We start from the raw sequence: 57,671 nt of genomic DNA on the forward strand, positions 1-57,671 counted from the left end.
CTGCGGCCGAAACGGGAAGCGGGCCTTTACGGTGCCGATGCGGGCCTGTCCAGCCCCGTTCCGCACCCTGCCCGCAAATTTTTTCGGTGCTTAGTTGACCGAATCCTTCAGCACCTTGCCCGGCTTGAACTTGGGCTGGTTCGAAGCCTTGATGGTCATTTCCTCGCCGGTGCGCGGGTTTCGGCCGGTCGAAGCCTTGCGCTTGCTGACCGAAAAGGTGCCGAAGCCGACGAGACGGACTTCGTCGCCCTTCTTGAGCGCGCCGGTGATCACGTCGAACACCGCTTCGACGGCCTTTACCGCGTCGCCCTTGGCCAGGCCCGATACGTCAGCGACCTGACCGATCAGCTCTTGCTTGTTCATGCTGGTGCAAACCCCCTGAAACTGTGCGGGATACCGCGTTTGATATGATGGATAGCCGAATGAGTCGCGGCGGCTGCGCTTTACGTGCGAGTCAGCACGGGCGAGCCGCCGGAGTCAAAGTCTTTCGGACGGAATTGCGTCAGAAAAGTTACGGCTTGTCAATGATGCAGCGCATCTCCGATCGCCGGCAGGCCGGCGGGCGGCTGGGTAGCGAGATCATCGGCATCCGACCAGTCGATTGCAGTCAATGGCTCGGTGAGCGCAAGCCGCAAAACTTCATCGACGTGCGAAACCGGGACAATTTCCAGGCCTTCCCGAATGTTTGCAGGGATTTCGGCGAGATCCTTCTCATTCTCCTCCGGGATCAGCACCATCTTGATACCGCCGCGCAGCGCCGCGAGGAGCTTCTCCTTGAGCCCGCCGATCGGCAGCACCCGCCCACGCAGCGTCACTTCGCCGGTCATCGCCACGTCCTTGCGCACCGACACGCCGGTCAGCGTCGAGACGATCGAGGTGACCAGACCGATGCCCGCCGACGGACCATCCTTCGGCACCGCGCCCTCGGGCAGGTGGACGTGGATGTCCTTCCGCGCGAACAGGCTCGGCTTGATGCCGTAGCTCGGGCTGCGCGCACGGACGAAGCTGAACGCGGCTTCCACCGATTCCTTCATCACGTCGCCCAACTTGCCGGTCGTCTTGATCGCGCCCTTGCCGGGCACGGTGACGCTTTCGATGGTCAGCAGCTCGCCGCCCACTTCCGTCCAGGCGAGGCCGGTGACGGCGCCGATCTGGTGCTCCTCCTCGCCCACGCCGAAGCGGAACTTCCGCACCCCGGCAAACTCGGAAAGGTTCTCGGGCGTGATGGTGACCGACGTCTCCTTGCCCTCGAGGATCTTGCGCAGGCTCTTGCGGGCCAGCTTGGCAATCTCGCGCTCCAGCGTACGCACGCCGGCTTCACGCGTGTAATAGCGGATCAGGTCACGCAGGCCGGTGTTGGTGAGCGTGAACTCACCGTCCTTCAGCCCATGCGCGTCGACCTGCTTGGCGACCAGGTGGCGCTCGGCAATCTCGACCTTCTCGTCCTCGGTATAGCCCTCCAGCCGGATGATCTCCATGCGGTCAAGCAGCGGCTGCGGCAGGTTGAGCGAGTTGGCCGTGCAGACGAACATGATGTCCGAGAGATCGATGTCGATCTCCAGATAATGGTCGTTGAACTTGCTGTTCTGCTCCGGATCGAGCACCTCGAGCAGCGCCGAGGCGGGATCGCCGCGGAAGTCCTGGCCGAGCTTGTCGATCTCGTCGAGCAGGAACAGCGGGTTCGAGGTGCCGGCCTTTTTGAGGTTCGACACGATCTTGCCCGGCAGCGAGCCGATATACGTGCGGCGGTGGCCGCGGATCTCGGCTTCGTCGCGCACGCCGCCCAGCGACTGGCGGATGAACTCGCGGCCCGTCGCCTTGGCGATGCTCTTGCCGAGCGAGGTCTTGCCGACGCCCGGCGGGCCGACAAGGCACAGGATCGGCCCCTTCAGCTTGTTGGTGCGCGCCTGGACCGCGAGATATTCGACGATCCGGTCCTTCACCTTCTCCAGGGCATAGTGATCCTGGTCGAGCACGCCCTGCGCCTCGGCGATGTCCTTCTTCAGCTTGGACTTCTTGCCCCAGGGCAGGCCCAGCAGCACGTCGAGATAGTTGCGCACGACGGTGGCCTCGGCCGACATCGGCGCCATCGTCTTGAGCTTCTTCAGCTCGCCCTGCGCCTTGGCGCGCGCTTCCTTGGAGAGCTTGAGCGTGGCGATCTTCTGGGTGAGTTCGGCGACCTCGTCGCCCTCGCCCTCTTCGCCCTCATTGCCCAGCTCGCGCTGGATCGCCTTGAGCTGCTCGTTGAGATAATATTCGCGCTGCGTCTTCTCCATCTGGCGCTTGACGCGGCTGCGGATCTTCTTCTCGACCTGCAGCACGCCCAGCTCGCCTTCCATGAAGGCGAACACCATTTCGAGGCGCTTCTGCGGATCGTTTTCCACCAGCAGCGACTGCTTGTCCGCGACCTTCACCGAGATGTTCGCCGCGACGGCGTCTGCCAGGCGCGACGGATCCTCCAGCTCGCCCAGCTGCACCGCGGTTTCAGCGGGCAGCTTGCGGTTGAGCTTGGCGTAATTCTCGAACTGGTCGACGACCGAGCGCATCAGCGCCTTCAGCTCGGCGCTGAGCTCGACGGCCGCATCCTCAAGCGAGGTATCGCCTTCGGTGACGGGTTCGACATGCGCGGTGAGATAGGCGCCGGTCTCCTCGATGGAGGTAAGGCTGCCGCGTTCCTTGCCGGCGACGAGCACGCGCACGGTGCCGTCGGGCAGCTTGAGCAGCTGCAGCACTTCGGCGGAAACGCCGGTATCGTAGAGATCCTCGCGGCCGGGATCGTCCTCGGCCGGATCGAGCTGCGCGACGAGGAAAATCTCCTTGTCGGCAGCCATCGCCGCTTCCAGCGCCGCGACCGACTTATCACGGCCGACGAACAGCGGCACGATCATGTGCGGGAAGACGACGATGTCGCGAAGCGGCAGGACAGGATAGGACTGCTTCATGAAAACTCCGGGTCGGCCCCCAGAAGGGAGCACCATAGGCCTTATATATGGGGCCTGGGACGATCGCATCAATCGGGTGAGGGCATTAACCCAGATTGCGGTGGAAAACTCCAGCCCCTTGGCCGAACACGTCTTCGCTCGCGTCGCACTGCAGCAACGCTATCATGGCGCCTCAATGCGTCGATTCGTTCGGGGACGAGGCGGCGCGCAGCGCTGGGGATGAATTTGAGCAGATCGACAATGGCATTTGCCCTGCTGGCGAGCGTGGCGATGACGACGGGTGCCGCCGCACAAAAGCGCGGCGAGCCGCCGATCACCCCCACCACCCAGGCATCGGGCGGCCCGATCGCCCCTGCCCGCGCCGCGCTTCGCCTGGAACATGCCGATCTCGCGATCGAAGTGCTGCCGGCGGCCTATGCGCTGCACGGCACGGCGACATTGTCGCTCCGCACCAGCGCACCGCAAACCGAACTGCAGATCGACCTGGACCGGAACCTGCCGGTCACCGCAGTGCGGATCGACGGCAAGCCACTGAAGCCCGCGGCGTGGCGCAATCCCGAGGGTCGCCTGTTCATCGCCCTGCCCCGCCCGCTCAAGGCCGGCGATCGCGTCACCGCCGAGATCGCCTATGGCGGCACCCCGCACGTGGCGGTGCGCGCGCCGTGGGATGACGGCCTCGTCTGGGCGACCACGCCGGGCGACAAGAAGCCCTGGATCGCCACCACCGCCGAAGGCTATGGCTGCGACCTGTTCTGGCCATGCCTCGATTTTCCCCAGGGCGAGCCCGAACTGGTGGACCTGCACATCACCGTGCCGGCTGGGCTCAAGGCGCCCTCCAACGGCAAGCTGCTTCGGGTGGAAACGCTCGCCGATGGCCGCACCACCTGGCACTGGCGCGCAAAGAGTCCCAATCCCTACGACATCGCGCTCAACATCGCGCCCTATCAGGAGCTGACGGCCGAGTATAAGAGCCGCTTCGGCAACAGCTTCCCGCTGCACTACTGGTATCTGCCCGGCCGCGAGGCCAAGGCGAAGGCGCTGTTCGCCGAGTTCGCGCCGACGGTCGATTTCTACGAGCAGATGATCGGCCCCTTCCCCTGGGGCGACGAAAAGCTGGGGGTGGTCGAAACGCCGCACATGGGCATGGAGCACCAGACGATCAACGCCTATGGCAACAACTACCGCAAGACTCCTTCGGGCTTCGACGAGATCTTCCAGCATGAGCTCGGCCATGAATGGTTCGGCAACCAGCTGACCGCCGCGAACTGGGACGATTACTGGCTGCACGAAGGCTATACCCAGTACATGCAGCCGCTCTACGGCCAGTGGCGCGAGGGCGATGCCCGCTACGCGGCGATGATGGACCAGTTCCGCCTCGTCCTTCGCAACAGGGCGCCGATCGTCTCGGGCAAGATCCGCACCGAGGAAGAGGTGTATGAGGACGAGAAGGGCGGCCCGGGCCAGGACATCTACTACAAGGGCGCCTGGGTCCTTCACACCCTGCGCTATCTGATCGGCGACGACCGGTTCTTCGAAGTCACCCGGCGGATCGTCTATGGACGGCCCGACCCGAAGCCCGGCAATTTCAAGCCGCGCTTCGGCACCACGCCCGAATATATCGGCATCGTGCAGCAGGTGACCGGCGAGAACCTGCAATGGTTCTTCGACGTCTACCTCTATTCCGCCGATCTGCCGGAGCTGGTCAGCGAGCGCGCGGGGGAGCGGTTGACGCTGCGCTGGAAGACGCCCGCCGATCGGCCCTTCCCGTTCCCCGTCGACGTGTCGATCGACGGCAAGGTGCAGAAGGTGGCGATGCCCGGCGGCACCGCGACGCTCACCGTGCCGAGCTCCGCGCATGTGGTGCTCGACCCGGAGGCGCATGTGCTGCGCCGCTCCGAATCGGTGGAGGCTCTCCAGCGCTGGTCGCAGCAGCGATGACCGCGCTGGTCGCCCCGGCGCCCGTCGGCGCGCCGGGGCTCGGCGCACTGCTCCTCGGGCTGATCGCGTTCGCCGCTGCGCTGCTGTGGGTTCACTTTCGACGCGGTCGCGGCGGGGAGAGCGGGGCACAGGACGGCAACCCGTCTCGCCTAGGCACCTGGCTCCAGGCGGCGGGGTTCCTCGCTGTCGCCGCAGGGCCCCTCCGCCCGACGCTGCAGGCGGGATCTGCGGCGGCGGTGGGTGAAGCGGTGCTCGTGGCGATGCTGGCGGGCGCCTGCGTCGGCATCTTCCTGTCCGCGGCAAGCGCGATGGGCAGCAACTGGAGCTTTGCCGCACGAATTCGGCGCGATCATGATCTCGTGACCTGGGGCCCTTTCGCCACCATTCGGCACCCCATCTACACGGGCCTGTTCGCGCTGCTGCTGGCGGTGGCTTTGGCCCTCGGGCACTGGCGCGGGCTCGTCCTAGGCCTGCCGCTGTTCGCCTATGGCACCTGGGTCCGCGTGCAGGCGGAAGAGCGACTGCTGCACATCCGGTTCGGCCGGGAGTATGATGCCTATGCGGCGCGCGTGAAGCGGTTCCTGCCCGGCGCCTTCTGACGCGCAGGCGAGGCGCATGGGCATGCCGCGGCTTGCATCGGCCGCGGTGCTCTGCGACGCTCGGGCGGCACGACGAGATGCTGACATGTTGCTGGGGTGAGGAATGACCATGTTTCGCGGCCTGAATCTGGCCCCGATCCTGTTGATCGCCGCAGTGCCGGCCGCGGCGCAGGAAGACCTGCAGGTCGACGGCGACTGGACGCATGCGGCGAGCGGCATGGCCTTCCCGGAACGGCTGGGCAACGCCCTGCGCACCCGCATCCACGCCTATGACGCCGAACAGCTGGATGTCAGCGCCGGATACGCCTTGCGGCGCGGCGGCGAACTCGGCTTCGTGACGCTGTACGTCTACCCCGCCACGCCCGACCAGGATTGCGCGGCGAGCTTCGCGGAGATCGAGCGCAACGTCGCGCAGAACTATTCCGATGTGAAGCTGGTCGAGAGCGATCGCTGGCCTTCACCCTCCGGCCGCACGCCCGATTCCGCCTATCACGCGCGCTTCACCATGACCGGCATGCTCGACGGCAAGGAACAGCCGCTGACCTCCGAGAGCTATCTGTTCTGCCCGGCGGGCGGCAGCTGGCTCGTCGCGGCGCGGGCGAGTTGGGGACGCAACAACGACCTGCGCCAGGCCTTTGTCGAGTTGCTCCGCGGCCTTGCCTGGCCTGCCAAGCTGGACACCGCCGCCCCGGCCAGCAAATGAGCGGCCACGCCGCCTGCGCCATGAACCACAGTCGCGGGCCCTGAGGCACCCGCCATTCGCCGGTCACGGCAAAGCCGCAGCGCTGGTAGAGGCCGACACTGGTTGCTGTCGCCGTCGCGGCGGGATCAACCGGCGATATGGGCATGGGTGAAGCGCCTGGCGCGGGCACCAGCGCCGAGAGGTTCGGCAGCATCGCAAGCCAGCCGATCCTTGGCCGGCGAGGCGGGCGTCACCGCGGCGCGCTCTTCCATGCGAACCCGCTCGCGCTGCGAAGATCGAAAGCCGCCAGCAACGAAAAGAGGCGCCGCAGCCGTCGCTGCCGCGCCTCCTCGTTCGGGAACATGCATTCAGACACCGGGTCCTCGGTGAAAGCCCGCGCAAGCATCGCAGCGATGGTCGCGCGGTCTTTCCAGGTCGCCGAACGGACGGCGATCCGAGACCACAGGATCAGGCGGCGCTGCCGGCCTTTTCCTTCTTGGCGTAGATGCGGACCGGCTCCTTGCGGCCCTCGACCACGTCCTTGTCGACCACGACCTCGTCGACCCCGTCCATGCTGGGCAGGTCGAACATCGTGTCGAGCAGGATGCCCTCGAGGATCGAACGCAGGCCACGCGCGCCGGTCTTGCGCTCGATCGCCTTCTTCGACACCGCAGTGAGTGCGTCGTCGGTGAAGCCGAGCTTGACCGCCTCCATGTCGAACAGCTTCTGATACTGCTTGACCAGGGCGTTCTTCGGCTCGGTCAGGATCTTGATCAGCGCCTCGACGTCGAGGTCCTCGAGCGTCGCGATTACCGGCAGACGGCCGACGAATTCGGGGATCAGGCCGAACTTGAGCAGATCCTCCGGCTCGGTCTGGCGGAGCAGTTCGCCGGTGCGGCGCTCGTCCGGTGCGGCGACATGCGCGCCGAAACCGATCGACTTGCCCTGCAGACGATCGCCGATGATCTTCTCGAGGCCCGAAAAGGCGCCGCCGCAGATGAACAGGATGTTGGTCGTGTCCACCTGCAGGAATTCCTGCTGCGGATGCTTGCGGCCGCCCTGCGGGGGAACGGACGCGGTGGTCCCTTCCATCAGCTTGAGCAGCGCCTGCTGCACGCCTTCGCCCGACACGTCGCGCGTGATCGAGGGATTCTCGGCCTTGCGGCTGATCTTGTCGATCTCGTCGATGTACACGATGCCGCGCTGCGCCCGCTCGACATTATAGTCGGAGGCCTGGAGCAGCTTGAGGATGATGTTCTCCACGTCCTCGCCGACATAGCCGGCTTCGGTGAGCGTGGTGGCATCGGCCATGGTGAACGGCACGTCGAGGATGCGCGCCAGCGTCTGGGCCAGCAGCGTCTTGCCGCAGCCGGTGGGGCCGACGAGCAGGATGTTCGACTTGGCGAGCTCGACATCGGCACCCTTGGCGCCGTGGTTGAGCCGCTTGTAATGGTTGTGCACCGCCACCGAGAGGACGCGCTTCGCCTTCTTCTGCCCGATGACGTAATCGTCGAGCACGTCGCAGATTTCCTGCGGCGAAGGGACGCCACCGTCCTTCTTCGACACCAGCGAGGACTTGGTTTCCTCGCGGATGATGTCGTTGCACAGCTCGACGCATTCATCGCAGATGAACACGGTCGGGCCGGCGATGAGCTTGCGCACCTCATGCTGGCTCTTGCCGCAGAAGGAGCAATAGAGCGTGCTCTTGGAGTCACCGCCGCTGAGCTTAGTCATTTAATCCATCCTTCGCGCCTCGGGCGCGCTACGCTCGCCTGCCATCCTACACGCAGGCGAAATTCCGGCAATCCATAAATCGCCCCGCCCGCCCGACGTTCCATGCACCGGGAATCGTCAGGCGGCCGAGGATAGGCATATAGTGTTAATTTGCCGCTGCCGCATCCTCGCTCGGCACCGGACGCTTCTCGTACACCTCGTCGACGATGCCGAAGGCCTTGGCTTCTTCGGCTTCGAAGAACGAATCGCGGTCCATCGTCGTCTCGATCTTCTCGATCGGCTGGCCGGTATACTTCGCATACAGCGCGTTCATGCGCGCACGGATGCGGAGGATTTCCTTCGCCTGGATCTCGATGTCCGACGCCATGCCCTGCGCGCCGCCCGAGGGCTGGTGCAGCATGATGCGGGCGTTGGTCAGCGCCACGCGCAGGCCCGGCTCGCCCGAGGCCAGCAGGAACGAGCCCATCGACGCCGCCTGGCCGATGCACACCGTGCCGACGCGCGGACGGATATACTGCATCGTGTCGTGGATCGCCATGCCCGCCGTGACGACGCCGCCCGGCGAGTTGATGTACATCCAGATGTCCTTCTTCGGATTTTCCGATTCGAGGAACAGCAGCTGTGCGGTGATCAGCGAGGCCATATGGTCTTCCACCTGGCCGGTAACGAAGACGATCCGCTCCCGCAGCAGGCGCGAATAGATGTCGAAGCTGCGTTCGCCGCGGCTCGACTGCTCGATGACGATGGGAACGAGTGCGCCAGTAACGGGATCGATGGTCATCTGACCGGAAAGCGGATGCATGTGGGATGATCTCGTGGTTGTTGTATTGCCCGCGACTACATCGGCGCTCCGGCTGTCCAGCGCAAGAGGGGCCGTGCCGGAGCAGGCGGCTCACGCGGATTGCAGCGCCTCCGTGCGAGCAGCGCGCGCCACGCGCGCCTGCACTTCGGGTGCAGCGGCAAAGGCTTGCAGCGCCGACGCGAGTTCCGGCATGCGCCGGCTGGCCAGCGGCACGTGCGGCGGACGACTGGCGCGCCAGCCCAGCTCCGCTCCCGGCAGAGGATAGACCCCGTCCGGCGGCAGTCCACAAGCCTCGGCCACCGCAACGGCGAATTCCGCCCAGTTGATCGCGCCCCGATTGGCGAGATGAAGCGTGCCGGTGGTCCCGTCGATCAGCTCGTCGAGCACTGCGTTGCACAGGTCGGGCACATAGGCAGGGGAAACGATCTGATCGCTCGCCGCGGGAAAGTCGCGCCCGGCCGCCAGCGCCTCCACCGCCTGCACCGCGAAATTGTGCGGGTCCCAGGGCGAGAAGAACGCCGCGGTTCGCACGATCAGGTGCCGGCCGGGCAAGGCCCCGATCGCCGCCTCCATCGCCGCCTTGCTGCGGCCATAGGCGTTCAGCGGGGTGCACGGATCGGCTTCGGCATAGGGCCGGTCGCGCAGCCCGTCGAACACGAGGTCGCTGGAGAAATCGACCGTCGGGATGCCGCGCTCGGAAGCCGCGATCGCCAGTTTGGTGGCGCCGATGCAGTTGGCGGCGAAACAGGCGGCCTCCGCGTCCTCGGCATCGTCCACCCGCACCCAGCCGGCGGCGTTGATCACCGCCCACGGCCGATAGTCGTCGAGCGCCGCCGCAATCGACGCACTGTCGGCAAGGTCGAGCATCGCTCGATCGGTCAGCACATGTGCCAGGCCGCGAATCGTGCAGGTGCGGGCAAGTGCCCTGCCGAGCGTGCCGGTCGCGCCCGTGATCAGCAGCGGACGCGGGCGCCCCTGCCGTCGCCGCCCCTCCACATCGGGTTCCGGATGCGGATGGCGATGGAACGGCACGCGCAGGTCACGCTGCCACCAGCCCTCCCCTGCCAGTGCGGGATGCGTCGGCTCTGCGCCGCGGGCAAGGGCCTGCAGCAGCGGCACCATCGCCGTGGGCCGGGGCGCGTCGCCGCGCACGTCGAACACGCCGGGCTCGTAGATGCCCGGCGCGGTAAGCAGCGTGTTCCAGCCCGAGGCACCGAAAAGCGACCAGGCGGTGACCGCCCGCACCTCCACGCCTGCGGCGCGTGCCGCCTGCGCATCGTCCCAGGCGTCGCGCATCCACCGCATCTGTTCCTCGCGCGTGCAGCCATTATGCACTTCGGTGATCGCGATCGGGATGCGGTAGCGCCGCCAGGCCTCCGCCAGGGCATTGGCGAGCCCCTTCGGCGCGGGATCGAGCACCCGGACGGCCTCGGTATCGACATAGGCGACCTTGCCGTTGCCGCCCCGCATCGGCTCGGGATAGGCAGTGACGCGCTCGTCGAGGAACCGGTCGCTCGTCAGATAGTGGTTGATGCCGATCACGTCCGGGGGACAGGCCGCGTCGGCGAGCGCCTCCAGTTTCGCGCCAAGGCCGCAACCGGCCAGCCGGTCCCATAAAGGATGGCCGGGGACGACGCGGCCGCACAGCAGGTCCCACCCCATCCACCGGCGATGATTGTCATGGGCGACCTGTTCTCGCGTCCCGGGCGTGCCATAGGTTCTGCCGAGGTCGTCGGTCTGGATCAGCCGCGCCCCCGGCCGAACCCGCCGGATCGCGGCCATGGCGCAGGCCACGCCTTCCACCTGATGCACCAGCGCACGCCAGAAGCTCGCCTCGTCTCGAGCATGGGGATACCAGTGGCCGTAAAGCGCGGAGAACCGCGCGGTGGTGAGCGGTTCGTTGACCGGGGTCCAGTCCGCGATCCAGGGGTAGCGCTCCACCGCCCGCGCCGCAAAATCGCCCAGCTTCGCCCCGAAATCCGGGTCCAGCAGATGGGTGCGCCGCGGCCCGCTGCCGTGATGGACCAGCCCGGCGATCGGCCGGATCTCCAGGTCGCGCAAGCGCGCCAGGCGGGCGTCGCTCCATGCCCAGTCGCAGCGCTCGGGCACGTCGGGAGCGATGCGCTCCCAGAGCAGCGGGAAACGAAGCGCCCGCACGCCGAGTTCGGCGACGCGATCCAGGTCGTCCAGCCGGTCATGATGGCCGGTTTCGGTCGTCTGATCGCGAAACCGATCCTCGACGCGATTCACGGTGCATTCGGCACCGCCCCAAAGTTCGAGTGGTGGCATCCGGTCCCTCAAAGGCTGTGGCAGGGTTCGGCAGGCCCCGCCTGGAAGATGCGGGGTAAACCTGGATCAGGAAATCGGCTCCGCTCGTCGCAAAAGGCAGGCGGATTCCTCCGAAGAAGCGCGTAGCGGGTACATCCGCAATTCACTTCTTCGCCTATAAAAACGAAATGGTTAGCGACGTTTATAAGCAGAACCCGGCAATGCCGGTGGCGGAGTGCGGAACGATGGTCGGGCGTTGGACGGAAACGGAAGCCAAGGCGTGGTTCGCACGCCAGCCCTGGGCGATGGGCTGCAACTTCACGCCTTCCAACGCGATCAACCAGCTGGAGATGTGGCAAGCGGAAACGTTCGACATCGAGGCGATCCGCGCCGAACTGGCGCTGGCGGCGCACGTCGGCATGAACGCGGTGCGCGTGTATCTGCACGATCTGCTCTGGGCCGAGGATCCGGACGGTTTCCTCGCGCGCATCGACACGATGCTGGCGGTGGCGGACGGCTATGGCATCCGGGTGATGCTCGTGCTGTTCGATTCCTGCTGGCACCCCGATCCCGCGCTGGGCCCGCAGCCGGCGCCGAAGCCGGGCGTGCACAATTCCGGCTGGGTGCAGTCGCCCGGCATTCCGGCGCTGCGCGACCTTGGCCAGCGGCCGCGGCTGGAGGGCTATATCAAGGGCGTGGTCGGCCGCTTCCGCAACGATCGCCGGGTGCTCGCCTGGGATATCTGGAACGAACCGGACAATGGACCGGAGGTTTCGCTGTGCGACGCGGGCGAACTGAACGCCAAGGCCGATCTCGTCCTGCCGCTGCTGGTCGAGGCCTTCACCTGGGCGCGCAGCATGCGGCCGGTGCAGCCGCTCACCAGCGGCATCTGGCTGGGCGACTGGTCCTCGCCCGACCTGCTGACGCCGCTGCAGCAGGCGCAGACCGGCCTTTCGGACGTGATCTCGTTCCACAATTACGGCACGGCCGAGGACTTTGCCCAGCGCATCGACTGGCTGGCGGTATTCAACCGGCCGATGTGGTGCACCGAATTCATGGCACGCCCGGCGGGCAGCACGTTCGAGGCGATCCTGCCGGTGGCAAAGGCGAAGAATGTCGGCGCCTTCTGCTGGGGCCTGGTGCGCGGCAAGACACAGACGCACCTGCCGTGGGCGGCTTGGGAAAACCCGAACCTGGCGGGCCTGAAGGACAAGTGGTTCCACGACATCTTCGACGTCGGCGGCGTCCCCTATGACGATACCGAGGTCGAGTTCCTCCGCCTGCTCAGCACGCTGGACGACAAGGCGCCGCATTGGCCGATCATCGCGGTAGAGGCCGGCAAGGACCTCGATCCCGCCAAGCCGGACGACGACGCGCAGGCGGCCTGAGCCCTGCTGCCTGCTGCCAAGCCCCCTCCCGCGCACGGGAGGGGGACGGAGAAACGTCACTCCGCCAGCGCCGCCGCCTTCGCGGGTGCGGCCTCGCGCTCCTCGGCGACATGGCGGCGGTAGGTGGCGAGGGCCTGCCCGACGACCTGGTCCATGTTATAGTAGCGATAGGTGGCGAGCCGACCGACGAACAGCACGCCGCTGGTCGCTTCGGCGAGCGCCTCGTAGCTCTTGAACAACGCCTGATTCTCGGGCCGCGGGATCGGGTAATAGGGGTCCCCTTCCGCACTCGGATATTCGTAGGTCAGGCTCGTGTTCGCGGCCTGCTGCCCGGTGAGATGCTTGTACTCGGTCACGCGCGTGTACGGCACCGCCTCGTCGGGATAGTTCACCACCGCCACCGGCTGCGCCCACTCGCGATCCTCGTGGACATGCTCGAAGCGCAGCGAGCGGTAGGGCAGCTTGCCGAAGCGGAAGTCGAAATACTCGTCGATCGGCCCGGTATAGACGATCTGGTCGAAGCTGAACCGTCGCTTCGCCTCTTCGAAAGTGACGCCCAGTTCGAGGTCGATGTTGGGATGGTCCAGCATCTTCGCGAACATGGCGGTGAAGCCGTCGCGCGGCATCGCCTGGAAGCGATCGGTGAAGTAGCGGTCGTCGGTGTTGGTGCGGGTCGGCACGCGCGCGGTGACGCTCTTATCGAGCTCCGACGGGTCGATCCCCCATTGCTTGCGCGTATAGCCGCGGAAGAAGGTCTCGTAGAGCTCACGGCCCACGGCCGAGATCACGACATCCTCGGAGCTGCGGATCACCGTCACCGGCTCCGCGCGCGCCGCCAGAAAGGCAGCCGCCGCCTCCTCGGTTTCCAGCGCGAGGCCGAACAGCGTGTTCAGCGTCGTCCGGTTGATCGGGATCGGCACCAGCTGCCCGCGCACTTCCGCCAGCACCCGGTGCTCATAGGGGCGCCATTCGGTGAAGCGCGACAGATAGTCGAAGATGTCCGCGCTGTTGGTGTGGAAGATGTGCGGCCCATATTGGTGGATCAGGATGCCGGCCGCATCCTTGTGGTCGAACGCGTTGCCCGCGATGTGCGGCCGCTTGTCGATCACCAGCACGCGCTTGCCCGCATCGGCGGCAAGGCGCTCGGCCATTACCGATCCGGCAAAGCCCGCGCCGACCACGAGATAGTCGTAATGGGTGTTCCGGACGGGCTTGAGCAACGGCTTGTCGGGTTCGGCGACCTGCAGGATCAGCCCCAGCATGCGCGCCGCCACCTGATCCCAGCTCTGCTCTGCAAGCAGCGCATCTGCCTCCGCGCGCCAGGCGTCGCCCTGCGCGCGAAGCGCCAGCGCCTGATTGCAGGCTTCGAGGAAGGCCTCCGCGCCCTCGGCCACGAACACGCCGGCAACGCCGCCATAATGGCGGATCACGTCAACGATCGGCGTGGAGACGACCGGCAGGCCCGCCGCGAGATATTCGGGGGTCTTGGTAGGGCTGATGAAGCGGGTCGCCTCGTTGATTGCGAACGGCATCAACGCGACGTCCCAGCCGCCGGCATAGAGCGGCAGCTCGGCATAGCCCTTGCCGCCAAGCCAGGCGATGTTCGGGCGCTGCGGAAGTTCGGCAGGATCGATCTTCACGACCGGCCCGACCATCACGATCGTCCAGTCCGGCCGCGCATCGGCGAGCGCGGCGATCAGTGCCAGATCCATCCGCTCGTCGATGACGCCGTAGAAGCCCAGGCGCGGCCGTGGCAGTCCCGCCTGGTCGGCCGCATCCTGCACCAGAGCGCGCCCCTGCGCGAAATGCGCGGTGTCGACGCTCGATGGAAATGGGTGGACGGAGCCATGGCTTTCGCGCTTCGCTTCGTACAGGCTGTAGCCGCCGGTGAAGATCAGGTCGGCCAGCCCGAACAGTTCCTGCTCCAGCGACATCAGCTCGGGCGGCGCAAAGCGGAAGTTCTTCAGTTCATCCATGCAGTCGTAGACGGTGCACGACGCATCGAGATGCCGCGAGAAGGGCAGCATCATCGGGGTATAGTACCAGCGGATCAGCCGCTCGCCGATGCCCGCGACATGATCGTCGAGCAGTGCCCGCAGCGCCGCATCCCGCGCCTGTTCCTGAAGATCGCCGGGCAGATGCGGCACCGCCACCGTCACGCCCGCCTCTTCCTCGCGCAGTTCCAGCCAGGGGGTGGGACTGGCGTCCTCGATCGGCTCCTCCCAGAACAGCACATCCATGTTGCGGGCGAACCGCATCATGAGATGCTGTGGTCGCTGAAAGACGAAGTTCCAGCGAAGGTGCGAGAAGCAGATCAACGCAAAGTTGCTGCTAGGGCGATCATTGGCGGCGTGTAGGGTCAAGGATGGTTTCCCCGTTGCGTTCAACAGAGAGAACCCGTGCAAGCTTCACGCCGTTCCATGACAGGGCAAACAATTCTTTTGAAACCACCATGATGCAAGTTAATGCACCGGCTTCCAGTTTGCGCATCGGCAAGCGGGCAGTGCCGTTGCACCGCCCGCCGCCATGTCACGCCGCGTCGACCATCACGATTTCGCTGTCTTCGATCGCGGTGATCTTCACGATTTCCACGTCCTTGATCGCGGCGCCGTCCCGGGCATTGATGCGCGTGCCGTCGATCTCCACGGCGCCGGTTGCAGGCACCAGATAGGCGCGGCGATCGCTGCCAAGCACATATTCCGCGCTCTCGCCCGCACGGAGACTGGCTCCCACCACCCGCGCATCGGTACGGATCGGCAAGGCGTCGCCATCGCCTTCGAAGCCGCTCGCCAGCACCACGAACTGGCCGGCCCGGTCGGTCTTCGGGAAGGGCCGCGTGCCCCAGCTCGGCTTCTCCCCACCGAGGGTCGGCTGGATCCAGATCTGGAAGATGCGGGTGGTCTCGTCCTCGCGATTATACTCGGAATGCGCGATGCCGGTGCCTGCCGACATCACCTGCACGTCGCCCGCGACGGTGCGGCCGTGGTTGCCGAGATTGTCCTGGTGGGTGATCGCGCCTTCACGGACATAGGTGATGATCTCCATGTCGCGGTGCGGGTGCGGCGGAAAGCCGGTTTGCGGCGCGATGGTGTCGTCGTTCCACACGCGCAGATTGCCCCAGCTGGTGCGGGCCGGATCATAATAGTTGGCGAAGGAGAAATGGTGCTTTGCGTCAAGCCAGCCATGATTGGCGCCGCCAAGGCTGGAAAAGGGACGAAGTTCGATCATTGTGGGTCTCCCTGTGGGGCGCGCCGGATCGCGGCGCTGCTGTGATGCCCCGGAGATAGGCGGGCTCGACTTCGCCATGCAGTCGGATAAGTTTGGCGCAAACGTTCCAGGAAATAGAAATGTCAAACCCGGGCACCCCCACTTTCGATCAGCTCCGCATCTTCCTTGCCGTGGTGGACAGCGGCAGCTTCGCGGGGGCGGGGCGGCAGCTGAACCGCGCGGTTTCGGTGATCAGCTACGGCATCGCCAATCTCGAGGCGCAACTGGGCGTGCTGCTGTTCGATCGCGAGGGCACCAAGAAACCGCGTCTGACCATGGCGGGCGAAGCCGTGCTGGCCGAGGCGCGGACGGTGTCGCAAGGCATCGATGGCTTGCGCGCCAAGGTGAAGGGGTTGCTCGACGGGCTGGAGGCGGAGGTGAACCTCGCGGTCGACGTGATGCTGCCCACCCGCCGGCTGGGTGAAGTGCTCCGCGCCTTCCGCGCCGAATTCCCGACGGTGACGCTGCGGCTGCACGTCGAGGCGCTGGGGGCGATCACCAGCCTGGTGCTGGAGGGCAAGGCGGTTCTCGGCCTTTCCGGGCCGCTGGCGCAGGGCGTCAACGGCATCGAGTGCGAAGCGGCCGGATCGGTGGCGATGGTACCGGTGGCGGCGCCCGACCATCCGCTGGGCCGGATGGACCCGATCCCGCCCGGCGCGGGGCGCGACCATGTCCAGCTCGTCCTGTCGGATCGCTCGCCGCTGACCGCCGGCCGCGACTTCGCGGTGATGAGCCCGCGCACCTGGCGGCTCGCCGATCTCGGCGCCAAGCACGCGCTGCTCCGCGAAGGCATCGGCTGGGGCAACATGCCGCTGCCGCTGATCGAGCCCGATCTGGTCGCCGGCACGCTGGTGCGGCTGGCGATGCCCGAGAGCCCCGGCGGCATGTACCGCTTCAGCGCGATCTGGCGGCGCGATGCCCCGCCGGGCCCGGCGGCATCGTGGCTGCGGACGCGGTTCGTGGAGGTAGGGCGCGAAGATGCGGATCTGGAGGACCTGGGCGAGGTCTAGGTCGTGCAGGCTTGCCGCGATGGGGAAGACCGGCGGCGGCCTCGCCCCCCACCTTTTCAGCAGGAACCCGGGGACCCGCGCCCATCGCCTTCGGTCATAGCGGCGAATCGAAGAAGAAATAATGTTCGATCAGCTTGCCGTCTTTCGCCCGCGCGACGTCGACGCCGCTGACGCTGGTTTCGCCCGGGGGACCGCCTTTCCACCGTGCCGTGGCGACGCCGTGATGGCCGAGGCCCGGCCCGTCGATTTCGAACCGGAACCCGGCCGGCATGTCCGCAAGGACGCCCGCGACAACCTCCGAGATGGCCTGATGGCCGCTGACCGCCCGCGCCGGTTCGAAAATCGTCGCGTCCGCATGATAGATCGCATCCATCGCGGCAAGACGGACGGCATCATCCCGCTCGTTCCACACGCGCTGGATGCTCGCGTGCAACAGGTCGACTGCTGAAGGTTCGGACAAAACATGCTCCTGTGCCGACAAGCTCACCCGTTCTTCAGGTGCTGCGCATCTTCTATTTGACGAACTAGCCGCCTAGTCACAAGTTGCTTTCAAACACTTCCGCGGGCGGATGGAGAAGCGGGGAAGATCGGCGTCATGCACCGGATATGGTTGTTCGCGCTTCTACCGGGGGTAGCGGCGGCATCGCCGATGCCGCCGCATCAGGCGCCCGCGGTCGCCCGGCAGGAGGGCGGGCAGGAGAGCGACGAAATCGTGGTGACCGGTCCGCGCCTGCGGGCGACGAAGATCGACTATCGGCGAAAGGGCGCAACCGTCACCCATTGCGGCGCGAGAGACGGCCAGCAGAATCCTGCCTTGGTTTCGGCAACCTGCAGCTTCGTGGAAGCGTGCGTCTCTCAAGGGCAGCGAACCCCACCCGCACTGTCGGACTGCGTGGAGGCCAGAATTGCCGCTCGGGAAAGGCGATCTGCCGATCCCGTCGGCGCACGGAACCGCTAGAACAGGATCGCCCCGCCGGTCACCAGCCGGAAGTCGGGCGAATGGTGGTTCAGCCCGGCCACCGCCAGCACGTCGAACTGCAGCACCTTGGTCGGCCGCCACGCCGTCGACAGCGCCGCCAGCGCGTGGGTTTCATGGCCCTCCGGATCCTGGTCGCGCTCCAGCGAAAACTCGGCGGTGGTCGAGACCTGCTCGCTGAACTTGTAGCGCAGGCTGGTGATGCCGCTATAGGCGAAGTGCCGGCCGACACCGCTCTGGTTCGCCGCCGCATCGGCTTCGCCGGTGAAGGCGATGGCAACCTTCTCGGTCAGGTTGTACTGCACCGGCACGATCACGCCCGCACCCCAGGTGCCGTCCCCGACCGGATATCTGCCGGTAGGCGCCGTGACGAAGGCCTCGACACCGGCGGAAAAAGGCTTCCCTTTCTCGCCCGCGAGGTGCTGGCGCACGGCGAAGCGCAGGTCGCCCGTACCGCGGATCGTGTCGATCGCGCCGGTCGCCTTGTCCCGCGTCCGATCCTGGCCATAGGCGGTCCAGCCCAGCTGGACCTCGGTCTTCGAGGCAATGCCGACCCGCACCAGCAGATCGGATGCGACGATGCGGTCCTCGCGCTGCGATGCCTGGTCGTCCCGCTCCCAATCGAGAAAGGAAGCCTCGACATGGACCCGCCCGGGCTCGGTCGTGCAGCTGGATCCGCCGATGCTCGGCCGGGTCGGGCAGAAACGCGGATCGTCGTCGTCGGCCAGCGCCGATCCCGCCGCGAGCAACGCCGCTGCCACCATCCCTGCCTTGAGCGCGCTTCGCCGCATATCGTCCCCCCTGATCGTGATGGGGGCCCAACGAGGCGTGTTACAAATTGTTTCGGCAGGCGCCGCTCAGCGATCCCGGATGGCGTGTTCCAGATCCGCCGCATGGGCGGCCGCCGGCTCGGTGGGCGCCGCTGCATCGGCCAGCTCGGTTTCGACGCGCGCACCACCTGTCAGCGTGCGGTGGACCGGGCAGCGATCGGCGATCTCCAGCAGCCGCGCGCGCTGCACGTCGTCGAGGCTGCCCTCGATCTCGATCCGTCGGGTGAACAGGTCCGCGGGGACCACGCCCGCCTGGCGCTGGTGCCCGGCAAGCGTGCGAATGCCGGTGACCGGCCAGCCTTTCTGCAGCGCATAGACGCGGAGCGTCATTGTCGTGCACGCCGCCAGCGCCGACGCCAGCATCTGATAGGGCGTGGGTCCGGAGCCCAACCCGCCCACGGACACGGGTTCGTCGAGCATCAGGGCGACGCCGGCAACCTGTACCGCCACTTGGAACTTGCCTGCGCCCGTATCGCGCGCGATCGCATCCAACGCCAATTCCGTGCTCATGCCGCCTGCTCCGCCAGTTGGGTCTCGATCGCGATACCCTGCTTCAACGTGAGCGTCACGGGCGTGCGCTCCGCTATTTCGGCCAGACGGGCGCGACCGGCCTCGTCCGGCCCGGATACGGTCAGCACGCGCTTGATGCGCCGCGTATCGGGCGTGCCGAGGAGGCGCAGGTCGACGTCGAGCCTATCGATCCGCCAGCCCTTGCGATCGGCGTACATGCGCAGCGTCATCGCCGTGCACGCGCCCAGTGCCGCGAGGAGCAGGTCGTAGGGCGCAGGCCCGGCATCCTGGCCGCCATTGCTCGGCGGTTCGTCCGCCAGCAACGCGTGGCGACCGGCCTGAAGGCGGGTCTCGAGCAGGTCGGGACCGATATGGGCGGTTGCGTGTGCCATGGCCGTTGCGCCTCAGATCGCCAGCAGCGCGATCGCTTCGATCTGCGCGGGGTTGAAGCCATGATCGGCGAGCACCGGGGCGAGATCCGCCGCGGGCTTGCGTTGCCGCCGGGTGGTGCAGACGAACTGGCGAATCGCCTCCAGCCGGGGATCGGCGAGCGGTGTCAGCCGGCGGGATCCGAACAGCGTATCGGCAATGCGGCCCAGCATAGAGGACCGTGCCGAGACGGAAACAGCCGCGCAGCCGCAAGCAGCCGCATCCTGGAACGCGACGGAAACCGCTGCCCATTCGGTCCTGCTCAGTTCGGGCGTTGTGAGACGATCCATCGAAACCTCCTGTGTTCGGCGCTTGGTACCGTACGGCAGCTGTTCGGATCAGCGGGATAGTCTTGGCGGTTTCGTTCGAGATTCTCGGAAAGCTGCTTTTCCATTTCATCGAACGTTTCGCGCGGAATTATTCCACTCCCCGGACGCCGACCGACAGCGCATTTCTCCGTCACGAGGCGAGGCAGATTGGTCCCCGCCATCCTCTGGAGACACATCATGGCTACTGCACCCTTTCCCGCCGCCGCTACCCCTACCAAGGTTCAGTCGGCTCTGCCGCTGGTTGGCCGCATCGGCATCGCCGCGATCTTCCTGTTGAGCGGCCTTTCCAAGCTAGCCGCTCCCGCCGCGACCATCGGCTATATCGCCGCGTCCGGCCTGCCGCTGCCGCAGCTGGGTTTCGCCATCGCGCTGCTCGTCGAGCTGGCGGGCGGCACCGCGCTGATCCTCGGCTATCGCACCCGGATCGTCGCTGGCATCCTCGCCGCCTTCTCGGTGGCGACCGCCCTCGCATTCCACGGCGCGATGGGCGACCAGAACCAGTTCATCCATTTCTTCAAGAACATCGCGATGGCGGGCGGCCTGCTGCAGGTGGTTGCGTTCGGCGCCGGCGGCTGGAGCCTCGACGCCCGCCGCTGATCGGCGTGACATTGCACGATCCAGGGGCCGCAGCCGATCGCTGCGGCCCCTTTTCTGCATCCCATCCGTACGTACAGGCGAAGCGCCGGCCCGGCGCTGCTACATCGCGGGTCGAGGAGATCGCCATGACCCGCTGCACCCACATGAATGCCCAGACCGTGCACACGGTAACGCCCAGCGCAAAGGGATGCGAGGAATGCCTGAAGAGCGGTAGCTGGTGGGTCCATCTGCGGCTGTGCCGCGAATGCGGCCATGTCGGCTGCTGCGACCAGTCGCCCAATCGCCACGCTACCGCGCATTTCCACGAAACCGGTCATCCGATCATGGAAGGCTATGACCCGCCCGAAGGCTGGGGCTGGTGCTATGCCGACGGAATCGAAGTCGATCTGCCGGACCAGACGCCGCAGCGCGGGCCGATCCCCCGCTTCTTCTGAAAGCGCGCGTGACAGGGGCGGGCCGCGCGCTAAGACGATCGCGATGACTGCGTTACCGCTGCCGCGATGAGCCACGCCCCCTCCCCGGCGCCACGGGCCGCGCTGCTGCTGTTCGGTGCCGGAGACTTCGCGTTCAACCTCTACTGGCAGGCGGTGAACCTCTATCTGCTGTTCTTCTATATCGACACGCTGCGGCTCGCCCCCGCGCTCGCCGGCACGCTGTTCCTGATCGGCGCGGGCTGGGACGGCGTCGCGGACTTCGCAGCAGGCGTCGTCGCCGAGCGGATGCGGCGGCCCTATCGCTGGCTGATCGGCTGGGGCGCGCTGCCGCTGGGGCTCGCCTTCATCGCGATGTTCGCGGCACCGAAGGGAGCTTGGGGCACCGCGCTGGCCGCGCAGATGGGCTTCCGCACGCTCTACGCCTTTACCAATATCCCCTACGCCGCCTGGACGACCCGGCTGGCCGGCACCAGTGCCGAGCGCTCGCTGCTCGCCGGGCTGCGGATGATCTTCGGCGCCGTCGCCGCGACCCTCGTCGCCGGAACGCTGCCGGGCCTGGTGCAGGCGCTGGGCAGCTTTGCAGCGGCCAGCACGCTGCTTGCCGCGATGGGCGTGCCGCTGCTGCTGGCGATCGCGTGGCGCGTTCCCGAACGGCGCCCGACCATCGGGCTAGCGGTCCGGCATCGCATCGGCCCCGCCCTGGCGCTGCTGGCCGGCAATCGCGCATTCGTCGCGCTCAACCTCGCCGCGGCGGCGGGCGCGGCGGCATCGGCGCTCACCACCCAATCGGTGCTGTACTATTTTCGCTATGTCCTCGCGGACGATCCCGCGGGGCCCCGTGCGCTCGCGGCGATGGCATTCGCCAGCCTCGTCGCAACCCCGCTCTGGACCATCGCGGCACGCAGCGCGGGCGCGCGGGCGGCGTGGCTGGTCGCGTGCGGACTCGCGCTCGCGCTGCCGGCGGGTTTCGTGCTGATTCCGAACCCGGACGTCGGCGCGGCAACGCTGTTCCTGCTGGGCATGCAGGTGGCCTTTGCCGGGTTCGGGCTGGCGGCCTGGACGCTGCTGCCGGACAGCGTCGACTGGGGCGCGGCGCAGAGCGGGGTCCGGGTGGAGGCGATCGCCTTCGGCACCTTTGCGCTCGCCCAGAAGGCCGCGCTGGCGGCGGCAGGGTTCGCGATCGGCGCGATCTACCAGGCGAGCGGCTTCGTCGCCGGCGCGCCGCAGGGTCCGGCGAGCCTCGCGGCGATCCGCTGGCTGATGCTGGCGGGTCCCGCGCTGCTGTTGCTGGCGGCACTCGCCGCGATCCTCGCCCTGCCCTTGCGAAAGGATACGCTGGCCGAACTCGCTGCCTGACGGCCCCCGCCTTCGTGGAGGCGGGAGCCGCTAATGTTTCGCATTAGCCGTCAGATCAGCTCGAAACTGCCGGACACGCCGTCCGCCTCGGCCGAAGGCGCGATCCACAGCTGGAAGCGGCCGGGCTCGACGACGGGCTTGAGCGCCTGGCCGATGAACAGCAGGTCCGCGCGGCTGAGCGTGAAGGTAACCCGCTTCCGCTCGCCGGGCTTGAGCGGCACGCGGCGAAACGCCTTCAGCTCGCGCACCGGGCGCGTGACGCTCGCCGCCACGTCCCGGACGTAAAGCTGCACCACTTCCTCGGCGGCGCGCTTGCCGTTGTTGGCGATCGTCGCCGCGACCGTCAGCGTGCCGTCGGCGCCGAGCTTGCCGCCGCCCAGGTCGAGCTCGCCATAGGCGATTTCGCCATAGGTAAGCCCGTGGCCGAACGGGAACAGTGCCTGGTTGGGAAACTCGCGATAGTGCGTCTTGTATTCCTGCAGCGGGCCGGCCGGATTGGGGCGGCCGGTGGGCTTGTGGTCATAGTGATAGGGCGCCTGCCCGGTCGCCTGCGGGAAGGAGACCGGCAGCCGCGCCGACGGCCCTACGGCCCCGAACAGCACGTCGGCAATGGCGGGCCCATCCTGCGATCCGAGGAACCAGGTCACCAGGATCGCAGGCGCCTTCAGCACCGCGCCCTCCAGCGCCAGCGCGCGACCGTTGCGGAGCAGCACCACGATCGGCTTGCCCGTCGCGGCCACGGCTTCCGCCAGCGCCATCTGCGCGGGGGGCACGACGATCGCGGAACGCGACTGCGCCTCGCCGGACATGCGGGCATGCTCGCCAATCGCCAGCACCACAATGTCCGCCGCCCGGGCAGCCGCTACCGCCGCCTCGATCCCGCCGGGCACCGGGCCCTCGAGCCCGGCGCCTTCGGTGACGCTCACCAGCGCCGGATCCTGGACCAGCGCCTTGACGCCGGTCGCCAGATCCACCGCCTCGGCATCGGTGCCATAGACGTTCCACGGTCCGATCTGGTCGTGCAGGCCACTCGCGAATGGGCCGATCAGCGCGATCTTCTTGCCCGAACGCGGCAGCGGCAGCAGCCCGCCCTCGTTCTTGAGCAGCACGATCGAACGCGACCCGGCCTCGCGGGCCAGCGCCAGATGCTCGCGGGTACGGACCCGCGCCTTTTCCCGCGCCGGATCGATGCGGCGGAACGGATCGTCGAACAGTCCCAGCTGCACCTTCAGCGCCAGCACCCGCCGCACCGCCTCGTCGAGCCGCGCCATCGGCACTTCACCCTTGGCGACCAGATCCGGCAGGTGCTTGATATAGAAGCCGCTCTGCATGCTCATGTCGACGCCGGCCAGGAAGGCGAGCCTGGTCGCCTCGCGCGCATCGGCGGCGAAGCCATGGGCGATCAGTTCCTCGTCCGCCGTATAATCGGACACGACCACGCCCTCGAAGCCCCATTCGCGGCGAAGCACTTCCGTCAACAGCCATTCGTTGGCGGTCGCCGGAATGCCCGACAGCTCGTTGAACGATGCCATCACCGTCGGCGCGCCGGCCGCCAGCGCCGACTGGAAGGGCGGGAAATAGATTTCGCGAAGCGTACGCTCGGAAATGTCGACGGTGTTGTAGTCTAGCCCCGCCTCCACCGCGCCATAGGCCGCGAAATGCTTGGCGCAGGCCGCAACGGCATCGGCAGCCTCCAGCCCCTTCGCCCCTTGAAAGCCCCGCACGCGTGCCGCCGCCATCAGCTTGCCGAGCAGCACGTCCTCGCCCGCGCCCTCGACGCTGCGGCCCCAGCGCGCGTCGCGGGTGATGTCGACCATCGGCGCGAAGGTCCAGTCGATGCCCGACGCCGCCGCCTCGATCGCCGCGGCGCGCGCGGTGCGCTCGGCCAGATCAGGATCGAAGCTGGCCGCCTCGCCCATCGGTACCGGGAAAACGGTACGGAAGCCGTGGATCACGTCGGCGGCGAACAGCAGCGGGATCTTGAGGCGCGATTCGCGCACCGCCACCGTCTGCATGCGCTTGGCCATTGCGGCGCCGTTTCCGTTGAACACGCCGGTCAGGCGCCCGGCGCGAACCTCGGCCAGCTGCCCGTCGAAGTTGGACGACGCGCCCGCCGGGTTGAGCGTCACCGCCGCGCCGCCGGACCAGGCAGCCGCCATCAGGGTAAGCTGGCCCGCCTTCTCCTCGACGGTCATCTTGGCGAGCAGCGACTCGACCGCAGCGGGCAGCTTCTTGCTACCCGCCTGGAGCAGCATCGCCCGCGCCGGGCTCGCCGCCCAGGCCGCCGCAGCGCTCGCCCCGATCAGCACCGCACGCCTGGAAATTTGGCCGTCGTTCACGCGTTTCCTCCCACAGCGCGACCCAAGATCGGCCGCCGCATCATCAATCTTGCAACCCGCTATTGCTTCATGTAACCGGTTACATCAAGAGCTTGACGCCGCAACGGTCAAACAAGCCGCCACAACCCAAGACCCAGGAGGGGACGAAGACCGCCATGCCGAACGCCACGATCCGCGATGTCGCGCGCGAAGCGTCGGTGTCCGTCGCGTCGGTGTCGCGTGCCCTCAATGGCGCCACCAACATTCGCCCCGAACTGCGCGATCACATCCGCGACGTCGCCAAGCGACTCGGCTATGTGCCGCATGCCGGCGCGCGGAATCTCAGCCTCGCCCGCTCCTCGACGATCGGCGTGGTCGTGCCCGATCTGCACGGCGAATTCTTCTCCGAACTGCTGCGCGGCATGGACCGCCAGGCCTCCGAACTGGGCCTGCATCTGCTGCTGATGGTGATGCACGGCGAGGCTGACCGCGGCGTCACCGCGCTCCACGCGATGCGCGGGCGGGTGGACGGGCTGGTGGTGATGGCGCCGCAGATCACCTCGGACGAGCTGTTCGCACATCTGCCGAAGTCGATGCCGTCGGTGCTGGTCAACTGCGCCCCGCACGAAGGCGTGCGCCCCGAACTGCGCGTAGACAACGTTGCCGGAGCGGTGGCGGTGATCGAGCATCTCGCGGCGGGCGGCTGCCGACGGATCGTCCATGTCGCCGGGCCCGAGGCCAATATCGATGCACGCGAGCGTCTGCGCGGCACCCGCGAGGCCTGCGCGCGGCTGGGGCTGGAACTGCGCGTGCTGCAGGGCGACTTCAATGAGGATTCTGGCACGGCCGCGATCGCGACGCTCCACGCCGAACGCGCCGCGTTCGACGCCGTGTTCGCCGCCAATGACATGATGGCGGTGGGCGCGCTGATGGCGCTGAAGCGCGCAGGGATTGCCGTCCCCGATCAGGTCGCGGTGGCGGGGTTCGACAACATCCCGCTCACCCGCCTCATCTCGCCGGCGCTTACCACCGCCAGCATCGACATTGCCGAATTCGGCGCGCGTGCCGTGGTGCGCCTCGCCGGACTGATCGACGGCGCCGCCGACGACACGCTCGAATGGCGCGCGCCGATCGTCATCGCGCGGGAATCCACCCGCCAACCACCCAAAAATACAACAGAAAACCCGATCCGCCGGGGAGATAGAGAGTAACCATGAACAAGCTAGTATTGCGTTCCGCATTGCTGACGATGACCGTGCTGGGCACCGGTGCCCTGCTCGCCCCCGCCCCCGCCATGGCCCAGGTCGGCCAGGCGTCGCTGCGCGGCACGATCACCACGCCGGCCGGCAACCCGGTCGTCGAAGTCACCGCGATCGAGGTTTCGACCGGCATCCGCCGCAGTGCGACGGCGGGTGCGGACGGCAGCTACAACTTTGCCTCGCTCCGCCCGGGCACCTATCGCCTCGAGATCAAGCTGCAGAACGGCGTCCGCAATTCGGACGCGTTCACGCTGCGCGTCGGCCAGAATGCCGGGCTCGACCTCGATCTCTCGACCCCGGCCGACACCGCCGCCGCGCCTGCAGCGGGTGAGACCGCACCGGCCGGCGGGGACGAGATCGTCGTAACCGGCAACCGCATCCGCTCGCTGGACGGCGGCCAGGTCGGCATCAACATCACGCAGCGGCTGATCGAGCAGTTGCCGCAGAACAACCGCAACTTCCTTGCCTTCGCCGATCTCGCACCGGGCGTGCGCTTCATCGAGAGCGCCGACGGCTCGTCGCGCATTCAGGGCGGCGCGCAGGACAGCCGATCGGTGAACGTGTTCATCGACGGCGTCAGCCAGAAGGATTACGTCCTCAAGAACGGCATCACCGGCCAGGACAGCTCGGCGGGCAATCCCTTCCCGCAGCTCGCGATCGGCGAGTATCAGGTGCTCTCGTCCAACTACAAGGCCGAGTTCGACCAGGTAAGCTCGGTGGCGATCACCGCCGCGACCAAGTCGGGCACCAACGAGTTCCACGGCGAAGGCTTCATCGACTTCACCAACCAGGATCTACGCTCGCGGCGGCCGACCGAGATCTACCCGACCACGCGCGACAAGGTAAACTCGAACAACAAGCAATTCGGTCTCGCGCTGGGTGGGCCGATCATCCAAGATCGCGCGCACTTCTTCGTGACGTACGAAGGCAAGCGGATCGACAGCCCCTATGACGTGCGGCCGGAGAACGGCTTCCCGGTCAGCGCGGTCCCGTCGCAGTACCAGCAGAATTTCGGCAGCTTCTCGCAGCGCTTCAACGAAGACCTGTATTTCGGCAAGATCGACATCGAGCCGAGCGACAAGGACCTGATCGAGCTCACCGGCAAGTATCGCAAGGAATCGGGCTCGCAGATCGCCACCGGCATCAACGCACCGAGCACCGCGACGCTCAACAAGGTCGACGAGAAGCGCTTCATGCTCCGCTGGCAGCGCAGCGAGGACAACTGGATCAACGACGCGCGCGTGTCCTACCAGGACACGAAGTGGGCGCCGACGCCGGAGACCTTCGGCAACACCACCTTCTTCCAGGCCTCGACGCTCAACAACGGCAACTTCACCCGCACCGACCTGCTGCGCTTCGGCGGCGGCGGCAGCCAGCAGGACAAGGGCCAGAAGGGCTGGACGCTGCAGGACGACTTCACCTGGACGGGCTTCAACGGCCACACCATCAAGATCGGCACCAAGGCGAGCTTCATCCGCCTGCGCTCGATCGAGCAGAACCGCGCCAACCCGCAATACACCTACGATATCAACGCATTCAGCCCGACCGGCTTCAACGACCAGGTGCCGTATCAGCTCGAGTTCGGCGTCCCCACCGGCAACGGCCCGATCGACATCCGTTCGAGCAACTTCCAGTTCGGCGTCTATGCGCAGGATGATTGGGACGTGACGTCGCACCTGACGCTCAATCTCGGCCTGCGCTGGGATTACGAACGCACCCCGGCCTTCGTCAACTTCGTGACCTCGCAGGAAAATCTGACGGCCATCTCGCCCGCCAACTATCCGAACTTGGTCAACGCCGACTACAACATCAACGACTTCATCTCGAACGGCCGCAACCGGAAGACCTTCACCGGCGCCTTCCAGCCGCGCCTCGGCTTCACCTATCGCATCGACGAAGCCGGCCGGTTCGCGGTGTTCGGCGGCTATGGCCGATCCTATGACCGCAACCAGTTCGACTTCCTGCAGCAGGAAGTGAACCAGGGCGCCTACGCGGTCCGCCGCTTCAACTTCCTCGGCGCGGATTCCAATCCCAACAACGCCTGTGTGGGCGCCGATGCGTCGACCTGCCTCACCTGGAACCCGATCTACCTGACCCCGGAAGGCCGCCAGCAACTGCTCGCCGGGGCGGCCGGCGGCGGGCGCGAGTTCCGCTTCCTCAAGAACGACCTGAAGGTCCCCTATTCGGACCAGTTCAGCCTCGGCATCCGCGGCCGATTCCAGCAGGTCAGCCTGGAACTGGGCTACAGCCATGTGGCCAGCAAGAATGGCTTCGCCTTCCTCCTCGGCAATCGCCGTCCGGACGGCAGCTTCTTCTTCAACGATCCGGCGAACCCGACCGACACGCCGGCACCGCCGTTCGGCTTCTCCCCGCCGGGCTATAACAGCATCATCCTCGGCACCAACGGGCTGAAGACCAATGCGGACTCGGTCTACTTCAAGCTGACCAAGACCTACACCCAGGCCTCGCCGTGGAGCCTGGATGCGACCTACACCTACACCGAAGCCACCGAGAACCAGCTCGGCGAGACCTATCTGCTCGATTTCCCGTCGATCAGCGATTATGCGATGCTGCGCTCGTCCGGCGTGCCGCGGCACCGCTTGGTGATGGCCGGCAGCATCGATCTGCCGCTCGGCTTCGCCTTCTCGTCCAAGCTCCAGGTCGAATCGGCCGCCTATCAGAAGGCGATCCTCAACCAGTCCAACCCGTTCCAGCGCGTCATCGTCGGCCGTGAGACGGACGGCTCGGGCGGCGGCTGGGGCCGGCGCCAGATCGACATGGCGCTCACCAAATATGTGCCGATCCGCTTCATCAGCGACCAGACCCGCCTGCGCTTCCGCGTCGACGTGCTGAACGTGCTCAACGACTATAACTACATCACCTTCAACAACGACCCCGCCTCGCAGAACTGGGGCGCACGGAGCAGCTACGACGTCGGCGGCAACCCGCCGCGCACGGTGAAGCTGTCGGTCGGCTACTCCTTCTGATCCCCCCTCGGGGGCGGGGCGCGTCATTGCCCCGCCCCTCTTTTTTGTTCAGGACTCCATCATGATCGATCGCAGGCATCTGCTCGGCTCCGGCGCGCTGGCGCTGGCGGGCCTCGCGGGGGCATGCTCCCAGCCCGGCACACGGATCGGCGGCATGGGCGCGGCGCCGGGTTCGGACCCGCTGGTCCGCGATCTCCAGGAGCGCACCTTCCGCTATTTCTGGGACACCACCGATCCCGAGACCGGCCTCGCGCCCGATCGCTGGCCGACGCCCTCCTTCGCCTCGATTGCCGCGGTCGGCTTCGCGCTCACCGCCTATCCGATCGGCGTCACCAACGGCTGGATCACCCGCGAGCAGGCGCGCACCCGCACGCTTGCCACGCTGCGCTTCTTCGCCACCGCGCCGCAGGGCGACGGGCAGAGCGATGCCAGCGGCTACAAGGGGTTTTTCTACCACTTTCTCGGCGTCACCAAGGGCCGCCGCTTCGCGCGCGCCGAACTGTCTACGATCGACACCGCGCTGCTGCTGGGCGGCGTGCTGTTCGCGCAAAGCTGGTTCGACGCCGACGATCCGCAGGAAGCCGAGATCCGCACCCTGGCCGACCAGCTCTATGCTGCGGTCGACTGGACCTGGATCACCCCGCGGCCGCCGTTCGTTTCGATGGGCTGGCACCCCGAAAGCGGGTTCATTCCCTCCGACTGGAACATCTACAACGAAGGGCTGCTGCTCTACGTGCTGGCGCTGGGCTCGCCGAGCCACCCGCTGCCGCCCGAGACCTGGGACGCCTGGACCGCGCGCTTCGACGCGCAGTGGAGCGACAAATGGGGCGAGCCGCACCTCCATTTCGCCCCCTTGTTCATCCACCAGTACAGCCATTGCTGGATCGATTTCCGCGGCATCCGCGACCGCTACATGGCCGGCAAGGACATCGACTACTTCGAGAACAGTCGCCGCGCGGTGCGGGCACAGCGAAACTATGCCATCGCCAATCCCGGCGGCTGGACAGGCTATGGCGCGGATGTCTGGGGCCTGACCGCCTGCGACGGCCCGGGCGACTTCAAGCAGCGCATCGGCGGCCGGGAGCGCGAATTCTTCAGCTATTCGGCGCGCGGGCCCGATGATCGCGACGACGGCACGCTGGCGCCGACGGCGGCGGCGGCCTCGATCGCCTTCGAACCGGAACTGGCGAGCCGAGCGGTCGCGACCATGCACGCGCGCTACGGCCGCGGCATCTATGGCCGCTACGGGTTCCTCGACAGCTTCAACCCCACGCTGACCCGCGCGGCCGCGCCGCTCAAGCACGGCAAGATCGTGCCCGGCATCGGCTGGGTCGATGGCGATCACCTCGGCATCGATCAGGGCCCGATCCTGGTGATGATCGAGAATCTGCGCAGCGGCCTGGTGTGGAACGTGATGCGCCGCAACCCGCATATTCGTCGCGGGCTGCAGCGCGCTGGGTTCAAGGGCGGCTGGCTTTAGGGCGCGCGGCCCTAATCGTCCTGCCGCTCGGTCTTTTTCGGGCTGACCCAGACATGGACCGGGACCACGACCTTGCCGGGCGCAGGCTTGCCGATATCGACGCGGCTGGCTTGAACCAGCTCGCCATTGGAGAGGGTGAAGGAAGCCCAGGGCTTGGGCATGCGGCCGAACGTCATCTTCTGAATGGGTTCGCCGGTGTTCGAATTCATGATGGTAGCAACAACTGGCATGCGCCTGCCGCTATTCGGGTGGGTGCGGGCCTGTCCAGCGGGGGTGCCGACGAATCTGTGGATAGCGCCCCTTCCCCGCCCCGCGATCGGCGCTAAAGCCGCAGGCACCATAGCGGCAGAAGGGAAGCGACCATGATCATTCGCAGCGACGAGACGCTGGACATCGAAGTGCCCGGCAGCGGCGCGATGCGGATGCACCTGTTCCGCCCGGCGGTGGAAGGCCGCTTCCCGGGCGTGCTGCTGTTCTCCGAGATCTACCAGGTCACCGCACCGATCCGGCGGCTGGCGGCGATGCTCGCGGGCAACGGCCTTCTCGTCGCCGTGCCGGAGGTCTACCATGAATATGAGCCGGCCGGCACGGTGCTCGCCTATGATCCCGCCGGCACCGATCGCGGAAACGCACTGAAGTTCATCAAGCCGGTCGCCGCCTTCGATGCCGACGCAACCGCCGCGCTGACCGCGCTTGCCGATCATCCCGCCTGCACCGGCAAGCTCGGCACGTTCGGTGTCTGCCTGGGCGGCCACCTCGCCTATCGCGCCGCGCTCGATCCGCGCGTCTCGGCCGCCGCCTGCTTCTATCCGACCGACATCCATTCAGGCACGCTCGGCGAAGGCCGCAGCGACGACAGCCTGGCGCGGATGTCCGAACTGAAGGCCGAGCTGCTGCTCGTCTGGGGCCGGCAGGATCCGCACGTCCCGTTCGCCGGCCGCGAGGCGATCCGCGCCCGGCTAGAGGAAGTCGGCGCCACCTATGCCTGGCACGAGTTCAACGCCCAGCATGCCTTCCTGCGCGACGAAGGGCCCCGCTACGATCCCGCGCTTTTCCTCCAGGCGATGCAGCTGACGCTCGACTGCTATCGCCGCACGCTCGGCTGACCGCAGGAGCGGTGCCGGCCTTTGACCTTTGCCGCGACATTGCCCACAACCCCGATCGATGCCGGATCCGTTGCGCAGCGTCGCCTTTGATGGCGTGGGGAAATCCTATCCGAAGGGTGTGCGGGCGGTGGACGGGGTGTCGCTGGAGATTGCCGGCGGCAGCTTCGTCGCACTGGTCGGCGCCTCGGGTTCGGGCAAGTCGACCCTGCTCAAGATGGTCAACCGGCTGATCGAACCCAGCGCCGGTCGCGTGACGATCGACGGGATCCCGGTGGATGCCGAGCCGCCGCACCTGCTCCGCCGCCGCATCGGCTATGTGTTCCAGAATGTCGGCCTGTTCCCGCATCTCACCGTGGGCGAGAATGTCGCGATCGGCCTGAAGCTGGCGGGCGCCCGCGATCGATCCGCACGGGTCGCGGAATTGCTGCGGCTGGTCGATCTGCCCGAGGCGATGGCCGCCCGCATGCCCGATGCGCTTTCCGGCGGGCAGCGCCAGCGGGTGGGCGTCGCCCGTGCGCTGGCAACGTCGCCGAAGCTGCTGCTGATGGACGAACCGTTCGGCGCGCTCGATCCGGTCACGCGCGACGCGCTGGGCAAGGCGATCCGCGCGCTGCACGAGGCGATGGACCTCACCACCATCCTGGTCACGCACGACATGGCCGAGGCGCTGCTGCTCGCCGATCGCATCCTGGTGATGGAGGCAGGCAGGCTGGTGGGGGATGCCTCCCCGCGCGATCTGCTGGCGGGCAAGGGCGGTGCTGCCGCCGACGCGCTCGTCGCGGTGCCGCGCGAGCAGGCGGAGCGGCTGGCGGCGCTGGCCCGATGACCGCCGCCTTCGCCCGCGTGCCCGAATTGCTGGCGCAGCATCTGCTGCTCGCCTTCGCGGCCCTGCTGCTCGGCATCGCGATCAGCCTGCCGCTGGCCGTGCTTTCCGCCCGGCACCGCGGCGTTGCCCGCCTCGCGCTGGGGCTGGCGAGCCTGATCCAGACCATTCCCAGCCTCGCACTGCTCGCGCTGTTCTACCCGTTGCTGCTCTCCCTTTCGGCACTGGTGGGCGGCGGCATTCCGGCGCTGGGATTCCTGCCGTCGCTGCTTGCCCTCACCCTCTATGCGTTGCTGCCGATCCTGCGGAATGCGGTGACCGGGCTCGTCACGCTGGACCCCGCGGTGCGCGAGGCGGCGGACGGCGTCGGCATGACGCGCTGGCAGACGCTGCGGCTGGTCGAGGCGCCGCTGGTCGCGCCGATGGTGATGGCCGGCATCCGCACCGCCGCGGTCTGGACGATCGGCGCGGCGACGCTTTCCACCACCGTGGGCCAGCCTAGCCTGGGCGACCTGATCTTCGCCGGCCTCCAGACGCAGAACTGGGCGCTGGTGCTGGCGGGCTGCATCGCCGCCGCCGCGCTTGCGCTGGCCGTCGACGCGCTGCTGGGACTGGCGGAATGGGGCATCGCCCATCGCCGCCGCGCGCTGGTGTGGCTGAGCCTCGGCTTGCTCGCCGCCGCCGCGCTGACGGCCCTTGCACCGGCGCTGCCGGGCCCGCGCGGGGTGGTGACGATCGGGGCCAAGGGCTTTTCCGAGCAATATATCCTGGCCCGGCTGATCGGCGCCCGGCTCGAAGCGGCAGGCTATACCGTGCGCTATCGCGAAGGGCTGGGTTCCGGTGTCGCCTATGGTGCGCTCGCGAGCGACGCGATCGACGTCTATGTCGACTATTCGGGCACGATCTGGACCAACCAGATGCACCGCAGCGACGTGCCGCCGCGCGCGGCGATCGTGCGGGGGGTGGCTGATTGGGCGAAGCGCACGAACGACGTCACGCTGTTGGGCACGCTTGGCTTCGAGAACGCCTATGCCTTTGTGATGCGCGGCGATGATGCCCGGCGTCGCGGCATCGCGACCATCGCGGATCTCGCGCGCGAGGCGCCTTCGCTCAAGCTCGCGACGGACATCGAGTTTCTCGAACGGTCGGAGTGGAAGGCGGTGCAGCGCGCCTATGGCCTGCGCTTCGCCGAGGCGCACCCATATCAGCCGACCTTCATGTACCGCGCGCTCACCAGCGGCACCGCCGACGTGATCCCCGCCTTCTCCTCGGACGGGCGGATTGCCGCACAGGATCTCGCGGTGCTGCAGGATCCCAAGGGCGCGATCCCGGGCTATGACGCCGTGCTGCTGGTCGCGCCCAGGCGTGCGGACGATCGGCGCTTCCAGGCGGCGCTTCGCCCGCTGATCGGGGCGATCCCGGTCGAACGGATGCGGGAGGCGAATTACCTGGTCGACCGCGATGCCGACAAGCAGAGCCCCGATGCCGCCGCCCGCTGGCTGGCGGCGCGGCTGGGCCGCTGATAACAGGCCCAGCCGCCGCGGCGGATTACAGGCAGCGCGGATCGCGGACGGGGGCGTCGTTCCCTCGGGTGAGCCAGCGGCCGTCGGGCGCCCGGTATTTCTCGCCGGGCGCGGTGCGCAGGATCAGGTTGCAGCCGGTGACGAACGCCATCTGCTCCACGGTGGAGCTGGCCGCCGCCTGCTGGGTATATTGGCGCTTGCGCTGGATGTTGATGTTGTTGACGATCGCCTGCAGGTCGGGCGTCGCCGCACCGACGATGCCCAGATAGCCGTCCGGCTGCTCGCCGACGAGGCCCTGCTGCCGCGCGGCCTGATAGGCGGGGTCGCGCTGTGCGGACGCCGGTACGATCATGCCCGCCGCGATCGCAGCCGCCATGCCGAAGGTGGAAAGCAACTGTCGCATCAGAAAATCCCCGGATTGTCCTGGATGATGGCCTTCGCCTTGTTGTCGAGACGATAGACCACTTCCTGGGTGATCGAAATATTGAGGTTGATGACGATCGGCTTGTCGGGCGCGTTGACCGTCACGCAGCCGCCCAGCAGCGCCATGCCGCAGATGGCGAACGCGAGGGGCGGAACCTGTTTCATGCTTCCAAGCTCATAGACATGCCTTTCATGGACGGGGTGTGCTTTCGGCGGGCTGAACGGTGGGCTTGCCCGCTTCCTCTGCACGTTTCTGCTCCTCGATCAACGCCGGCAGGTTGCGCTCGATCAGGCGACGGGGATCGTACCAGGACTGCACCGAGTCCAGCAGCTGCCGGAAGGGCGCGTTGATCCGGACGTTGAAGACCAGCGGCAGCCGCGCCAGCCGGCGGATGAGGAAGTTCGATTTGGTGCCCGTGCCCTGGCTGAGCCCGGAAAAGCGGATGTCGGTGATCATCTCCCCCGCCAGCGGCCCGTTCATCCGGATGGCGAGGTTGCGATAGTCGAGCGATTTCAGCGCCTGGAACGCCATGTTGCCCCAGGTTCCCAGATTCTCCCGCGAGACTTCGCCGACATAGGCGATGTGCCCGCCCGCCCGCGCGCGGAGTTCGCCGCCCTCGACCCGGCCGCCATTGGCGTCGAAGATCATCGGCAGGGTGCCGTCGAAGGTGCCGGTGGCATCCAGATTGTCGAACGCCATCTCCTTCAGGAACAATGCGGCGTCGACGCCTTTCACGCGGAAGGTCATCCGCCGTTCGCCGGCTTCGTTGAAGTCGAGCGTCGCGGGATCGAGGATCAGCTCGCCGCCGGCGAAGGGCCAGCGCGCGCCTTCCACCTGTACCCGGCGGCTGTCGAGCAGCTGGTAGTGGAACACGCCGTCGCGCACCGGCACGCCCGGGTTGATCTCGGCGACACGCGCGACTTGCCCGGGTACCGTCCGGACGTTGAGGAGATCGGCGAAGTCGAGCTGGGTGGTGAGCCCCTGCACCGGGCCGAACGCCGCCGCCAGCGCGACATCGGTCGCGGCGAACCGGCCCGTGCTGGTCACCGCCTCTCCGGACCAGGCGACCCGACCGGTACCGGAGACCAGGCCGTCGACATCGGCGATCACGCCCAGGGTCAGCGGAGTCAGATCGGTCGGCTGCAATCCGTTCAGCCGGAAGCGAAGGCCGGGCACGTCGAGCAGGGCCTGCCCCGCGCCCGCGCTAAGATCGTGGGTGATCGATACCTTGGCGACCTCCACCGCGCGCTTGGTCCCGACGAGCGCTGCCTGCGCCTCGATCCGGTTGCCCGAGAACCGCAACTGCCCGTTCGGCGCAAGCAGCGGCTCGAAGCGCGGCGTCGCCTCGGCATCGGCGAGACGGAAGCTGCCGACCAGCGAGAGCCCGCCATCGTCCGCCTGCCAGCGCCCCCTACCCTGCGAAAGTACCAGCGGCACCGCGCCGATCTGCCCGCCCAGCGCCTCGAAGCTGCCGCCCAGCGTCGCGCCGAACGCGCCCTGCAGCTGCCCGATGTCCAGCCGGGTCGGGCGATCCGTGCCCATGCGCACGGCCACGGTCCCGAGCGTGAAGGAACGTCGCGCCAGATCCACCCGTACCGCATCCGCCCCAAGCTGCAGCGGAGTGCTTCCCATGCTGCCCGCGAGCGCGACGCCGGAAGTGCGGACGCCGCCGGCCAGATCTCGCCCGCGCCAGGCGAGCATCGCCGGCCCGACCGGGCAGAGACGCTGACGGTGGCCGCGCAGCACCATGCCGGGCGACGCGATCCGCGCGAAACCAAGCGTCTGGCACGCCGGGTTCACCAGGAGGCTGTTGCCGTTCCACTGCGCGAGCAGCGGCATCGACAGGTCCTTGATGTGCGCGCCGCCCAGCGGACCGGAAAGCGTCGCCACGCTGCTCGCCAAGCCCGAACGCCCCCGGACCCGGAAATGGAGGTCGGCAAGAGCGAGACGGGCGCCGCCAGCCGCATAAGGCCGCAGCGTGCCGGTTCCCTGGAGCTGGTCGCTTCCGGGTCGCCTCAGAAGGTCGAGCGTGACGTCGGGCAAGCCGCCCCCGCCGAGCGCGAGCCGGCCTGCAAGCGCGAAGGAGCCATCGGGCAGGTCCAGCACGGCGCCCCCGTCGCCGCCGAAGCGCAACCGCCCGCCGGAGCGCGCGGACAGATCGAGGCGCTGCAGGCGGACGGTCGCCCCGCCCCGACGAGTCGCGAAGCCGATCGCGGCCGAACCCTCGAAGTGCCGTCCTGCCGCCTCCGCCGCCGCCACGAGCTTTGCGGCAAGCGGCGCGACCGGGGTGCCCAGTCCGAGCCCCCGGTAGCCGCCAAGATGCCGAAGCAGCAATGGCCCGACGGCGGCGTTTTGCACCGCGACGGTGCCATCGAAGGCTGTCGTATCGCCGACCGCATACCGGCCCGAAACAGATACCGAGCCGGCCCCACCGGCTTCGGCCGTCACGGCGCCGCCGCGCAGGTCGAGCATTCCCGTCGTCCGCGCGCGGTCGCCGGCGAAGTCCAGCCGGCCGGCGACACCGCCCATGCTGCCATAGGCGGAAGTGAGCGACGCCAGCCCGAGGCGGGCAGAACCCTGCCAGCCGTGCAGCGCGGCATCCAGGGTAACCTGGAGATCGCCGCGCGGCTGCACCGCGCGGGCGTCCGCGCATGCCAGCTGCTGCGCGGCCAAGGGCCCGGCCAGGCTCGGCGCGCCCCGGCGGATGCGAACCTGCATCTCACCACGAACGCCCAGCAGGTCGCAGCTGCCGACACGCAGCTTCGCGGACTGCGCCCGCACGGTACCGTCGAACCCGTTGGTCAGCAGCCCCTTGCCGCGCAGGCCGAGGACGACGAGACCCGCACCGCTGTCCAGCCGCAGCTGGGCATCGGCCACCTCCACGCTGAGCCGCGGCAGGGAGAAGGGCTTGCCGGAGGGCGGCGGCATCAGCCGGTCGATAGATCCCAGCGACAGCGTGCCGTCGACCAGCCGCCCCTTGGCGCGCACCTTGCCCGCCTTCACCACCAGCACTTCGGCACGCCAGGGGTAGAGCGCGGTGCGCAGCTCGATCCAGTCGGCGGTCAGGTCGGGGTCGCGCGGGTCGCCGATCGCGACATTGGTCAGCCGCTGTCGCCAGGGAGATAGCTGCTCGATCGTATAGCGAGCGGCTATGCCGCGCCGGGCCAGCTCGCGGTCGACAAAGCCCTGTGCGATCGTCCGCCGCTGCAGCCATGCCGTGGCGACCGTTGCGGACACCAGCGCAAGCAATGCCACGGCCAGGCGACGCCGTCGCCTCGCCCGTGTTCCTGCATGCCGCCGACGCGCGTCGGCGTCGGTGTCGTCTTTGCTCCGGTTCACGCCCGCTCCAGCCGCTTGACCGTGCGGCCCCTAGCCATAGCAATCCGGCGACGCAAAGGTTCCGTGGAAGCGCCGTGCTCCCCGATCCGGTGGCGCCCTGTCCTAGCCACCCGCTCGCGCGGGGGCGGCCCGATCCCGCAGCCCCAGCCAGCGGCGCGCCGCAGGCAGGCGGACCAGCACCAGCCGCTCCGCCGCCAGCACGAGGAGCAGGCTGATCCCCATCAGCGGCAGGAAAAGGCCAAGCGCGATCACCAGTGCAAAGAAGGCCAGGGCGGCGGGTTGCGGCATGCTCGCCCGCGGCGCGCCCAGCACGCCCTCCGGCCTGCGCCGCCACCACAGCACCACGCTGCTCACCGCCAGCAGGATAAGCCCCAGCGCGGTCAGCAGATTGAGCAGCTGGTTGAGCCAGCCGAACGCCTGCCCTTCATGGATCGCCACGCCGTAGCCGACCAGTCGGTCGACCAGCCGTCGATGGGCGAAGTCCTTGCGCGACAGCAGCCTGCCGGTATCGCCGTCGAGCGTCAGGTCGGTCCGCAGCGGCCGGTTGGCGGCGTCCGACTTGGCGGTCCAGGGCTGGCCGGGGCCCGTCGGCGGCGCCACGAGCACCGGCGTTGCCAGCCGCAACGGCCCCAGCGTCGCGATCAGCCGATCGAGCGGCACGTAGGAAACCGCCGGATGCGCCATCGCCATGCCGTGATGTTCGGCATGCTCGCCCATCATCGCCCGCGTGCCCGCGTCGGCGGCGGTGCGCCGGCGCAGTTCCTCGGCGCGACCGGTGGTCCAGTCCTGCTGCACCGGGTGGCCCTCCACCACCCCGCGCACCGCCTTCAGATAGCTGCCCCAGCTCTTCGCCCAGGGCAGGCCCGAGACGAGCAGGAACAGGGCGAAGGCGGATACCCAGAAGCCGGTCACCGCGTGCAGATCGCGCCAGAAGCGGCGACCGCCGCCGGTCAACCGGGGATAGACGACGCCGCCCAGCCCCCCGTGCCGCGGCCACCACAGGAACAGGCCGGACAGGAGCATTACGATCGTCCAGGAGGCAGCCAGCTCGACCAGATAGGAACCGATCGTACCCGCCAGCAGCTCGCCGTGCAGCCGGAAGATCACCCGCATCAGCCGCTGGTCCTCGTCCACCGTCTTGAGCACGGCCAGCGTCTGGGGATGGACATAGACGCGCGTTTCCTGCGCCCCCTTGCCGACGATGATCTGCACCGCTTCCCGGTCGGTGGCCGGCAGCTGGTAGCGGTGGAGCACCGACCCCGGCACCGCCCGCACCGCTGCAGCTGCCTGGTCCGCGGCCGAAGCGCGCGGGCCGGTGACGGGCAGATTGGCATAGGGCGCGTCGATCAGCGCCTCCACCTGCGGGCGGAACAGGTAGATCGAGCCGGTGACCGCCAGCCACAGAACGAACGGTATGCAGAACAGGCCGGCGTAGAAATGCCAGCGCCAGACGGTGGCGGTGCCAGGCCAGCGGCGGTGATGGGTTTGCTGCATGGTCCCCTCCCCCTTCAGAACCGCGCCTTGACGCCGGCATAGACCGTGCGCGGCTGCCCGGCGTAGACCGAGCCGGTGGTGTTGGCGAGCACCGCTGCGGGGTTTTCCGCACCCGTGCCTGCCGCGAGGCTGTTGGCGATCACCGACGCGGATCCGACATAGGTGACGTCGAACAGGTTCTGGACCGAGGCATAGAAGCCGAGCCGTGACAGCGGCCCGCTTCCGCGCGGTGGATCATAGTGCAGGTTCAGGTTCACCAGCGTCGCCGCGGGCATCGCCAGCAGGTTGCCGTTGTCGACGTAGAAGCGGTCGCGATGGGAAAGCTCGGCAAAACCGCCAAGACCACGCAGCGACCCGCTCGGCTGGTCATAGCCCGCCCGCAGGTTCACGAAATGCGGAATCACGCCCGGGATGGCCTTGCCGTCGCGATCGAGCAGGCGTGACACGGTGCCGGCGGTAAGCCGTTCCTGGAAGTCGGTATAATATTGGTCGTTGTAGCTGTAGCTCGCGTCCAGCTTCACGCCCGCCATCGGCTGCCAGTGCAGGCCCGCCTCGATGCCGCGATGTACCGAACGCGGCACGTTCGAGGTATAGGCGAGCAGGTTCACCCCCGCCGACTGGCTGACCAGCTCGTTGGTGAACCACTCGTAATAGCCGGTAAGCTCGGCCTTGAAGGTAGTGCCGATCGCAACCTCGACGCCGAGGTCGACCCCGGTGTTGCGCTGCGCCTTGAGGCTCGCGTTGTTGCCCGCCACGCCAGCCGCCGTGACGAACAGATTGCCCGCCTGGGGGATCCCGTAGCCGGTGCCCACCCGCGCGTGCAGCCGCACCGCGTCCACCGCTTGCCAGAACAGCGCGGCTTCAGGGGCGACATTGGTGAAATGGCGGTTGGCAGCGATGAGGCTGAGAACGGGGGCGGCGCCGACCGGGTAGCCATAGGCGGTCTGGCGCATGTCGAGGATCGAGCGCTCCGCACCGATGCCGCCGATCAGTTGGAGACGATTGGTGAGCTGCAGTTCCTCGCGCGCCCGCACCCCCAGGTTGCGCACATCGCCGAACACCGTCTGGGTCAGCGCCCCAAGGCCGTTGCGGCCGCCGGGCGTCTTGTTGAAGCTGAAACTCTGATTATCGAGGTAATTATAGAAAATACCAAGGAAAGTCGTCGCCGCCATGCCGGCGACGCGGCCGTGATTCGTGATGTCCGAGGTGAGGTTGTAGCTGTCTAGCGTCCCCTTGAACGGCGTCGCGCTGGTGGGCTGGTTGACGACGCGGCTGTCGAACGTCGCCTGGGTTCGCCAGGTGGTGTCAGGCCCCAGATCATGTTCGTAGCGCGTGCCGACGATCGTGCGGCGATCGTTGCGGGCAAGATCGCCCTCGTCCGCCGTCTGCGCGATCCGCGCACCGTTCACGCCGTTGACCAGCACCGAAATCGTCCCGCAGCCTGGCGCGGCGGCCGCCGCCGTCCGGCAGCCCTGCTGGTAGGGGTTGGCCAGATACTGGTTGTACGAAAGCCGGGTCGACAGGCGGAAATCGCCTTCATTGTAGATCAGCTTCACCGCGACGCGGTCGCGGCTGCTGAGCTCGAAGCGTGCCAGCGCGTTGAGCGTACCCGTCTCGTAGCCGGTGTGCCCGGTGGCGCCGTCGCCGCGGACATAGCTGCCGAACACCGCGACGTCGTGGTCCGCATTGCCTCGACCGATCGCGGCGTAGAGATTGGCGAAGCCGTCGCCGCCGACGTCGAAGCCGGCCTCGACGCCGTCGATCTCCCGGCCCGACCGGGTACGAAAGTTGATCGCGCCGCCCAGCGCGTAATTGCCGTAGCGCGCCGAGGACGGCCCGCGCACCACGTCCACCGCGCCATAGGCATGCGGATCGGTCAGGTCGAAGCGGGCGAGGCCGTCGGGTTGGGTGACCGGGAAATCATCCTCGAACACCTGGAGGTTGCGCGCGCCGAACCCGTTGCGCGCGTTGGAGCCTCGTACCGACACGCTCACGTCGCGCGGGCCGTTGCCCTGGGTTACCGCGACGCCCGGCGAGAGGCGCACGATATCGGCGATGGTCGTCGCGGGCGTGTTGCGGAAAAGAGCGGCATCGACGGTGGTCACCGTCTGGCCGCTGACGCGCGTGGTCAGCGACAGCGCCTTGCCGGTGACGAAGATTTCGCGGTCCGTATCGGCGGGCGCGGCGACTGGTTGTGCGGGTCGGGCCGACGGCGCGGCGGCATCGAGCCGTGCGAGTTCCGCATCGATCGCGGCGCGCTGGCGGAGCAGTTCGGCGCGGCGCGCGGCATCATCGGTCTGCGCAGACGCGGCGGATGCGCAGAGGACGGCCGAGACGGCCGCCGAAAACAATAGCTTGGACATGTAAACTTCCTGATCCGGGTGCGTCGGCGCAGTGGGCACGAACGCACGAAGTGGGGACGATGGATCAGGCGGCGCGCGGTGGTCCGCGCAGCGGTGGTCGCAGATAGACGCGGGCGATGGTCAGGATCGCCGCGGCGGTACGGATCGCGCGTTCGAGGACGAAGGCGATCGCCAGCACGAGCAGCGCCGGATCGACCGCAGCCAGACCCGGCATGGCGAGGCCGGCAAAGGCGCAAGGCATCTCGCCCGCGGCCCTATGCTCGTCCGGGCTGGAGCGATCCTCGCGTTCGGGAATCCCCACTGCGATCGTCTTGGGGCCATAGCCCGAGCAGAAGCCCAGCACGAGCGTGCCGCCCGCATGCACCGGCATGAAGCCCGCCGGCAGCACCGCCTTCATCAGCAGCGCGGCAGCGATCAGCCAGCCGCACAGCAGGCGATGCTCCAGCAGAAGGCGACGGAGAGCGAACACGGAAGCCCGCCTACGCAGCCCGTCGCATTTTGTCGAACGGTTCCGCACCCCGCGCGCGCGCCGGCCGCTCAGTCGCAGGCATGCGCATCCTCCAGGATCGGGAGGAGCGCCGTCCGCGCCATCGTCGCCGCGGCCGCCGGTGCGGCGTGGAGATTGGCAACGTAATAGGCCGCGAGCTCGCGCTCCGCCGCGGCGGTGTCCGCCGGGCTGACGCCCTTGCGGCTCGGCAGCGCCTTGGCCTTGGTCGCGATCGGCGAACCCAGGCGGGCGCGGTCCACGTCCTGGTTGAAGCCGCTATAGATGGCGAAGCGGATCGTGCCTTCGCATTCGGGCCAATGGGCGTTGAGCTTCTTGACCAGCGCATCGAGCGACGGCAGCGGCGGCAGGCTCTCGCTGCAGTCGTTGCGGAGAACGAAATTGTCCATCGTCGATCCGAACACCGGCCCATTGGCGGCAAGCAGTTTCGGGTGCCGGACGATCGCCGCGCAGGGCAGGTCGCGCGGCATGCCCGCAAGCTTCGGTTCGTCCAGATAGGGCCCCAGCACGTTGAGGAACGCCGAGAAGTGCCGCTCCGAACGGAACAGGTCGTCGATCGTTCGCACCGCGATGCCGTCGTTCACCGGATCGGACAGGATGGAATTTCCGAACGACTGGTCGGCATTGGTCTGCAACGCTTTGAGATAGGGCTGCAGCAGCGTCGCGATCCTCGCGCGGCTGCGCGCACGCTCCGGCGCGGACCAGTTCGCATCCACCGGGGCCTCCGACCAGAGCTGCACCGCCTCCAGGATCGGCGCGAACGCCGGATCTCGCGCGCGCAGCAAGGGAAGCGACGTCGCCGGGGCCACGATGAGGGCAGCGATCGCCAGTCGCTGGTTGCGAACGGCGTAGCGCGCCCCGAGGCAGGCGGCGAGCGGTTCCGACGCGCGCGGGGCAGCGCAGGCGCGCATGGCCTGCAAGGCGGTGCGCTGCGCGGCCAGCTGGTTCGATGCGCCGCTACCGAACGCCCCCTGCTTCGCGATCGCGAAGAGCTGCGCCATCTCGCGGTCCTGCGCGCTCAGCTTCGGATCGGCGCAGATTGCCTTCTCCATCGCCGTGGTGGCCGACGCGCAGGAAAAGCTGGGCCCGGCAGCGGACTGCTGCGCCGCCGGCAAAGCGGGTGCTGCCGCCGGAACAGCCGAAAGCAGCGTCAACGCAAACGGGACCAATGCAAAGGAATTCAAGACTTTCTCCCTTTCCCGCGCAGAGCGGGCGCCTGCCTTACGCGATCGCGCCGATGCGTTCGAGATAGTTCCGGTGCGGTTCGGCCAGCGCCAGCGCTCGCCCGAGCGCCTCCCGCATCCGGGCGAAGGCTCCGTCCAGCTCGCCGTCGGTGAAATGGTCCGCAAGCGGATCGTAGCGCTGGGGCAACAGGTCGAACCCCGCGTACATCGACAGCCAGCTGGGATCGCGGAAGGACTCCCACTCATACCGGGCGAACACCCCGCGGCTCAGGAACAGCTGTACCTTGTGCGCGAGTTCGTCCGGCAGCGGGGTCGCGCGGCATGCATCCCACAGCGGCTCGCCCGTCCGGCCGTTCGCCCAGTAATGCAGCAGCAGAAAGTCGCGGATGCGGGCATATTCAAGCGCGGTGATGCGGTTGAACTCGTCCGCCAGCTCGGGAGCGAAGCCGCGATCGGGCATCAGGTTGCCCAGCCGCTCCACGCCCGACTGGATCAGCGTGAGGCTGGTCGATTCCAGCGGCTCGAGGAAGCCCGCCGAGAGCCCGAGCGCGACGACGTTCTTCTCCCACACCCGCGCCCGGTGGCCGGTGGTGAAGCGGAGGAAGTTCGGTTCGGCCAGCGCCGCCCCTTCCAGCCGGCTGCGCAGCACCGCCTGGGCCTCGTCGTCGGAGAGGTGCGCGCTCGCATAGACATAGCCGTTGCCGACGCGGTGCTGGAGCGGAATGCGCCACTGCCACCCCGCCGCCAGCGCAGTGCTGCGGGTGTACGGCGTGAACGCGTCGCCATGGGCGCAGGGCATCGCCACCGCGCGGTCGCACGGCAGCAAATGGCTCCAATCGACATAGGGCACGGCGAGCGTGCCGCCGAGCAGCAGGCTGCGAAAACCGGTGCAATCAAGGAAAAGGTCCGCTTCGATCCGGCTGCCGTCCTGCAGCGTCACGCCGGTAAGGAAACCGCTCTCCCCATCCTGCTCGACGGTAGCGACGGTACCCTCGACGTGCCGCACGCCCCGTCCCGTGGCGAGGCGCGCGAGAAAGCGGGCGAACAGCCCCGCATCGAAATGCACCGCCCAGTCGAAGATGCCGAGGTCGTTGGGCGGGTTTTCGGCCGGCGGCATGATCAGCCCGCGGAGCGCCATCTGCGTGGCAAGGCAATAGTCGGCGAGCGGCATGGTGTCGCCGGCCGCCCTCCGCTTCAGCCAGTAATGGTGGAACCCCACGCCTCGCGACGCGATCCCGTACAGCCCGAACGGGTGGAAGAAGCTGTCGTCCCGCCGTGCCCAGTCGCGGAATTCGATGCCGAGCTTCGCCGTGCCCTTCGCTTCCCGCAACACCTCCGCCTCGCTGACGCCGATCGCGCGGAAATAGTCGCGGATCGCCGGCACCGTCGCCTCGCCCACGCCGACGGTGCGGATGTCGGGGCTTTCCAGCAGCGTGATGGTGACGGGCTGGCGATCGAGCAACCGCTCGAGCAAGGCGGCCGCCATCCAGCCGGCAGTTCCCCCGCCGACGATCAGGATGGAGCGGATGGGTTGTCCGGCTGCGCGCATGTCCTGTTCCTAGAGCCAAGCTGCGACCGGCGGAAGCACCCGGAAGATGCGGCACCCCAGTCCGCTCGGAACCGGGATGCCGGGGAGAGGAAGGTCAGAACTTCGCGCGGACACCGGCCATGAAGCGGCGCTCGTAGATGTTGTTGTACGCCCGCTCGTTCGGATAGACGATGTAGTATTTCTCGTATTCGCCGGTCAGATTCTGGCCCTGGCCGTAGATCGTGAAGTTCGGCGTGATATCGTAGCTGATCGACGCGTCGACATAGTTGGTCGGCGCCTGGTACAGTTCCGATCCCGTCAGGCCATTGACGAAGTTGGACTGCACGGCACGCTTCGAGCGATAGTTCCATGCAACGCGCGCCTGGATGCCGTGCGCCTGATAGTAGAGCGCGGCATTGGCCTGGTACTTGGAATTGTCCTGGAACGGAATTTCCTGGCCGGCCAGATCGCGGTCGCCCGTGCTCGAGGGCGAATAGGTGAAGTTCAGGTCGTAGCCGAAGTCGCGCACGAAGCCCGGCAGGAAGCCGATATCGCCCAGCGACTGCTTCCACGAAGCCTCGATGCCCTTCAACGTGCCGCCGCCGCCCTGCACCAGCGTGTTGATCGGCACGGTGCGGTTGCGCACCACGCCGTCATTGTCGGGCAGGTCGCTGCGGTAGATGATGCCGTTCTGGATGAAGCTCTGCACGTCGATGTAGAAGGCCGCGAGGCTGATCATCGACGCGCGGCCGATATAATATTCGACCGACGCATCGAGATTGTCCGCGCGCCACGGATCGAGCTGCGGATTGCCCGCCTGGCTGCCGCCGGTGACGCGGAACAGGCCCGTCGAGGTGTCGATCGCATAACCCGGGGTCAGGCCGCCGCCCCACTGGTCGAGGTTCAGCAGCGTCATCGTCCGCGCATAGGCGAGGCGCAGGCGCAGCTTGGGGGTGAAGTCGAAGGCGAGGTTGAAGGCGGGCAGGAAGTCGGTGAAGTTCCGGTTCGTGCGCAGGTCGCCGCCGTCCTGGTTCGACAGGCCATAGGGCAGCGGACCGCCCACGACGTTCTGGCGGATGTCGAGCTTGGTGTTGATCACCCGCAGGCCGCCATTGCCCCGCACGGTGACGCCCCCCAGTTCCAGCTCCTTGAAGTTGAGCTGGAAATAGCCCGACCATTGCTTGATGCCGACATCATAGGAAGCGCCCGGGTTCAGATGCTCCTGCTCGTTCGGGTAGAAGCTGTTCTGGAACGCCGCGGCATTGTCCATCGTGTGCGGATCGAGGACATAGACCGCCGGCAGGCCGCTCGCCGGAAGATTGTACGGCTTCACCTGACCATTGAACACCGGATCGGTGGCCTTGCGCGTCAGGCCCGCGGTGTAGAAGCCTGCACCATCGCCCGCCGAGCAGGTGGAGTCCCTGACCGAAACGTCGAACGCCTTCCACTTGACGAGGCACCCGGCAGCATTGCTCGCACCCTGACCGGCATAGACCGGTGCCACGCGCTCGAACTGGTAATTGTCGACCGAGCGATCGCTGTAGCGGATGCCGCCGGTGATGTTGAACGTGTCGCTGACGTCATATTCGGCATCGAAGCGGCCGACCTTCAGGTCCGCGCGGCGACGGTAATTGTCCTCGGACGACATCGTCTTCAGCGCGTAGTTGGCCGGATTGCCGAGCAGCGACGTCAGCTGGGCCGGCAGGGTGAAGCTGGGCTCGTCGCCGCTATAATCCACCGTCGCGCGGAGCGAGTTGAGTCCTGCCAGCGTGTTCACCGTATAGCCGCCCGGATTGAAGGCGCGGTCCCCGCCCAGCGCCGCCGGATAGTGGCCGATGCCGCCCGGCTGCCACTGGATGCCGTTGCTCACGCTGAACTGGAGGTAGCTCTGGTCCTGGTTCTGCGTAGCCTTGCCGTAGAGGCCGCGCACCGTCGCGCGGAACTTGCCGCCGTTGTCGAATTTCAGCTCGGCATTGTAGTTCTGCGATTCCGATTTCCAGCGATAGGTTTCGGAATAGGAATCGAAGTTGCCGAGATCGTATTGGTACACCTGCGTCGTGTTGACGTGATAGCCGCCCGAGGTCGCCCCGGTGTCCTGCGATTTCAGCGGCACGAACTCCGCCGCCTGCCAGTTCACGTTCTGCATCTGGATGCCGGCGGTGCGGTTATACTGGGTCTGGCGGGTGTAGAAGCCGTCAGCGGTGAAGCTCAGGGCGTCGTTCAGCTTGGCCTGGAACGATCCGTTCACGCCCAGGCGCTGGCGCTGGGTGATGCGGTTCCACGCGGTGAAGCCCTGCGGCACGATGAACGTGTCGTTCGCATCACCATCGCCATTGACGTCGATCCCACCCGCGACCGGCGTGCCGCGTGGACGTGTGGTCGCGGTGCAGCCGGGGGCCTGGGGCGAGAAGCCGCCACAGCTGGTGGCATCGGCCAACCCCTCGTTGTGCAGCGCGGCCCCATAGCCTTCCTGGATGCCGTTGTGCGAGTTGGAAAGGTTAAGATCCGAATAGGCGGCCGAGACGATCAAGCCGACGCGGTCGTTCTGCCAGCCGATCAGCCCGTTGACGTTGGGATCCCAGCTCTTGGTCTTGTCGCCGTACGACGCCTCGGCCGTGGCAGCGAGCGTGAGGCCGCGCTTGAGGTCGAACGGGCGGCGCGTGCGCAGGTTCACCGTGCCGGTGATCCCGGCGTTGAGCAGGTCCGCCGTGGTCGACTTGATCACGTCCGCGCCCGAGAAGAGCTGCGACGGAATGTCGTTGAAGTTCGGCTGGATCGTGGTGATCGAATTGGCGCCGAGATAGGCCTCGCCGTTGAGCAGCGTGGTCACCTGCGGGAGGCCGCGGATGTTGATCGCCGCACCCTCGCCCGCGTCGCGGCGGATCTGGACGCCAGTGATGCGCTGGAGCGAGTCCGAGATCGTCACGTCGGGCAGCTTGCCGATGTCCTCCGCCGAGATCGCATCGACCACCGAGGACGCATCGCGCTTCACTTCGATTGCGCGGGCCTGCGACGCGCGAATGCCGGTCACCACGATCTCGGCGTCTTGCCCGGCAGCGCTGTCAGCGACGGGAGCAGTATCCTGCGCGAAGGCCGCGCCGCTTGCGGCGAAGCAGAGAAGGGAGGCTGCACAAAGCAGATTACTGCGCCGGAGGGGGAACGACTGCACCATATCTCAAACTCCCAAGCATTGGGAGGCAGCCTTGGTGCGCCTTTTGCAGGTGCGCATCCATCCCCTCCCGGACTAGCGGCTTTTGCCGTCTTGGCGCCATGTAGAGATCAAAGCGTCGAAATGGTCAACTTAAATAATTCAACTTTTCTTTCTAATCATGCGAAGGTGCGCAGAGGTCCTCCCACGCCGCTTTACAGCGTCTCGTGGAGGGCACACGCTTCCGACGGGGCGGCATCGACCGTCCGCATTCCCTGGGCATCGAACAGCACTGCCTGCGGGTTGCGGCGCGCATAACGCGGCCAAGCGGCGGGATCGGCCACGCCCGTCTTTGCGAAGTGAATCCACAAGCGCTGCAGCAGCCCAGGCTTGCCGGCAATGGCGAGCCCGTCGAAAACATAGGGCAGTTCGGATCCGTGGCTGCTCCGCCCGCCGTCGCGGGCAAGATCGAAGCGGTAGCGCCAGACCGGCCAGTTGCGGCGCGCGAGCAGTGCCGCCAGTCGTTCGGTCGGGCAGCCGAAGATCAGGTCGGTGGAAAGCGCGAGCAACGGACCGCCGCGTCGCGGATCCGGCGCCTGATAGGCGTGCGCAACCGTGGCGGCCTGCGCGCCGAACGCCGCGCGCAGGGCATCCCCGAGCGCGATCGATCCTTCCGCCGGACCGAACTCGGCGACGCTGGTGCCGAGGATCACCGGCCGGGGCGGCGCCTCCTCCAGCAGCACGCGCGGGGACCGGGGGAGCACCAGCCCGTCGATCTGGGTACGCAGCCACACCATGTCGTCGTTCCACACGGCATGAGGACGAGCGATTGCCGGGTCATGCAGCTTGCGGTCGGCCGCCAGCAAGACCGCCGCAGGGGCACGGCGCAGCCCCGCGATGCTCCGCGTGCCGACCAGCCGCTCCGCTTGTTCCCCGAGCGCGAAGCCTTCCGCGCGCGAACGGAACGGCATGCCGAAGCCCGGCGTCCCGCTCTCTAGGATCGCCTTGGCGAACAGCCCGCGCGCGGCCGGCGCGGCGAGCAGCAGCGACACGTCCTGCGCGCCCGCGCTTTCCCCGAAGATCGTGACGTTGGCGGGATCCCCGCCGAATTTCGCGATGTTGGCGCGCACCCAGCGCAACGCGGCGATCTGGTCCATCAGGCCGTAATTGCCGGCATGCCCGCGCGCTTCGGCGGCAGCGCCGCGATGCGCGAGGAAGCCGAACATGCCCAGACGATACTGGATGGCGACGAGCACGACGCCATTCGCCGTCAGCCGCGACTCCACCGTGCCCCGCGCCGATCCGGCGCGGTTCGATCCGCCGTGGATCCACACCATCACCGGCCGCCTGCCCCGCCGGCCCGGCGTTCTTACGTCGAGGGTGAGGCAGTCCTCGCTGGCGTGGGCCGCGTCCTCCTTGTTCCAGCCGTAGTCGTTCTGGAGACAAGCCGGCGCCGGCTCCGCTGCCAGGCGGTTGCCGCGCCATGGTCGAACCGGGCGTGGCGCCTTCCAGCGGTTCGCGGCGAGCGGCGGGGCGGCATAGGGGATGCCGCGGAAAACGAGCGCGCCATCGTCGGCCCGGCGCCCTTCGATCACGCCTCCGGTCACTGCCATCTGGGGCCCGGGCGCGGCGGCAGCGGACAGCAGCAGCACCGAGAGCGGCGCGAGCAACAGCTTCATCCTGACCGGTCCTCCCCTGCACGGCCTCTCGCTTCGGGCCGTGAATGGCGCGATTTTATTCAGCAAATTTAACAATTCAACCGACTTCCGGCGTTCGCTGCTTGCGCCCCGACTGCAAATCGATTGTTATTGCGGCCCGACATGTCACAGCCGGGCCGCCGATTGCAGGCGGCGAAAACACCAGACGGGGAGAGGAACCCACCCTTTGGCAGCAGGCTCGCAAAGCAGGATTGCCGTGGCAGCCGCCCTTGCCGGCCTGTTGTTCGGGTTCGATACTGCCGTCGTCTCCGGGGTTACCACCCCGATCACCCAAGCGTTTGCGCTGAGCCCTGCGGGCACGGGGATCGCCGTATCCGCCGCGCTGGTCGGCACGTTGATCGCCGCCCTCGGCGCCGGGGTGCCCGGAGACCGCTACGGCGCCCGTGCCGTGCTGCGCTGGGTCGGCATCGCCTTCATGCTCTCCGCGCTGGGATGCGCGCTTTCCTGGGACCTGGCCAGCTTCGTGCTGTTCCGATTCATCGGCGGACTGGCGATCGGCGGTGCCTCGGTGCTTGCCCCCGTGTTCATCGCCGAGATCAGCCCCGCTTCCCGTCGCGGCGCACTGGTCGGCCTGTTCCAGCTTTCGATCGTGAGCGGCATCCTCGCGGCCTATTGCAGCAATGCCGTGGTCGCGGCGCTGCTGGACGACGGCAGCGGCTGGCGCTGGAAGCTGGGGGTGATGATCGTCCCGGGCCTGATCTTCCTGGCCGCGATGTTCACCATCCCGCAGAGCCCGCGCTGGCTCGCCGCCCGCGGCCGGGAGAGCGAGGCCCTCGACGTCGCTGCCCGCATCGGCCTCACCGATTGGACACTGGCGGCACCCGATGCGGAATCGACGGTCGAGGAACGGCTTTCCTGGACGCGCCATCGCAAGCCGATCCTCCTTGCCGTCGCGGTCGCCAGCTTCAACCAGCTGACCGGCATCAACGCGATACTCTACTACCTGAACGATATCTTTGCCGCCGCCGGCTTCAGCCAGGTTTCCGCGGACGTGCAGGCCGTGTCGATCGGCGCGGCGAACCTGCTGGCGACGCTGCTGGCGATGACGCTGATCGACCGCGTCGGCCGGCACACGCTGCTGCTGGTCGGCGCCGCGGGTACCACCGTCGCGCTGGCGGGGGTGGCCGGCGTCTACGCCGGTACCGGCCGGGAAGCGTTGCTGCTGCCGCTGCTGGTCCTGTTCATCGCCTTCTTCGCCGTGTCGCAGGGCGCGGTGATCTGGGTCTATCTGTCGGAGATCTTCCCCACTGGCGTGCGTGCGCGCGGCCAGGCACTGGGGAGCGCGACCCACTGGATCTGGGCGGCGGTGCTGAGCTTCGGCTTCCCGATCGTCGCGCGCGACTTCGATCGCAGCCTGCCCTTCTGGTTCTTCGCGGCGGCCACCCTGCTCCAACTCGTGATCGTGTGGCGCTTCTTTCCGGAAACCAAGGGCATCCGGCTGGAGCAGATGGAAGAAGCGCTGCGGCGCAAGCGCTGAACCCGGAGCGCCCCGCCCGCCTCTGATCGAGTGGGCACCGCGGCCGGCGGTAAATGGCTGTCCTTTCTGCGAAAATATGGACATCCCGCGGCGCGCGCGCACATTTTCCGGTGGAGCCTTGCTCGAAAATCACGGTAAGACGCGCTGGCCGTCCTGACCGGAGGGTCCTGGTTCCCCCAGCCGCACAAGGATGCCGATGATGCTGCGTTCGCTCGCCCTTCTGCTTGCCCTGCCGATGGCCGCACCGGCTCAGGATTCGAAGGAGCAGGCCCGCGCGCTTGCCGGCGAAGCCCCTGCCGCGCGCCAGCGGCTGGTACTGGCCGACCTGCCGAAGCCCACCGGCAAGGCGATCGCGCTGTTCGACGGCCGATCGCTCCGGGATTGGCAGCCCTGGCTAGGCTATGCGGATCCCGCCATCACCTATCGGGGCAAACCTGGCGCCCCGCCGCTGGGCACCTCCCGCGATACCGGCGGCGATTTCGCCGTTCGAACGATCGACGGCGCGCCTGCGATCTGGGTGAAGGGCGAGACCTGGGGCAGCCTGGTGCACCGCGCCGATCTGCGCGACTATCATCTGCGGCTGCAGTTCAAATGGGGCGCAAAGCGTTGGGCACCGCGCGCGAACCAGCCGCCGAACAACGGCTTGCTCTACCATACGCATGGCCGCCCCGGTGAGGTGTTCGGCACCTGGCAGCCCTCGGTGGAGTTCGAGATCATGAGGGGCTCGACGGGAATGCTGGTGATGGTCGGCAAGCAATTGCGGGCACACACCACCGCCGCATTCGACCCCGCGCTGATCGCGCCGCACCTCCGCTTCCGCACCGATGGGCGGGTGGTGGACATGATCAACGGCACGCCGACGTGGAACGTCGAAGCCGCGGTCGATGCCGAAAAGGCGGAGGGGGAATGGAACACGCTGGACCTCTACGTCGTCGGCGACCGCGCGGTGCACGTCGTCAACGGGGTGCCGGTCGCCGAGGCGCGGGAACTTGCGGTGATCGGGCCCGATGGCAAACGCATGCCGCTGACCCATGGGCACATCCAGCTTCAGTCCGAAGGCGCGGAAACCTGGTTCCGGCGGATCACCGTCGAGCCCATTCGGACCCTGCCGCGCATCGTTGCAACGACAGGCTGAGGGCCGGACGAAGTAGGCCCATCTCGTCCGATCAAATATCGCCACGGCTGAACTTGGCAACAGGCGATTTCACGCACCTCCTGCGATCCAATCTACAGGGCGACATAGATCATCTATTCCGCCATTTGAGCATTGCACACGCGCCCGTCGCCACGCTCGCTTTCCTTCATTCATGAAGGCGACCGGCATGAACCAACAAGACTGCGGAAGTTCGGCGCAAACCTTGTCAGAGCTTCCCCGACAGGCCCGGGTATTGACGAGTGGCGTGTTCGGGATGCGCGGTGATGCCGAACTGTCGCGCATCGTCGAACAGGCGGCAGCGGAAACCGGCTTCCCCTTTGCCGCCGTCTCCATCGTCGACCGATCCCGGCTGTGGCTTGCCGTCGCCTACGAGTTCGATCCGCGTGAGTTCACCAGGCCGGACAGCTTCTGCGATGCCGCGATCCAGATTCCCGGATTCGCGCCACTGTGCGTGGCCGATGCGTGGCGGGAACCCCGGTTCAAGTTCGCTCCGGCGGTGATCGAGATGAACGTGCGCGCCTGTTACGCGGCGCCCCCGGTGACCAGCGACGGCTTCGCGCTCGGAACCTTGTGCCTTCTGGACCAGAAGCCCCGCAACGTCGGTGCCGCCGCGCTGGAGCGACTGGTCTCGCTGGCGGGAAATGCCTCGGCGGTCATCGACCGCGTGCCCAACGCCGTGGCCCATGCCGAATATGCCATCGCCGAGTTGTGCTCGCGCATGCGGTTCGCCGTCGCGGACGAGGACGACGCTCTGGTGGCCGTACTCGACGAGGAACTGCGCCTGTTCGAAACCAAGCTGAAGCTTCACTGGCAATCCGCGGCGTCCTGGGCCCTACCCCATCTCACCGAAGGGTCAGGCCTTGCTCGCCGACCTGCACACGCGCCGGATCGACACCCAGCAAGGCGCGCAGATAGGTGCCGCCCGCCGCCTTGAGCGCCGCCGCGCGTTCGGTACTGGGATGTTGCTTCAGCGCCTCGCGCGTAGCGGCGAGGTAGGTGGCCAGGATCGCAATCGTGACACGACCTTGCGCGTCCTCGCCAGCGGCCGCCGGTCGGGCCGCCAGACCGCGCATCTGGCGGTATAGCGCGCGGAACGCCGTGTCGCTGACCTCCGCATCGGCGAACGCCATGTAGCTTGCGGCAGTCAGCGAGGCGATGCCGCCCGCAGGATCCCCCGCCGCGATGCCGAGTTGCCGCTCGAGCTGCCCATAGCGCCGGTAAAGATCGCCGAACAAGGCGGCGGCCTTGCCGCGCTGGCTGGCGGGAAAGCCCGAAGCGAGTTCCGCAGCGACCTGCTGCACCACCGGCGGCGAAACCGCCGGGCGTGCCGCGCTCGGCGCCGGGTTCACCGGGTGCCCGAGCGACTCCTCGATGCTTTCCTTGAAGATACGCTGGTGCGAGCGCCGCAGCATGGCATCGGCCTGGGCGTTGAAGATCGCGCTGTCGAATGCGCCTGGGCCGAACCAGCCGCCATCCTGCGCCGAAGCCGGAGCGGCGACCGACATGGCGATGACCGCGATGGTCCTGAACTGCATTACGCTGCCCCCTTTCCTTCGGACCCAGCATAATCGGCGCGATTTCCAAGCGTAGGCCCGCCCAGCGGCGCCCGTCCCGTTCGACACACGTCCAGACGCGCCGGTCGCCGGGGACCGAGTGGCGCCGCTAGCTGGCGACCGGCCAGCCGTCGGCCGTCCAGGTCAGCGGCTGGATCTGGAGGGTCGGGGTGCCATTCTGTAACCGGTCATAGGCGTGGTAGACGATGTAGTCGCCGTCGCCCTGCTGGAGGATCGACGCACCGCCGCGCCCGACGAAGCGGCTGCCGTCGGCCTGCCCGTTGGAGAGCACGGGCGTCCCCCCGCCCTGCAGCATCGGCTTGCCGTCGCGATCGACATAGGGGCCGTCCGGTGCGGACGAACGGCCGACCACGGTGTTGTACGTGCTTGCCGCGCCCTGGCAGCAGGAATCGAACGACACGAACAGATAGTAATAGGCGCCGTGGCGGATGATGAAGGGCGCCTCCACCGCGCCCGGCGCGGGACGCTGGGCCAGCGCCCGGGGCGCCGCGTCGCCGGCGAGCCGCAGGCCGGTTGCGGGATCGATGCGGATCAGCTTGATGCCCGTCCAGAAACTGCCGAACACCAGCCACGAGCGGCCGTCCGCGTCCCCAAACGCCATGGGATCGATGGCGTTGAAATCGTCGCCGGTCTGCGACTGGATCACCGGGCCCTGATCGATCCAACGGGAGGCCGGCGCCGCCGGATCGATGCTGGCAGCCGTAGCAAGGCCGATCGCCGACTGATTCTTTCCGAACGTGGAGATGGCGTAATAGAGCCGGTACTGGCTCCCCGCCTTGGAGATGTCGGGTGCCCACATCCCCGTCGCGCCCGGTACGGCCGTACGAGTCCAGGCGGGCAGCGCCGTGTAGCTGGCACCTCGCAGCGTCCAGGCCCGCAAGTCGCTGGAGGTTCGCAGCGCCAGCAGGCCCTGCGGGTCGCCGGCATTGCCGGTGGTGAACAGGTAGTAGGTGTCCCCGTCCTTGAGGATCGACGGGTCGTGCGCCGGGCTGATCGCTCCGGTCAACGCAATGGAGACGGGCGTCGGGCTCGGCACCGGGGTTGGCGTGGGTGTCGGTGCTGGCACGGGCGCGGGCGTCGGGGTCGGCGCCGCAGCGACGGAGGCGGCAGGCGCGGCATTGCCACCACCGCAGGCCGAGGCGAGCAGCAGCAGTACGAGCGAAGAGGGGCGCTTCACGTCAGGGGTCTCCCGAAAAGGAAGCGGGCGGACCGTTCGGCCCGCCCGCTGGCAATCAGTTGAAGCTGTACCGTGCGCCGATCGCGAAGGTCCGCGGGATCAGCACCGTGCCGAGGTTGAAGCGATCCTTGTCGCCCACGTCGCCGAACCGGTAATATTCCTGCTGCTTGGTGCGCGTCAGGTTCACCGCGTCGAAGGTCAGGCCCAGGCGATCGGTGATCCGTGCGGTCAGCTGGAAGTCGAGGCTCGCCTCGGCCCGGCGCCACACGCCGAGCGGGTTGGCAAACAGCCGAGCCTCGTTCCGCACCTGCCAGGCATTGCGGTAGACATAGGAAAGCCGCGCGCCGAACGGGCCGTGATCATAGGCGAGCGTCGCGTTGTACGAGAGGTCGGACACGCCGAAGAAGCTGGACTGCTGCTCGCCCACCTGTTTGCCCGCATTGTCGTAGATCGGCACGTTCTGGCTGGAATCCAGCACCGTCAGGCTGCCCTGGAAACCAAGGCCGTCGAGGAACGACGGCAGGTAGGTCGGGAAATAGGTGAGCCCCACCTCCAGGCCCTTCAGCACGCCGTTGGAGGCATTGGCCGGACGGCTGATCACGAAGTTGTTGGTGGCACCCGCGACGATCCCGTTGTTCGGGATGACCTCCAGCTGGCTGACCGGCACGACCAGCCCCTGGATATCGCGTCGGAAAGCCGTGACGGTAATCGCGCTGTTGCGGGCGAAATACCATTCCAGTGCCGCATCATAATTCTTCGACGTGGTCGGCTGGAGACTGGCGGTACCCGCCGATCCGGTGCCGTAGCCGACATTGGTGAGATCGCCGGTCAGCGAGAAGTTGGGATTGATGTCCCCGAAGCTCGGGCGACGCAGCGTCTCGCCATAGTTGAAGCGGGCGCGCAGCTTCTGCGTGATCTCGTAGCGCGCGGTGAAGCTGCTCAGGAAGCGGTCCGACCCCGGCGAAGCCCGCGAGACCGCGCCGTTGTTGAAACGATCCACGAAGGTCGCGTCGGTATCCACCGCGACATAGCGCACGCCGCCCTGCACTTTCAGCGGGCGCCCGAAGATCGACAGCTCCCCATCCGCCTGGACATAGGCGGCGGTGGTCCGCTCCTGGACGTCGAAAACCCGCGTCATGGTCAGCTGGTCGGAGGTCTTCAGGCCATAGAGCCGGCGGATCTCGTCGGCATGCGCGTAGTTGTAATAGCCGTTGGCGTTGACCCAGCTGGTCGGCACGTCCCCGCGCCCCTCGAAGAAGTCCGAGTTGGTGAAGGTGGCGCCGGCCGGCAGGCTGGACAGCGGCCGGTTCAGCGCGCCCGCGTCGGCGGTGCGCACGTCGCTGGAGGCGCGGCGATCGTCGAAACGGAACCCGGCCTTGATCTGGCGGAGGAATCCCGAATCCCAGCCATAATGGCCGTCGAGCGTCGCGGTGAACGCACTGCCCTTGTCGCGGCTGGCATTGTCGTAGAGCTGGGCGACGTTCCACGTGCTCGGGTCCGCCAGCGCCGCATCATTGTCGAAGTGATAGGAGGGGATGCCGCCGCCGGCGTTGAAGTCGGCGGTGATCCGGTTCGCCACGCGGTCGCTCCGCATCGCGAAGAAGGCGGTTCTGTACTTGCTCGTCTGATAGGCGGCGTCAGCGACGATCCCGCCGCGGCTGCCCAGGTCCCATTTGCCGTTCAGGGCGTAGACGAAGCTGTCGGTCTGGCTGCGGGTATAGTCGCCGCTGTTGAAGCCATAGACGTTGTTCGCCACGCGCGACTTCACGATGTTGGTGCCGTCGTACAGCGTCGGCGCCTGCGGATTGGCCCAGAAGTCGATGAAGCTGAACTGCAGGCTGTTATAGGTCTCGCCGCGGAAGCCCGCGTAGAAAACCTCCGCCGTATAGACCGAGCTGCTGTTGGGCGACCACTGGAACGCCGCATTGGCCGAGGGTCGCTCGCGCTTGCCGTAGAGATCGGAACTGAACACCGCATCGCGCGACAGCCAATAAGGCGTGGCGATGCCGTTGACCGGCAGGGTCGATCCGGGGGCGGTCGGCAGGCCCGTCTCAGGGCCGACCTTCCAGTCGCCGACTCCCGGTCCGGAGAGGAACGCGCCGGTCTTGGGGTCGGTCTGCGCCGGGAAGATGCGTTGGAAGCCGGTGAGGCCTGTGCCGGCCGGGGGCGTGAGCGTGGCGAACGGGACGAACGCGCCGGCGGTGGTCGACATCGTCCGGAACTTGGACCGGGTGTAGCTGCCGTTGACCAGCAGGCCGACGTCGCCGATGCCGGTCTCCCAGCGATCGCTGAGCAGCAGCGCCGCGTTCGGATTGATCTTGTCGGCTTCCTGGTCGTAGATCCCGCGCACCAGCGCCGAGACGGCAAAACCCTTGAAGTCGAACGGGCGCCGGGTCACCACGTCGACCTGGCCGGCGAGTCCGGTCTCGATCTGGTCGGCCGCCCGCGTCTTGAACACGTCCACCCGCTTGACGAGGTTCGCGGACACGTCCTGCAGCGTGAAGGCCTGGCTGGCGGCGGTGAAGACGTTGCGGCCGTTGAGCGTGGTGAGCGCATCGGGAAGCCCGCGGATCTGGATGCCGGCAGCTTCGCCCTGCCCGCGGTCCGTCACCTGGATGCCGGTGACGCGCTGGAGCGCTTCGACCACGTTGTTGTCCGGCAATTTGCCGACATCCTCGGCCACGATCGAATCGACGATCTGCGTGGAGTCACGGCGAAGATTGAGCGCGCCGATGATCGAGGCACGTACGCCGGTGACGACGATTTCGTCATTCGCCTGCTCGTCGGGCCCGGCGCCCTGCTGCTGCGCGTCTCCGCCGGCAGTAGGCGCGACCTGCGCATTGGCTTGCCCGCCGAGCGCGATCGACGCGACCGACACCGAAGCGAGAAACAGCAATTTAGACACCATCTGGTATCCTCCCCACGACAAAAGGTTCACGAGACGGCGCTATCATTGCGCTCATTACTCTGACTTTTAACTATCACGAAAACGCCGGA

At 67.5% G+C, this 57,671-nt stretch carries 45 protein-coding genes; 17 read left to right on the forward strand and 28 right to left on the reverse strand.

From position 1 onward, the window contains the following. Positions 1 to 90: 90 nt before the first annotated feature. Both SPI01S_RS04355 and lon read right to left on the reverse strand, forming a co-directional pair. Positions 91 to 363 (reverse strand): HU family DNA-binding protein, encoded by a 273-nt coding sequence (locus tag SPI01S_RS04355; RefSeq protein ID WP_064311555.1) that lies wholly within the window; start codon positions 361 to 363, stop codon positions 91 to 93. Between the two features lie 158 nt (positions 364 to 521). Continuing rightward, a complete protein-coding gene (gene lon, locus SPI01S_RS04360; protein WP_066718631.1) occupies positions 522 to 2,942 on the reverse strand; it encodes an endopeptidase La in 2,421 nt (806 codons plus the stop codon). Positions 2,943 to 3,182: 240 nt separating this feature from the next. Between lon and SPI01S_RS04365 the strand changes: the two genes are divergently transcribed. The 3 genes from SPI01S_RS04365 (at position 3,183) to SPI01S_RS04375 (ending at position 6,182) form a co-directional block, all read left to right on the forward strand. Next, positions 3,183 to 4,880, forward strand: a complete 1,698-nt coding sequence (locus SPI01S_RS04365; RefSeq protein WP_245653462.1) for a M1 family metallopeptidase — start codon at positions 3,183 to 3,185, stop codon at positions 4,878 to 4,880. After that, complete coding sequence (locus tag SPI01S_RS04370; RefSeq protein WP_066718637.1) at positions 4,877 to 5,479, forward strand: methyltransferase family protein; 603 nt, start codon at positions 4,877 to 4,879, stop codon at positions 5,477 to 5,479. The genes SPI01S_RS04365 and SPI01S_RS04370 overlap by 4 nt, the downstream gene beginning before the upstream one ends. A gap of 103 nt (positions 5,480 to 5,582) precedes the next feature. After that, the gene (locus SPI01S_RS04375; RefSeq protein WP_066718640.1) at positions 5,583 to 6,182 is read left to right on the forward strand and encodes a hypothetical protein; all 600 of its coding nucleotides are present in this window, start codon (positions 5,583 to 5,585) and stop codon (positions 6,180 to 6,182) included. Positions 6,183 to 6,307: 125 nt separating this feature from the next. Here SPI01S_RS04375 and SPI01S_RS23215 read toward each other — a convergent pair whose 3' ends face one another. The 4 genes from SPI01S_RS23215 to SPI01S_RS04390 form a co-directional block, all read right to left on the reverse strand. Then, entirely contained in the window at positions 6,308 to 6,433 is a 126-nt protein-coding gene (locus SPI01S_RS23215) for a hypothetical protein (RefSeq protein WP_281179421.1), read from the reverse strand. 196 nt (positions 6,434 to 6,629) lie between these two features. Next, positions 6,630 to 7,895 carry an ATP-dependent Clp protease ATP-binding subunit ClpX gene (gene clpX / locus SPI01S_RS04380; RefSeq protein ID WP_064311561.1) on the reverse strand — a complete coding sequence of 422 codons (1,266 nt, stop codon included), beginning with the start codon at positions 7,893 to 7,895 and terminating at the stop codon, positions 6,630 to 6,632. Between the two features lie 145 nt (positions 7,896 to 8,040). Then, positions 8,041 to 8,697: an ATP-dependent Clp protease proteolytic subunit gene (locus SPI01S_RS04385; protein ID WP_010543021.1), complete on the reverse strand. Its 657-nt coding sequence runs from the start codon at positions 8,695 to 8,697 to the stop codon at positions 8,041 to 8,043. Between the two features lie 90 nt (positions 8,698 to 8,787). Next, on the reverse strand, positions 8,788 to 10,986 hold the full coding sequence (locus SPI01S_RS04390; RefSeq protein ID WP_066718642.1) for a family 1 glycosylhydrolase: 2,199 nt from the start codon (positions 10,984 to 10,986) through the stop codon (positions 8,788 to 8,790). 167 nt (positions 10,987 to 11,153) lie between these two features. On the opposite strand from SPI01S_RS04390, the gene SPI01S_RS04395 reads away from it, so the two are divergent. Further along, positions 11,154 to 12,353 (forward strand): cellulase family glycosylhydrolase, encoded by a 1,200-nt coding sequence (locus SPI01S_RS04395; protein WP_245653463.1) that lies wholly within the window; start codon positions 11,154 to 11,156, stop codon positions 12,351 to 12,353. Positions 12,354 to 12,409: 56 nt separating this feature from the next. On the opposite strand, the gene glf is transcribed toward SPI01S_RS04395, so the two are convergent. Both glf and SPI01S_RS04405 read right to left on the reverse strand, forming a co-directional pair. Further along, positions 12,410 to 14,614, reverse strand: a complete 2,205-nt coding sequence (gene glf, locus SPI01S_RS04400) for a UDP-galactopyranose mutase (protein WP_066718644.1) — start codon at positions 14,612 to 14,614, stop codon at positions 12,410 to 12,412. 268 nt (positions 14,615 to 14,882) lie between these two features. Next, complete coding sequence (locus SPI01S_RS04405) at positions 14,883 to 15,581, reverse strand: pirin family protein (RefSeq protein WP_066718648.1); 699 nt, start codon at positions 15,579 to 15,581, stop codon at positions 14,883 to 14,885. A gap of 119 nt (positions 15,582 to 15,700) precedes the next feature. Here SPI01S_RS04405 and SPI01S_RS04410 point away from each other — a divergent pair, with 119 nt between their 5' ends. Further along, positions 15,701 to 16,630, forward strand: coding sequence for a LysR family transcriptional regulator (locus SPI01S_RS04410; RefSeq protein ID WP_066718651.1), 930 nt, complete (start codon positions 15,701 to 15,703; stop codon positions 16,628 to 16,630). A 94-nt stretch (positions 16,631 to 16,724) separates the two neighbouring features. Here the strand turns inward: SPI01S_RS04410 and SPI01S_RS04415 are convergent, their stop codons facing one another. The 5 genes from SPI01S_RS04415 to SPI01S_RS22115 all read right to left on the reverse strand — a co-directional run bounded on the left by SPI01S_RS04415 (position 16,725) and on the right by SPI01S_RS22115 (position 19,665). Next, positions 16,725 to 17,090, reverse strand: a complete 366-nt coding sequence (locus SPI01S_RS04415; protein ID WP_066718654.1) for a nuclear transport factor 2 family protein — start codon at positions 17,088 to 17,090, stop codon at positions 16,725 to 16,727. A 494-nt stretch (positions 17,091 to 17,584) separates the two neighbouring features. After that, on the reverse strand, positions 17,585 to 18,397 hold the full coding sequence (locus SPI01S_RS04420) for a transporter (RefSeq protein WP_066718657.1): 813 nt from the start codon (positions 18,395 to 18,397) through the stop codon (positions 17,585 to 17,587). A 66-nt stretch (positions 18,398 to 18,463) separates the two neighbouring features. Then, entirely contained in the window at positions 18,464 to 18,946 is a 483-nt protein-coding gene (locus tag SPI01S_RS04425) for an OsmC family protein (RefSeq protein WP_066718660.1), read from the reverse strand. Then, positions 18,943 to 19,338, reverse strand: coding sequence for an OsmC family protein (locus tag SPI01S_RS04430; protein ID WP_066718662.1), 396 nt, complete (start codon positions 19,336 to 19,338; stop codon positions 18,943 to 18,945). Before SPI01S_RS04430 ends, SPI01S_RS04425 begins: the two co-directional genes overlap by 4 nt. 12 nt (positions 19,339 to 19,350) lie before the next feature. Further along, the gene (locus SPI01S_RS22115) at positions 19,351 to 19,665 is read right to left on the reverse strand and encodes a hypothetical protein (RefSeq protein WP_157084551.1); all 315 of its coding nucleotides are present in this window, start codon (positions 19,663 to 19,665) and stop codon (positions 19,351 to 19,353) included. Between the two features lie 216 nt (positions 19,666 to 19,881). Here SPI01S_RS22115 and SPI01S_RS04440 point away from each other — a divergent pair, with 216 nt between their 5' ends. The 3 genes from SPI01S_RS04440 to SPI01S_RS04450 all read left to right on the forward strand — a co-directional run bounded on the left by SPI01S_RS04440 (position 19,882) and on the right by SPI01S_RS04450 (position 22,091). Next, positions 19,882 to 20,301: a DoxX family protein gene (locus SPI01S_RS04440; protein WP_066718669.1), complete on the forward strand. Its 420-nt coding sequence runs from the start codon at positions 19,882 to 19,884 to the stop codon at positions 20,299 to 20,301. 125 nt (positions 20,302 to 20,426) lie between these two features. After that, on the forward strand, positions 20,427 to 20,735 hold the full coding sequence (locus SPI01S_RS04445) for a UBP-type zinc finger domain-containing protein (RefSeq protein WP_066718672.1): 309 nt from the start codon (positions 20,427 to 20,429) through the stop codon (positions 20,733 to 20,735). Between the two features lie 66 nt (positions 20,736 to 20,801). Then, entirely contained in the window at positions 20,802 to 22,091 is a 1,290-nt protein-coding gene (locus tag SPI01S_RS04450) for an MFS transporter (protein WP_066718675.1), read from the forward strand. A gap of 50 nt (positions 22,092 to 22,141) precedes the next feature. Here the strand turns inward: SPI01S_RS04450 and bglX are convergent, their stop codons facing one another. Continuing rightward, a complete protein-coding gene (bglX, locus tag SPI01S_RS04455) occupies positions 22,142 to 24,430 on the reverse strand; it encodes a beta-glucosidase BglX (RefSeq protein ID WP_066718677.1) in 2,289 nt (762 codons plus the stop codon). 155 nt (positions 24,431 to 24,585) lie between these two features. Here bglX and SPI01S_RS04460 point away from each other — a divergent pair, with 155 nt between their 5' ends. From SPI01S_RS04460 to SPI01S_RS04470, 3 genes are all read left to right on the forward strand, one after another. Next, on the forward strand, positions 24,586 to 25,620 hold the full coding sequence (locus tag SPI01S_RS04460; protein WP_066718679.1) for a LacI family DNA-binding transcriptional regulator: 1,035 nt from the start codon (positions 24,586 to 24,588) through the stop codon (positions 25,618 to 25,620). 2 nt (positions 25,621 to 25,622) lie between these two features. After that, complete coding sequence (locus SPI01S_RS04465; protein ID WP_245653464.1) at positions 25,623 to 28,655, forward strand: TonB-dependent receptor domain-containing protein; 3,033 nt, start codon at positions 25,623 to 25,625, stop codon at positions 28,653 to 28,655. 61 nt (positions 28,656 to 28,716) lie between these two features. After that, the gene (locus tag SPI01S_RS04470) at positions 28,717 to 30,135 is read left to right on the forward strand and encodes a glucoamylase family protein (protein WP_066718689.1); all 1,419 of its coding nucleotides are present in this window, start codon (positions 28,717 to 28,719) and stop codon (positions 30,133 to 30,135) included. An 11-nt stretch (positions 30,136 to 30,146) separates the two neighbouring features. Here the strand turns inward: SPI01S_RS04470 and SPI01S_RS04475 are convergent, their stop codons facing one another. Continuing rightward, entirely contained in the window at positions 30,147 to 30,365 is a 219-nt protein-coding gene (locus SPI01S_RS04475; RefSeq protein WP_083836026.1) for a hypothetical protein, read from the reverse strand. Between the two features lie 132 nt (positions 30,366 to 30,497). Here SPI01S_RS04475 and SPI01S_RS04480 point away from each other — a divergent pair, with 132 nt between their 5' ends. Genes SPI01S_RS04480 through SPI01S_RS04490 form a run of 3 tightly spaced genes read left to right on the forward strand, consistent with a single transcriptional unit; the run spans position 30,498 to position 33,587 of the window. Then, positions 30,498 to 31,241 carry a dienelactone hydrolase family protein gene (locus SPI01S_RS04480; RefSeq protein ID WP_066718692.1) on the forward strand — a complete coding sequence of 248 codons (744 nt, stop codon included), beginning with the start codon at positions 30,498 to 30,500 and terminating at the stop codon, positions 31,239 to 31,241. 58 nt (positions 31,242 to 31,299) lie between these two features. Next, positions 31,300 to 32,067, forward strand: coding sequence for an ATP-binding cassette domain-containing protein (locus SPI01S_RS04485; protein WP_066718694.1), 768 nt, complete (start codon positions 31,300 to 31,302; stop codon positions 32,065 to 32,067). After that, positions 32,064 to 33,587 carry an ABC transporter permease/substrate-binding protein gene (locus SPI01S_RS04490; protein WP_066718697.1) on the forward strand — a complete coding sequence of 508 codons (1,524 nt, stop codon included), beginning with the start codon at positions 32,064 to 32,066 and terminating at the stop codon, positions 33,585 to 33,587. The genes SPI01S_RS04485 and SPI01S_RS04490 overlap by 4 nt, the downstream gene beginning before the upstream one ends. Before the next feature lie 25 nt (positions 33,588 to 33,612). Here the strand turns inward: SPI01S_RS04490 and SPI01S_RS04495 are convergent, their stop codons facing one another. The 10 genes from SPI01S_RS04495 to SPI01S_RS04540 all read right to left on the reverse strand — a co-directional run bounded on the left by SPI01S_RS04495 (position 33,613) and on the right by SPI01S_RS04540 (position 49,251). Beyond that, positions 33,613 to 33,990 (reverse strand): YdbL family probable chaperone protein, encoded by a 378-nt coding sequence (locus SPI01S_RS04495; protein WP_066718700.1) that lies wholly within the window; start codon positions 33,988 to 33,990, stop codon positions 33,613 to 33,615. Further along, on the reverse strand, positions 33,990 to 34,175 hold the full coding sequence (locus SPI01S_RS04500; RefSeq protein ID WP_066718702.1) for a YnbE family lipoprotein: 186 nt from the start codon (positions 34,173 to 34,175) through the stop codon (positions 33,990 to 33,992). The genes SPI01S_RS04495 and SPI01S_RS04500 overlap by 1 nt, the downstream gene beginning before the upstream one ends. A 25-nt stretch (positions 34,176 to 34,200) precedes the next feature. Continuing rightward, positions 34,201 to 37,266 carry an intermembrane phospholipid transport YdbH family protein gene (locus tag SPI01S_RS04505; protein ID WP_157084552.1) on the reverse strand — a complete coding sequence of 1,022 codons (3,066 nt, stop codon included), beginning with the start codon at positions 37,264 to 37,266 and terminating at the stop codon, positions 34,201 to 34,203. Positions 37,267 to 37,452: 186 nt separating this feature from the next. Continuing rightward, the gene (locus SPI01S_RS04510) at positions 37,453 to 38,844 is read right to left on the reverse strand and encodes a PepSY-associated TM helix domain-containing protein (RefSeq protein ID WP_066718708.1); all 1,392 of its coding nucleotides are present in this window, start codon (positions 38,842 to 38,844) and stop codon (positions 37,453 to 37,455) included. Between the two features lie 14 nt (positions 38,845 to 38,858). Further along, complete coding sequence (locus tag SPI01S_RS04515; protein ID WP_066718710.1) at positions 38,859 to 41,207, reverse strand: TonB-dependent receptor family protein; 2,349 nt, start codon at positions 41,205 to 41,207, stop codon at positions 38,859 to 38,861. 64 nt (positions 41,208 to 41,271) lie between these two features. Further along, on the reverse strand, positions 41,272 to 41,676 hold the full coding sequence (locus SPI01S_RS04520; RefSeq protein WP_066718713.1) for a DUF2946 family protein: 405 nt from the start codon (positions 41,674 to 41,676) through the stop codon (positions 41,272 to 41,274). Positions 41,677 to 41,744: 68 nt separating this feature from the next. Continuing rightward, entirely contained in the window at positions 41,745 to 42,764 is a 1,020-nt protein-coding gene (locus tag SPI01S_RS04525; RefSeq protein WP_066718716.1) for a lysozyme inhibitor LprI family protein, read from the reverse strand. A 169-nt stretch (positions 42,765 to 42,933) separates the two neighbouring features. Further along, positions 42,934 to 44,445, reverse strand: coding sequence for a tryptophan halogenase family protein (locus SPI01S_RS04530; protein ID WP_066718719.1), 1,512 nt, complete (start codon positions 44,443 to 44,445; stop codon positions 42,934 to 42,936). A gap of 94 nt (positions 44,446 to 44,539) precedes the next feature. Then, on the reverse strand, positions 44,540 to 47,596 hold the full coding sequence (locus SPI01S_RS04535) for a TonB-dependent receptor (protein ID WP_066718722.1): 3,057 nt from the start codon (positions 47,594 to 47,596) through the stop codon (positions 44,540 to 44,542). 191 nt (positions 47,597 to 47,787) lie between these two features. Further along, positions 47,788 to 49,251 carry a carboxylesterase/lipase family protein gene (locus tag SPI01S_RS04540; RefSeq protein ID WP_066718725.1) on the reverse strand — a complete coding sequence of 488 codons (1,464 nt, stop codon included), beginning with the start codon at positions 49,249 to 49,251 and terminating at the stop codon, positions 47,788 to 47,790. 235 nt (positions 49,252 to 49,486) lie between these two features. On the opposite strand from SPI01S_RS04540, the gene SPI01S_RS04545 reads away from it, so the two are divergent. The 3 genes from SPI01S_RS04545 (at position 49,487) to SPI01S_RS04555 (ending at position 52,857) form a co-directional block, all read left to right on the forward strand. After that, positions 49,487 to 50,767, forward strand: coding sequence for a sugar porter family MFS transporter (locus tag SPI01S_RS04545; RefSeq protein ID WP_245653465.1), 1,281 nt, complete (start codon positions 49,487 to 49,489; stop codon positions 50,765 to 50,767). Between the two features lie 196 nt (positions 50,768 to 50,963). Continuing rightward, a complete protein-coding gene (locus SPI01S_RS04550; protein WP_245653466.1) occupies positions 50,964 to 51,902 on the forward strand; it encodes a 3-keto-disaccharide hydrolase in 939 nt (312 codons plus the stop codon). A gap of 187 nt (positions 51,903 to 52,089) precedes the next feature. Continuing rightward, the gene (locus tag SPI01S_RS04555; RefSeq protein WP_157084553.1) at positions 52,090 to 52,857 is read left to right on the forward strand and encodes a GAF domain-containing protein; all 768 of its coding nucleotides are present in this window, start codon (positions 52,090 to 52,092) and stop codon (positions 52,855 to 52,857) included. Here SPI01S_RS04555 and SPI01S_RS04560 read toward each other — a convergent pair. From SPI01S_RS04560 to SPI01S_RS04570, 3 genes are all read right to left on the reverse strand, one after another. Then, complete coding sequence (locus SPI01S_RS04560) at positions 52,766 to 53,458, reverse strand: DUF6683 family protein (protein WP_066718743.1); 693 nt, start codon at positions 53,456 to 53,458, stop codon at positions 52,766 to 52,768. The genes SPI01S_RS04555 and SPI01S_RS04560 overlap by 92 nt on opposite strands. A 127-nt stretch (positions 53,459 to 53,585) precedes the next feature. Then, positions 53,586 to 54,674 (reverse strand): arabinan endo-1,5-alpha-L-arabinosidase, encoded by a 1,089-nt coding sequence (locus tag SPI01S_RS04565; RefSeq protein WP_084253248.1) that lies wholly within the window; start codon positions 54,672 to 54,674, stop codon positions 53,586 to 53,588. Positions 54,675 to 54,729: 55 nt separating this feature from the next. Beyond that, positions 54,730 to 57,582, reverse strand: a complete 2,853-nt coding sequence (locus tag SPI01S_RS04570) for a TonB-dependent receptor (protein WP_066718748.1) — start codon at positions 57,580 to 57,582, stop codon at positions 54,730 to 54,732. Between the last annotated feature and the right edge of the window lie 89 nt (positions 57,583 to 57,671).

The sequence above is a fragment of the Sphingomonas pituitosa NBRC 102491 genome (genome assembly GCF_001598435.1).
Lineage (GTDB): Bacteria > Pseudomonadota > Alphaproteobacteria > Sphingomonadales > Sphingomonadaceae > Sphingomonas > Sphingomonas pituitosa.

Coding starts and splice junctions, on each gene's coding strand:
- SPI01S_RS04355 (WP_064311555.1), bottom strand. CDS start 363: ATGAACAAGCAAGAGCTGATCGGTCAGGTCGCTGACGTATCGGGCCTG.
- lon (WP_066718631.1), bottom strand. CDS start 2,942: ATGAAGCAGTCCTATCCTGTCCTGCCGCTTCGCGACATCGTCGTCTTC.
- SPI01S_RS04365 (WP_245653462.1), top strand. CDS start 3,183: ATGGCATTTGCCCTGCTGGCGAGCGTGGCGATGACGACGGGTGCCGCC.
- SPI01S_RS04370 (WP_066718637.1), top strand. CDS start 4,877: ATGACCGCGCTGGTCGCCCCGGCGCCCGTCGGCGCGCCGGGGCTCGGC.
- SPI01S_RS04375 (WP_066718640.1), top strand. CDS start 5,583: ATGACCATGTTTCGCGGCCTGAATCTGGCCCCGATCCTGTTGATCGCC.
- SPI01S_RS23215 (WP_281179421.1), bottom strand. CDS start 6,433: ATGGAAGAGCGCGCCGCGGTGACGCCCGCCTCGCCGGCCAAGGATCGG.
- clpX (WP_064311561.1), bottom strand. CDS start 7,895: ATGACTAAGCTCAGCGGCGGTGACTCCAAGAGCACGCTCTATTGCTCC.
- SPI01S_RS04385 (WP_010543021.1), bottom strand. CDS start 8,697: ATGCATCCGCTTTCCGGTCAGATGACCATCGATCCCGTTACTGGCGCA.
- SPI01S_RS04390 (WP_066718642.1), bottom strand. CDS start 10,986: ATGCCACCACTCGAACTTTGGGGCGGTGCCGAATGCACCGTGAATCGC.
- SPI01S_RS04395 (WP_245653463.1), top strand. CDS start 11,154: ATGGTTAGCGACGTTTATAAGCAGAACCCGGCAATGCCGGTGGCGGAG.
- glf (WP_066718644.1), bottom strand. CDS start 14,614: ATGATGCGGTTCGCCCGCAACATGGATGTGCTGTTCTGGGAGGAGCCG.
- SPI01S_RS04405 (WP_066718648.1), bottom strand. CDS start 15,581: ATGATCGAACTTCGTCCCTTTTCCAGCCTTGGCGGCGCCAATCATGGC.
- SPI01S_RS04410 (WP_066718651.1), top strand. CDS start 15,701: ATGTCAAACCCGGGCACCCCCACTTTCGATCAGCTCCGCATCTTCCTT.
- SPI01S_RS04420 (WP_066718657.1), bottom strand. CDS start 18,397: ATGCGGCGAAGCGCGCTCAAGGCAGGGATGGTGGCAGCGGCGTTGCTC.
- SPI01S_RS04425 (WP_066718660.1), bottom strand. CDS start 18,946: ATGAGCACGGAATTGGCGTTGGATGCGATCGCGCGCGATACGGGCGCA.
- SPI01S_RS04430 (WP_066718662.1), bottom strand. CDS start 19,338: ATGGCACACGCAACCGCCCATATCGGTCCCGACCTGCTCGAGACCCGC.
- SPI01S_RS22115 (WP_157084551.1), bottom strand. CDS start 19,665: ATGGATCGTCTCACAACGCCCGAACTGAGCAGGACCGAATGGGCAGCG.
- SPI01S_RS04440 (WP_066718669.1), top strand. CDS start 19,882: ATGGCTACTGCACCCTTTCCCGCCGCCGCTACCCCTACCAAGGTTCAG.
- SPI01S_RS04445 (WP_066718672.1), top strand. CDS start 20,427: ATGACCCGCTGCACCCACATGAATGCCCAGACCGTGCACACGGTAACG.
- SPI01S_RS04450 (WP_066718675.1), top strand. CDS start 20,802: ATGAGCCACGCCCCCTCCCCGGCGCCACGGGCCGCGCTGCTGCTGTTC.
- SPI01S_RS04460 (WP_066718679.1), top strand. CDS start 24,586: ATGCCGAACGCCACGATCCGCGATGTCGCGCGCGAAGCGTCGGTGTCC.
- SPI01S_RS04465 (WP_245653464.1), top strand. CDS start 25,623: ATGAACAAGCTAGTATTGCGTTCCGCATTGCTGACGATGACCGTGCTG.
- SPI01S_RS04470 (WP_066718689.1), top strand. CDS start 28,717: ATGATCGATCGCAGGCATCTGCTCGGCTCCGGCGCGCTGGCGCTGGCG.
- SPI01S_RS04475 (WP_083836026.1), bottom strand. CDS start 30,365: ATGCCAGTTGTTGCTACCATCATGAATTCGAACACCGGCGAACCCATT.
- SPI01S_RS04480 (WP_066718692.1), top strand. CDS start 30,498: ATGATCATTCGCAGCGACGAGACGCTGGACATCGAAGTGCCCGGCAGC.
- SPI01S_RS04485 (WP_066718694.1), top strand. CDS start 31,300: ATGCCGGATCCGTTGCGCAGCGTCGCCTTTGATGGCGTGGGGAAATCC.
- SPI01S_RS04490 (WP_066718697.1), top strand. CDS start 32,064: ATGACCGCCGCCTTCGCCCGCGTGCCCGAATTGCTGGCGCAGCATCTG.
- SPI01S_RS04495 (WP_066718700.1), bottom strand. CDS start 33,990: ATGCGACAGTTGCTTTCCACCTTCGGCATGGCGGCTGCGATCGCGGCG.
- SPI01S_RS04500 (WP_066718702.1), bottom strand. CDS start 34,175: ATGAAACAGGTTCCGCCCCTCGCGTTCGCCATCTGCGGCATGGCGCTG.
- SPI01S_RS04510 (WP_066718708.1), bottom strand. CDS start 38,844: ATGCAGCAAACCCATCACCGCCGCTGGCCTGGCACCGCCACCGTCTGG.
- SPI01S_RS04515 (WP_066718710.1), bottom strand. CDS start 41,207: ATGTCCAAGCTATTGTTTTCGGCGGCCGTCTCGGCCGTCCTCTGCGCA.
- SPI01S_RS04525 (WP_066718716.1), bottom strand. CDS start 42,764: ATGGAGAAGGCAATCTGCGCCGATCCGAAGCTGAGCGCGCAGGACCGC.
- SPI01S_RS04530 (WP_066718719.1), bottom strand. CDS start 44,445: ATGCGCGCAGCCGGACAACCCATCCGCTCCATCCTGATCGTCGGCGGG.
- SPI01S_RS04535 (WP_066718722.1), bottom strand. CDS start 47,596: ATGGTGCAGTCGTTCCCCCTCCGGCGCAGTAATCTGCTTTGTGCAGCC.
- SPI01S_RS04540 (WP_066718725.1), bottom strand. CDS start 49,251: ATGAAGCTGTTGCTCGCGCCGCTCTCGGTGCTGCTGCTGTCCGCTGCC.
- SPI01S_RS04550 (WP_245653466.1), top strand. CDS start 50,964: ATGATGCTGCGTTCGCTCGCCCTTCTGCTTGCCCTGCCGATGGCCGCA.
- SPI01S_RS04555 (WP_157084553.1), top strand. CDS start 52,090: ATGAACCAACAAGACTGCGGAAGTTCGGCGCAAACCTTGTCAGAGCTT.
- SPI01S_RS04560 (WP_066718743.1), bottom strand. CDS start 53,458: ATGCAGTTCAGGACCATCGCGGTCATCGCCATGTCGGTCGCCGCTCCG.
- SPI01S_RS04570 (WP_066718748.1), bottom strand. CDS start 57,582: ATGGTGTCTAAATTGCTGTTTCTCGCTTCGGTGTCGGTCGCGTCGATC.